The organism is Frigoribacterium sp. CFBP 13605 (assembly GCF_014839405.1).
In the GTDB taxonomy this organism is placed as follows: Bacteria; Actinomycetota; Actinomycetes; order Actinomycetales; family Microbacteriaceae; genus Frigoribacterium.
This window is the reverse complement of record NZ_JACYNS010000008.1, coordinates 1-57,006: the sequence shown is the minus strand read 5'-3', so window position 1 is coordinate 57,006 and position 57,006 is coordinate 1. Positions and strand designations below refer to the sequence as shown.

Genomic DNA, 57,006 nt, shown 5'->3' with positions numbered 1-57,006 from the left:
GTCGAGCATCTTGCGGGCCATCGAGCGATCGGCGCGCGACGGCGGGTACTCCGTGGCGTCGTTCGCGCTCCGCGACGACTCGGCGACTCCCGAGGAGGCCGTGCGCCACCTCACAGGCCAGGGCATCGACGCACTCTGCGTGGTCGCTCCGCGCTCGTCGTCCGTGGCCGTGCTCCGGACCATCACGACGGGGCTGCCGACCCTGGTCGTCAAGGCCGAGAAGGACCCGGCCTTCCTCACGGTCTCCGTCGACCAGGCTGCCGGCACGAAGCTGGCCGTGGATCACCTCGCGTCGCTGGGTCACCGCGACGTCCTCCATCTCTCAGGGCCCCTCGACTGGTTCGACGCCCGCGCTCGCGAGCGTGCCTTCCATGCGCGCACCCGGGCATGGGGCATGCACGAGCGGCCCATCGTCATCGGTGACTGGTCGAGCGACTTCGGCTACGACTACGCACGCGGACTGACCGGAGTTCCGGAATACACCGCCGTGTTCGTCGCCAATGACGAGATGGCGCTCGGGGTGATCCACGGCCTCCACGACCGCGGCATCCGCGTGCCGGAGGACCTGAGCGTCGTCGGCTTCGACGACCTGCCCGTCTCGCGCCACTTCCTCCCGCCGCTCACGACCGTGCGGCAGGACTTCCCGGCGCTCGGGTCGCTCGTGGTGGACGTCCTGATCGCCGCGATCGAGGGCCGCGAGATCCCGCAGAACAGCCGGATTCCCGCCGAGCTCGTGGTGCGTGACTCCAGCGCGGCTGCGCGCCCTCTCGACCGAGATGGCCATCTGAGGTAATCCAGCTCGTCGTCGTTCGCCCGCGTGCATCACGACAGCTACAGTCGTGCACGTCGGGCACCGCCCGGCGCGAGGCCGTCAAGGCCTCCGACCCGAGGAGCACCACGTGCGTCACGTACGGGCATCGACGACGATGCGCCCGATCGGCCCTCAGGCCGCTGGCCCGACCTGGTCCGGTCACGACGAGCGGCGGGACGGACCTGCCCACCCCACGGTGCAGATGCGGGGGATCACCGTCGCGTTCTCGAACGGCGTCGCGCTCGACAGGGTCGACCTCGACCTCCACTCGGGCGAGGTGCACGCTCTCCTCGGCGAGAACGGAGCGGGGAAGTCCACGCTCATCAAGGCGCTGCTCGGCGTGTACCCGATCGAAGCAGGGGAGGTCCTCGTGGACGGCGAGCCCGTCCGTCTCGGCGGTCCGGCTGACGCGCGGGCCCTCGGCATCCAGGCCGCGTTCCAGGAATCGCACCTGGTCGAGAACCTGAGCGTCGGTGAGAACGTGATGCTGGGCCACGAGGTGCACGGTCGCGTCGGCATCTCCTGGCGTGCGACGCATGAACGCGCCGCCACGATGCTGGCCGAGCTCGGACTGGCCGAGCTGGACCCGCGAGCCCTGCTGGCGGACCTCACTCCCGCCAGCCGCCAGCTCGTCTCCATCGCCCGCGCCATGGTCGACCGACCACGGGTGCTCGTGCTGGACGAGCCCACGTCGAGCCTCGATGCCGTCGACGTCGCGCAGCTCTTCGAGGTGATCCGCCGCCTCCGCGACCAGGGTGTGGCCATCCTCTTCGTCTCGCACTTCCTCGAGCAGGTGCTGGCACTCAGCGACCGGATGACGATCCTTCGAGGCGGTGTGAAGAAGGGTGACTACCTGCCGCACGAGGTCGGCCGCGCCGAACTGGTCGCGCGGATGATCGGCAAGGACATCGCGCACCTGCAACGCATCGGGTCAGAGCGCCGCGCCCATCGTGTGGATCCGGTCGGCCCGCCGCTGTACCGCGCCGCCGGGGTGGGACGCCGCGGGATGTTGCGGCCGGTCGACTTCGAGCTGCACGCGGGAGAGGTGGTCGGCATCGCGGGGCTTCGCGGCTCCGGGCGAACCGAGCTCGCGCGCCTGCTGGCCGGCGCCGACCGAGCTGACGGCGGCGTGGTCACGCTCGGTGGTCGGACCGTCGTGATCGACCGCCCTGCGGACGCACTGCGGAACCGGGTGGCGTTGTCTGCCGAGGATCGAGGGGCGGAGGGCCTCATCAACGACCTCAGCGTGCGGGAGAACATCGTCCTCGCGTTGCAGGCTCTACGTGGGTGGGCGCACCCGCTCTCCAAGGCCGAGCGCGAGGACCTCGTCGAGCGGCACATCGAGCACTTCGACATCACGCCGGTCGATCCGGCGACACCCGCCGGCGAGCTCTCGGGCGGCAACCAGCAGAAGGTGCTCCTCGCTCGCTGGCTGGCGATCCGGCCCCGCGTGCTGATCCTCGACGAGCCGACGCGCGGCGTCGACATCGGCGCCAAGGTCGACATCCAGGCGCACGTCGCGCAGCTCGCGCTCGAGGGTGTCGCCGTCGTGTTCATCTCGAGCGCGTTCGACGAGCTCGTGCGGGTGAGCGACCGGATCGTCGTCCTCAAGGACCGGGAGAAGATCGGCGAGCTCAGCAACGGGCCGGGCGTCACGGTCGACACCCTCGTCGAGCTCATCGCCGCACCGGACGACGAGAGCGACGAGGGCGACGACTTCCCGCCGGTGTGGCAGGGCGGGCCCCTCCTGCCGCCTGCAGCGCCGTCACGCCGCTGAGGCTCGCAGTCGATCCCTTCCCGACGGGCGGATGTTCTCGATCACTCTTGCACTCGCGAAACTGTTACCGGTAACATTCCCAGCACGCGGAAGCACCCGAGCCCACGCAGCACGACCGGCCCCATGGCCACGACCGGACGAAGACGTCCGGTCATCTCAAGGAGGAGATCCATGTCCACGAAGAGGCGCATCGCCACCATCGCCGCCGCAGGGGCCATTGCCCTCGGTCTCGCGGCCTGCAGTTCCGGCACCGGTTCGACGGACGGCGGTGACGACTTGTCAACGGTCGGCTTCGTCGCGGTCGGCCCCGAGGGCGCCTGGCGTCAGGCCAACGAGACGAACATCCAGGACACCTTCACGAAAGACGCCGGGTTCGATCTGAAGTACGCCCCGGCGACCAACAACGACCAGAAGTCGCAGATCGACGCGTTCACGTCGTTCGTGGACGAGGGTGTCGACGTGATCCTTCTCTCGGCCACCGAGGGCTCCGGCTGGGAGGACTCGCTCGAGCGGGCGAAGGAAGCCGAGATCCCCGTCGTCCTCATCGACCGTGGCATCGAGCCGGACGACACCTCGCTCTACGCGACCCGGATCGCGCCCGACAACATCGCCGTCAGCGAGTCCGTCGCCGAGTGGGCCAAGGGCGCGCTTCCCGAGGGTGGCAAGTACTTCACCCTCGAGGGCCCGGCGGGCGTCTCGGTCGTGAACGAACGCAACGAAGGTTGGGACGAGGTGATCGGCGCAGACAGCGCATTCACGAAGATCGGCGCGCAGACGGCCAACTGGTCGACCGAAGAGGCCAAGAGCGTCTTCGAGACGGTGCTGAAGTCGAACGGCAACGACGTCCAGATGGTCTTCGCCCAGAACGACGAGATGGGACTCGGCGCCGTGCAGGCGGTCGAGGAGGCGGGCCTCACGCCCGGCAAGGACGTGAAGATCGCCACCATCGACGGCACGAAGAGCGCCCTCGAGGCGTTGTCCGAGTCCAAGCTCAGCTTCGTCGCCGAGTACAACCCGCTGTTCGGCGACACGGCCCTCGAGGCAGTGCAGAAGCTGCTCGACGGCGACACCGTCGAGTCGTCGATCGTCGTCGAGTCGGCCACGTTCGACTCGCCCGAGGCAGCCGCCACAGCACTGCCCGACCGGAAGTTCTGACCAGCCCGCACGGCCACACCCGGCGGCGAGGCGGACGAGTCCGCCTCGCCGCCCCCGCCACCCACCCGCTGCCACGGCAGCGGGCGGGTGGGCATCGGCAGACAAGGAGTTACACGCATGCAGGCACCCGGCCCCATCGTCGAGATGCAAGCCATCACCATCGCTTTTCCCGGGGTCAAAGCCCTCGACGGGGTCGACCTCCGTCTCTACCCCGGCGAGGTCCACACGCTCATGGGCGAGAACGGCGCCGGTAAGTCGACGCTCATCAAGGCGCTCACGGGCGTCTACGCCATCGACTCCGGACGTGTCGTCGTCGACGGCGTCGAACGTCGCCTCTCGGGCACCGCGGACGCGCAGGCTGCGGGGATCTCGACGGTCTACCAAGAGGTCAACCTGTGCAGCAACCTCACCATCGGTGAGAACGTCATGCTCGGCCACGAGAAGCGCGGCCGGTTCGGCATCGACTGGAAGGGGACGCACGCCGCCGCCTCCGAGGTCCTGGAGCGTGTGGGACTCGGCCACCTGGACGCGCGCACCCCCCTCTCGTCGCTCAGCCTCGCCCTCCAGCAGCTCGTCGCGATCAGCCGCGCCACGGTCGTCGAGGCGAAGGTGCTGATCCTCGACGAGCCGACCTCGAGCCTCGACGCGGACGAGGTCGAGGGTCTCTTCCGGGTCATGCGACGCCTTCGTGACGAAGGCGTCGCCATCCTCTTCGTCTCTCACTTCCTCGACCAGGTCTTCGCGATCAGCGACCGACTCACCGTGCTGCGCAACGGCAAGTTCGTGGCTGAGCACCTCACACGAGACATCGATCGTGCCGGCCTCATCTCGGAGATGATCGGCAAGGACCTCCAGAGCCTCCGCTCCCTCGACCGGGACCGGGCGAGCCGCCAGGTGGCCGAGGGCGAGCCCGTCTACCGGGCCACCGGGATCGGCCGCAAGGGCTCGCTCGACGCGACGGACGTCGACCTGCGTCGCGGCGAGGTCGTGGGCCTCGCCGGCCTCCTCGGCTCCGGCCGCACGGAACTCGCCCGTCTCCTCTACGGAGTCGATCGCCCCGACTCGGGAAACGTGACCATGGACGGCGTCCCCGTGGCGATCTCGTCCCCTGCGAAGGCCCTGAAGCACCGCATCGCCTTCTCGAGCGAGAACCGTCGCGACGAGGGGATCATCCGCGACCTGAGCGTGCGCGAGAACCTCGTGCTCGCCGTGCAGGCGAAACGGGGCTGGGCCCGCCCGCTCTCGGCCAAGGAGAAGGACCGCATGGTGACGAAATACCTCACCGAGCTCAACGTGCGACCCGCAGATCCCGATCGACCCATCAGCAACCTCTCCGGCGGCAACCAGCAGAAGGTTCTGCTCGGCCGGTGGCTGGCGACCGAGCCGGAGCTGCTGATCCTCGACGAGCCCACACGCGGCATCGACGTCGGTGCCAAGGCCGAGATCCAGGAACAGGTCGCCGCCCTCGCCGACACGGGAGTCGCCGTGGTGTTCATCTCCTCGGAGCTCGAGGAGGTCGTCCGGCTCAGCGATCGGATCGTCGTCCTGAAGGACCACCGCAAGATCGCCGAGCTCGCGGCGGGTCCGGACGTCACCGCCGAGTCCATCGTCGCCGCCATCGCCGAGGAGGGCGTCTCCGAGATCCCCCTCGAGACCATCCCCCGCACCACGCCCGAGGAGGCAACCCGATGAGTGACTCGACGACCACCGTGACCAGACGCCTGGGCGCCCACGGGCTCGGTGACCTGTTGCACCGTCCCTGGGTCTGGGGCACGGTCGCGATCGTGCTGCTGCTGGCGATCAACGTCGCGAAGGACCCCGGTTACCTCGCACTGTCCGTCAACCCGGACACGGGCAACCTCGTGGGCAACCTCGTCGACATCCTCCGGGCCGCTGCCCCCGTGCTCATGATCGCGGTGGGCATGTGCCTCGTGGTCGCCACCGGTGGCATCGACCTGAGCGTCGGCTCGATCATGGTCGTCGCCGGTGCCGTCTCGATGGAGTTCCTGAAGGCGGCCGGCTCCGACTCCCTCGGCGTCGCGCTCACCGCGATGGGCCTGGCGCTCCTCATCGCCGGGGTCCTCGGCGCGGTCAACGGCATGCTCGTCTCGGTCGTCGGGCTGCAGCCGTTCATCAGCACGCTCGTGATCATGCTCGCCGGCCGTGGCCTGGCCAAGGTCATCACGGGAGGCCAGAACACGGCCGCGGCCAACGAGCCCTTCCGCTGGGTCGCCAACGGCTACCTCGTCGGACTACCCGTCGTGTTCCTGCTGGCCGTGCTGATCACGCTCGGCGTCGCCGCCCTCGTGCGGCGCAGCGCCCTGGGACTCATGATCGAAGCGATCGGAATGGACCCGAAGGCCGCGCGCCTCGCGGGGCTGGACCGCCGAGCCCTCCTGTTCACCGCCTACATCGGGAGCGGCCTGCTCGCCGGCGTGGCCGGGATCTTCGCCACGTCCAGCGTCATGACGGTCGACGTCTCGCGCACCGGTTACCAACTCGAGCTCGACGCCATCCTCGCGGTCGTCATCGGCGGGACGTCGCTGGCCGGCGGCAAGTTCCACCTGCTCGGAGCCGCGGTCGGGGCGCTCCTCATCGCGACGCTCGACAAGACCGTCGTGTTCCTCGGCGTCTCCTCCTCGGCGACGCCCGCCTTCAAGGCGATCGTGATCGTGGCGATCGTGCTGCTGCAGTCCCGGCGCGTCCGCGCCCTGTTCACGAGGCGCCGCCGCCCGGCGCCGACCTCCGTGCCGACCGAGAAAGAGACCGTGTCCGCATGAGCGCCACGACGATCCGCCCGCCCCTCACCCCCAAGCCGACCCCCGGTCCGGGCCCCGGCAACGGTCCCCTCGAACCGCGTCGCCGCATGCGGCTCCGACTCGATTCCCTGCCGACGGTCGCCGCCCTGGTGATCCTGATCGCCATGCTTGCCTACGGAGAGATCGCCTACGGCCGCATCGTGCAGGCCGCGACCCTGTCGAACCTGCTCATCAACAACGCCCATGTGATCGTCCTGGCCGTGGGGCTCACGTTCGTGATCCTCACGGGGGGCATCGACCTCTCCGTCGGTGCGATCGTCGCGGTCAGCAGCGTCGCGGGCGTGCTGCTCGCGAACGCCGGCTGGAACCCCTGGGTCGTGATGGTGCTGATGATCCTCATCGGCACGGCATCCGGCGTCATCTCGGGCGTGCTGATCCAGTTCTTCGACGTGCAGCCGTTCATCGCGACGCTCGCGATGATGTTCCTCGGACGGGGCCTCGCCTCCATCCTCAGCACGGTGCCCGAACGACTCGCCGACGAGTCGCCCATCCGCTCGCTCGCGACGAACATGAAGGTCGTGGACGGTCCCAAGGTGAACGACGTCGTGACGACTCCGGGCGTGCTCCTGGCGCTCGTGGTGGTCGCCGTCGCGTTCTTCGTGCTGCACCGCACGCGTCTGGGGCGCACCGTGTACGCGATCGGAGGGTCGGAGCAGTCGGCCGCCCTCATGGGCCTCCCGGTGCGCCGCACGAAGCTCGCCGTCTACGTGATCAGCGGGTCGCTGGCGGGGCTCGCCTCGGTCATCTACACGGCCCGGCTCGGGAGCGCGCAGAACATCACCGGCATCGGGTGGGAGCTCGATTCGATCGCCGCCACGGTGATCGGTGGCACCCTCCTCACCGGCGGCGTCGGCTTCGTGCTCGGGTCCGTCGTGGGAGCGCTCGTGCTCGGCCTCATGAACGTGCTCATCACGCGAGACGGAGGCATCCCGCCCGAGGCGACGACCATCATCACCGGCGGGATACTCCTGGTCTTCGTGCTCCTGCAGCGCGCCGTGATGGCGAGGCGGCGGACCTAGCGACGACGTGACGCGTGCCACGGCCAGAGCCACAGTAACCGCACGATCGCTGGCGAGAGGTGATCCTCTGACGCCACCAGCCGCGTCGCTCGCCACGGGCACCACGGGGGTCGGCTCCGCACCCCGGGCGCCGAGTGGGCAGAAGATGTCCTTGCCGTCGAGATGAAGGACGTTTTCTGCCCACTCGATCGGCGCAGGGGGCGAGAGGGCAGAGTGCCGCCTCCGGGTCAGGGGGACGAGGCGAGGGCGGCGAGCTCGGTGCGGCTGCGGGCCCCGAGCTTGCGCAACAGGTTCGACACGTGGAACTTCACCGTGTTGTCGCTGATGCCGAGCACCGCCGCGATGTCGCGGTTCCGGTCGCCGGCCGCGACCCGGTGCAGCACCTCGCGTTCCCGCTCGCTCAGGGCCGCGACCAGCTCCCACGGCTCGTTCGACGGCGGCGGGTCGAGCGGCAGGCGCACCGTCAACTCCGAGCCCCACCCCACGGTCGACGCCACCGTCAGCTCGCCCCCGACCCCCGAGACCTGCTCGGTGATCGGCCGCAGCGCGTCGTCGTGTGCCGTCAACTCGCCCGCGCCGTCGTCACGGATCGCGATCAGCAGGTTCAGGCCGTCGCAGTCCCACTGGATGCGCACCCGACGTGCGTCCCCCGCGTCGACGAAGGCGAGCACGGCGTTCCGGACGACGGCCCGGGCCACGTGCGCGACGTCGCCCGGCAGGGCCCGACCCGTCGCCGGAGGCTCGACGAACTGGACGTCCAGGTCGCCGAAGCGCACGAGCGGCCGCAGGTCGGACCGGAGGCGCGCGAAGGCCCCGACGACCGGTTCGAGGGTGGTCCCGCGGTCGCGGTCGGACCCCGTCCGGAGGGCGACCAGGGCCCCCGCCGCGACGTCGATGGCCTCGGCCCGTGCCGCCCGGTCGTCGAGGCGTCGTGAGCGCAGGGCGGCCAGCACGGACTCGAGCGTCATCGCATGCCGGTCGACCAGGTCGGCTGTCGCCCGCGCGTGCTCGGACGCCAGGGTCCGGGCCAGGGTGTCGGAACCGGCCCGACCGGGGACGTCGTGCACGGTATGGCTCATGCGCCCACCCTAGGCGTCCGCCTACCCGACGCCACCCTCCCTACCCGAACGGATGGGTGGGACGCCCCCGTCGAGGGGCTGCTCTCACAGCATCGTCGGACCAGGATCGAAGGCGACGGGATCGACGACGTACCAGAGGCCCGATCGGGCCCCGTCGCCCCCACGAGGAGCACCACATGAAGCTGCAGTTCGCCATGGACACCCTGACCACCGACGCCGCCCTCGAGCTGGCCGCCGCCGCCGCGCCGAGCGTCGACATCATCGAGCTCGGCACTCCGCTGATCAAGGCCGAGGGCTTCCGCGCCATCACCGCGATCAAAGAGGCGCACCCCGACAAGATCGTCTTCGCCGACCTCAAGACGATGGATGCGGGCGAGCTCGAGGCGGGCGAGGCGTTCAAGGCCGGCGCCGACCTGGTGACCGTGCTCGGCGTCGCCGGTGACAGCACCATCGCTGGTGCCGTCAAGGCGGCCAAGGCCCACGGCAAGGGCATCGTCGTCGACCTCATCGGCGTCGGCGACAAGGCCGCCCGTGCCAAGGAGGTCGTCGCGCTCGGCGCCGAGTTCGTCGAGATGCACGCCGGGCTCGACGAGCAGGCCGAAGAAGGCTTCACCTTCGAGAAGCTACTCGAGGCCGGCAAGGCCTCGGGCGTGCCGTTCTCGGTCGCCGGTGGCGTCAAGGCCGCCACGGTCGGCTCGGTCCAGGACGCCGGAGCAGTCGTCGCCGTCGCCGGTGCCGCGATCTACTCGGCCGACGACGTCGCCGGTGCCGCCGCCGAGATCCGCGCCGCCATCAAGTAGCAGCACCAGCACCACCCGCAGCGGCTCACGAGAGAGCGCTGACGCGCAGGAGGCGCGGTGTCGGTCGGACCGGCACCGCGCCTCCTCGTCGTCCCGCGGTCAGCGGGATGCGTCGACCAGACGGGCCGAGACCGACACCACGACGTCGCCCGTCACGCCGGAGGCGGCCAGGCGTCCCCGCAGCGCGTCGGCCGCCCGGGCCAGCGTCTCGGGCGTCGGGACGTCGAGTCCGGTCGCCACGTGGGCGGTGACGGACACCGAACCGGCCGTCCGCGAGATCTCGACGAGGCCGGTCGAGCCCGCGAGGTCGAGGCCGGCCGCGACGGCCCGCACCGCCCCCTCGACGACGGGGTGCGCGTCGAACACGTCGACCACGCCCTCGACGCCGCGCAGCACCTCGGTCAGGTCACGGGAGAGCAGGTCGTCGCTCATCGGTCGTCCTCTCTCGCCACGAAGACGTCGTCGACGAGCACGTCGACCCGGACGACGGTCAGCCCGGTGTGCCGCGTCAGCGTCTCGGTGATGCGGGTGCGCAGCTCGTCCGCGACGGCGCCGAGGTCGAGTCCGTACCGGGCCGCCGCGGTCACCCGCACGACCACGTCGGCCCCCGCCGTCGTCAGGTCGCCGTCGAAGGTCGTCGACCCGAGCACGACGCCGGACTGCTCGTCGCCCGCCCGTCGCACCAGCCCGCGCGCCGCGGCCTCGGTGACGCTCAACCGGACCGCGGGATCGGGGTGGCCGATCGGGATCACCCGGCCGCCGACGACCTCTCGACGGATCGAGTCGAGGAGGCCGTCGATCCAGGCGCCGTCCCGGTCGGGCTCGCGGCGGGCCTCGTGCTCGAGGGAGGCGCGGGACAGGTCGTGCACCCGGGCCAACGACTGCAGGTACAGGCGGCAGGCCGCCGAGCCCTCGATGGCCGGGTCGCGGGGCGTGCGTCCGGCGTCGAGGTAGTCCGCGAGGCGGTCGGCGGGGATGCCGTCCACCGTGTCGTCGTCCTCGGGCACGTCGAGGGGGGAGCGGTCGTCGGTCGTCATCGCCACGCCTCCATCTCGGTCATGAGGAACACCCGGGCCCGCGCGATCTTGCCCCGGACCGTCGAGACGGGCAGGTCGAGGGCCTCGGCGATGTCCGCGTACGAGTAGTCGGCGGTCTCACGCAACAGCCAACACCGTCGCTGGTCGAGGGGGAGCTTGTCGAGGGCCGACCACATGGCGTCGAGCTGCAACCGGGCCTCGACCACGCGTTCGGGCGTCTCGTGGCGCGGGGCCGACACCTCGAGCCGGTCGACGTCGTCGTGGTCGCGTCGCACGCGCAGACGGTCGACCGCCTTGTTGCTGACGATGCGCATCAGCCAGTTGCGCACCCGCGACGGGTCGTCGAGGTCGGCCAGGCGTCGCCAGGCCGTCATGAAGGCGTCCTGCACGACGTCGTCCGACTCGAGGTCGGAGCCCAGGAGGCGCGCGGCGTACACGCGCATCAGCGGTCCGTGTCGGCGCGCGATGACCTCGTAGGCGTGGACGTCGCCGTCGCGGGCCCGTACGGCCAGCGTCGCGTCCGCAGCGTCGAGGAGGGGGTCGTCGGTGGTGATGACGACCTCCTGCGATCGGACGGGGGCGGGACGGGACCCGGCGAGACGGGACGCGGCGGGACCCCGGCGACGAGGACCGGACGGCCCGCGCCATGCCTCTTGACTACCACCCCGTGCCCGGATCGGGGGACGTGATGGCCGAAATGTGAGTGGTGGTGAATCGTTCCCTGAAAGCTGGCTGACCCACCATGACACCTGCCGTGCCCCATGCGTCTGAATGATGTGACCCGCTTCACGGGCACCCCGACACCGACCGGTCCCACCGGTCCAGAGCAAGGAGCAACCATGAGCAACGTGACCCCCTCCACCAGCACCGCCGCTGCCAAGACCACGCAGTCCCACGCCGCCGGCAAGAACACCATCGCCGAGGGCGTCGTCTCGAAGGTCGCCGGCATCGCGGCCCGCGAGGTGCGCGGCGTCCACGACCTGGGCAACGGTGCCGCCCGTGCCATCGGCGCGATCCGCAACGTGATCAACCAGCAGGACCGCGGCCAGGGCGTCTCGGTCGAGGTCGGCGAGAAGCAGGTCGCCGCCGACATCGTCATCGTCGCCGAGTACCCCGTCGAGCTGCAGAAGGTCGCCGACGACGTGCGCAAGTCCGTCACCGACGCCATCTCGCAGGTCGTCGGCATGGAGGTCACCGAGGTGAACGTCACCGTCTCCGACGTGTACATCCCGTCCGAGGACAACGACGACGACGCCGACGACAGCCGCGTCAAGTGACCGCCACGACCACCGGCATGCTGGTCGGCGCCGTCCTGGCGCTGACCGCCCTGGCCTTCGGCTTCTGGGCCTTCGTGTTCGTCGCGATCGCCATGGCGATCGGGTTCGGCGTCGGCCGTGTCGTCGAGGGCAAGCTCGACGTCCGCGGCCTCGCCGACGCACTCCGCGGGCGGCGGTCGTCGTGACCGCGGCGGTGACGGCCGACCGGGCCCTCCACGGCCGGAACAAGATCACGTCACGTGCCGTGCGTCGGGTCGTCTCGGCCGTCACCGCGGAGGCCCTCGAGGTCTCCGCGTCGAAGGTGTCGGTCGAGCTGGCCGACCACGACGGCGCTCTGAGCGTGATCGCCAAGACCCCCATCCGGGTCTCGCCCCTGGGCGTCTCCGAACGTCGTTCGGGCACCCTGCTGGACCGCCTCACGGCGGCCCAGTCCACCATCCGTGACCGCGTGCTGCAGCTGACCGGGTCGAGCATCGACAAGGTCGACCTGCAGATCACCGGTGCCGACATCCGAGAGAGGAAGCGCGTCGCATGAGCACCGCATCGCTCTACAAGCGCATCGTGCGCCGTGAGACGCACTCGTCGCGGGCCGGCATCGCCATCACCCTCGCCGTCCTGCTGATCGTCGCCCTGGCGTGGATCGGCACCGAGGCGGTCCTCGCCGCCGTCGGGACGGCTCCGCTGCTCCTGGCTCCGACCGACCTCGTCGGTTCTACCCTGGACGCCGCGAGTGCTCCGGTCGGCGTGCTGACCGCCGTCGCGGTCGTCGTCGCGCTGATCGGTCTCGTCCTGATCGTCGTGTCGCTCGCGCCGGGCCGTCGTGGCCGTCGTGGCGCGAAGGCCGAGCGCACCGTGGCCGTGGTCGACGACCGGGTCATCGCCCGCTCGCTGGCCCGCACCGCGAGCTACGCCGGCGACGTCGACCCCTCGCAGGTCAGCGTCAGCGTGGGCAAGCGCAGCGCCCTGATCGAGGTCACCCGCACCTCCGGCCGTCAGACCGACGTCCGCAGCATCGACGAGGCCGTCCGCGACGAACTGGGCGCCTACGACTTCAGCCCGGCACTGCGTCACAAGGTCAAGCTGTCCGAGAAAGGAACGGTCGGGTCATGAACAGCACCAATCGCGCTCTGAACCGCATCGTCGTCTTCGTCATCGGCCTCGTGCTGCTGCTCGCCGGCGGAGCCGTCGCCGTCGGGGCCCTTCTGCCCGACGTCCAGAAGACCGTCTCGCAGGGGGCCTCCGATGCGAGGGGCCCCGCGACCGACGCCCTCGGCGACCAGCCGTGGATCCTCTGGGTGGTCGCGGCGGCCAGCCTCGTGCTGATCGTCCTGCTCGCCTGGTTCGCCCTGCGACAGGGACACGGCCAGACCGGCACGTTGCTCACCGTCGACGAGGGGTCGCGTCGCGACCAGACCACCGGTGGTCGCCTGGTCGTCGACGCGAAGGTCGCCGAACAGGTCCTCGAGGAGGCGCTGGCCGACACCCCGGGCATCGTCTCGGTGGACGTGACCGCCTTCCGCGTCAAGCGCGAGTCGGTCCTGCGCGTCACCGCGAACGCGCGTCGCGGCGTCTCGCCGACCGACATCCGCCGGAGCATCGACCAGGCCGTCGCCCACTGGGACGGCGTCCTCGGGACCGAGACGCCCGTCGTGATCCAGATCAACGGCGGTCTGCGCAGCCAGATGTCGTCCGCGACGCGGCTCGACTGACCTCCCTCGCCCCACCGCACGGACGGCCCTCGCCCTCGACCCGAGGACGGGGGCCGTCCGTCGCCCCACCCACGTTCCACGATGAAAGGCCGGTCTCATGAGCGAGTCCACCCACCACGTCACCCCCATCGACATCGACGCCGCGGCGTCCACCCGGGCCACCTCGCCCGAAGAGGTCCTCGAGCACACGATCGGCGTCACCGTCCTCGGCGTCTCGGGCGTCCACGCCCTCGGCACCGCGTCCCAGCGGCTCGCCGGCGCCTTGCGCACGGCGATCGGCACGGGCTCCGTCCCCGGCGTCCGCGCCGGCACCACCGACGAGGGACTCGTGGTCGACATCGCCGTCGTCGCCGAGTACCCGACGAACGTCACCACGCTCGCCGACACCGTCCGGACGCAGGTCAAGCATGCCGTCGGGCAGCTCGACGGCGAGGAGGTCACGGTCAACGTCACCGTCACGGACGTGCACGGCCCGTTCGACTCGGACGAGGACGCCGCCGACAAGGTGAACGCCGCCGCGGACAAGGCGAAGCAGACCGTGTCCGACGCCGGCGACAAGGTCGCCGCCGCCGCCTCGGACGCCGGTGACCGGGCGAAGGAGGCCGGCGAGAAGACCAAGGCCGCAGCCGGCGAGGCACGCGACCGCGCCGCGACCGCCGCGGGCGACCTGTCCGACAAGGCCCGGACGGCCGCGGGCGACCTGTCCGACAAGGCCCGCGAGCTGGGCGACAAGGCCGGCGAGGTCGCCGAGCAGGCGAAGGCCACCGCGGGCGAGGTCGGCGAGGAGGCGGCCGCCAAGGCGGACGACGTCGCCGACGGTGCCCGCGACGTGGCCGACCAGGCGCGGGACGCTGCTGCCGACGCCCTCGACTCCGTGGCGGACCGTCGCGAGGACGCCCGCTCGACGACCGCCGACGCCACCGACGCCGCACTGGACACGACGTCCGAGGTCGTTGCCGACGCCCGTGAGAAGGCCGCCGACGCCGTGGACGGCGTGGCCGACGCGGTGGAGGAGAACCGGGCCTCGGACGGCGACGCCACCCGCGCCTCCTCGGGCGACGCCCGCGACGCCGACGGTGCCGACGTCACCGTGACGGTCGACGGCGGAACGGTCACGGTCGAGGTCGACTCCGACAGCGACGCGCAGGTCGTCGTCGACGGCGACGACGTCGCCACGACGGAGAAGTGATGTTCGGGCGGCGCACCACGACGACGACCCGACGCCCCCGGCCGCGGGCCGTCTGGGCAGCCCTGGTGACCTCGGCGGTCCTCTGCGTGCTGATCGTCGTCGGCGTGCTGCTGCCCGTGCTCACCCTGATCGGTGCGGCGGACGGCGGCACGGCCGGCGCCCTCGACGTGCCCGTCGGCTCGATCGTCGCGGCGATCGCCATCGGTTACGTCCTCGCCCTGGTCGTGCTGCTGCTCATCGTGAAGGTGCGCAACGGTGCCCTGGCCTGGGTGCTCGGGGTGGCGGCCGTGATCTCGACGCTCGTGGTGTCGCTGTGGCCCCTCGTGGCCGTCGCGATCGCCGGCGTCGACCAGGTGCAGGATCTGATCCCGTTCATCCAGGACCTGATCACCCGCTTCTGGCCCGGCACCTGACCCACCCCGAGGTGAACCGACCCGTCTAGGCTGAGGCGGTCGTCGGAAGGGGTCCGGCGCACCACCGGGGGACCACCATGCGCACCACCACCACGCCCGCACTCTCGACCGTCGTCGGAGCCGTCGCCGTGACCTTCCTGCTCGCGGGCTGCACCGGAGGCGGTGCCGACTCCGGTGACGCCGGTCGGTCGTCGTCCCCGGGGCAGGCGACCGCCACGGCGGACGCCGCCGACCAGCCGACCGGCGAGTTCACCCTGCCCGCCGACTGCGAGGCGGCGGGGGCCGTCCTCGGCGATCTCGTCACGGGGCGGACCCTCGTGGCGGAGACCTCGACCACCGGGTCCGACGAGGCGAACTGCACGTGGACCAGCGAGGCCGACGGGTCCCGGGTCGGCTTCATCGCCACGGTCCAGGAACTCGACCAGGCGGGCATGGACGCCGAGGTCCCCGCAGGGGGCGGCGTCGACGGGCTGTCGCTCGAGCAGGTCGAGGACGAACGGGCCGACGCCTTCGGCGGGCGCGCCTTCGTCGCGACCGCCCAGGACGGGTCGCCGGTCGTCGGGGGCGGGTCGATCCTGCTGACGCCCCACGGGCTCCTGAGCGTCATCGTCGCGGCCCCGGCCGGGTCGACCGCTCCGATCGATCCCGCCCGATCGCTCGATCTCGTCTTCGACTTCCTCGACTGACGCGCGGCCCCGAGGAGGCGCGGTGCCGGTCGACCGGCACCGCGCCTCCTCGGTCGTCAGGCTCCGGAGAACTCGACCGGGAGGTCTCGGCTGGTGTGCAGCACCCGGTGGACCCGCACGGCGTCCGTGTCGTCGGTGTAGAGCACCACGAACGGGAAGCGGCGGAGCGCCAGGCTCCGCAGGCCGTCGATCCCGGTCTCGACGGCGAACCGGGCCGACCCCAGGGTGGGATGCGCCGAGATGAGCGACCGCGCGTCGTCGATGGCGTCGACGAAGTCGAGCGCGGCTGCGTGCGCCCCCTCGTCGAGGTAGTGGTCGACGGCCGACTCGATGTCGTGGTCGGCGCGTCGCGAGGTCACGACGCGGCGGCTCACGCGCGGTCGGCCCCGGCGCGGTGCACGCGGTCACGGAGGCGGTCGAGGTACTGCTCGTCGAGGTCCGAGCCCGCCCCGGACGCCATGCCGTCCACCACGAGTTCGCGGAGGCGGGCGCGCGCCTGCTCACGACGGATCAGCTCGCGGATGAACTCGCTGCTCGTCCCGTAACCGCGCTCGTCGACCTGGGCCTCGACGAAGTGCTTCAGACCGTCGGGCAGCGAGACGTTCATGGTGGCCATGGAGCGATCCTAGGCGCGATGGCAAGGTTTGTCATGCGCTGACCGGCACCGCGCCTCCTCGGTGTCCCCCTAATGGTGGGCATGACGTGGCGAGGGCTCTGTGGCATCGTTGCAGGGTTCGGAGACGGCACGCTCCCACCAGGCGCGCCCAGCGAGAGGGAGCCGTGTGATCAGGGACGAAGTCCGCGAAGAACGTCGGCAGCGAGCGGTCGAGACGCTCGGCATCGTCGAGTCGGGCCACGAGGCCCGCCTCGACCGCGTGACCCGCGTCGCCCGGGCCGTGTTCGGGGTGCCGCTGTCGTCGGTCACCGTCATGGACCACGAGCGCGCGCTCTTCGTCGGCCGGGCGGGCTTCGACGACCCCGAGTCCGGGCGCTCCGACACCCCGTGCAGCCTCGTGACCGACACGGGCGAGATCGTCACCACCGACGACGCCCGCCTCGACCCGCGGTTCGCCCACCTGGGCGCCTTCAACGACAACGGGCTGCGGTTCTACGTCGGTCACCCGCTGCGCGACGGATCGGGCAACGTCGTGGGCTCGTTCTGCCTGATGGACGCCGAGCCCCGGCAGCTCTCGGCAGACGAGATGGCCGAGTTCCGCGACCTGGCCGCCTGGGCCCAGGTCGAGCTCCTCGCCGACGCCGACGCCTCGGCCGCCCGCTCGACGCAGCAGGCGCTGTTGCCGGCCGAGCCCCTCGAGGTCGAGGGCGTCCGGGTCGAGGGCATCTGCCTGCCCTCGCTGAGCGTCGGGGGCGACTACTACGACTACGGACTCGTCGGCCGGTTCGTGCACGTGGCCGTCGGCGACGTGATGGGCAAGGGCGTCGGGGCGGCCATCATCGGGTCCTCCGTCCGGGCGGCCTGTCGTGCGGCCTCACCGCAGGTCGCCGCGGGACGCGAACTCGGCCTCGCGGTCGACCGCATCGAACGAGCCGTGCGGACCGACCTGCAGCGCACCGGGACGTTCGTCACGTACTTCCACGCCGTCCTCGACCTCGACACGGACGAACTCTCGTTCGTCGACGCCGGGGCGGGGCTGTCGATCATCGTCCGGGCCGACGGCAGCGTGCAGCACCTCGCGGGCACGGGGCTGCCGCTCGGGCTCGACGAGCAGCAACAGCACGTCACCGAGACGACCCGCCTCGGCGTCGGCGACCAGCTGATCGTCATGAGCGACGGCGTCCTCGACGTCCTCGACGACGAGTTCGACTGGGCCCTCGAGGTCGGGCGGCTCGCGACGCGGCCCGCCACCGGCGGTGCCGACGGCCTCGGCCTGCTCGGGTCGATGGCGGCCCTGACCGAGCGACGCCTCTCGCGCGACGACGTCACCGTCGTCGTCATGGACCGTCGCGCGTGACCGACACCCTGAGTCGCCGCGACCAGCGGCTGCTCGACCGGACCACCCCGGGTCGCCGCATCGTCGCGATCCGGGTGGCGGTCCTGCTGGCGTCGCTCGCCGGCCTGAACTACATCGTCTGGCGGTGGACCTCGTCGGTGAACTGGTCGTCGTGGTGGATCGCGGTGCCGCTGATCCTCGCCGAGACGTACAGCGTGATCGACTCGCTGCTGTTCGGCCTCGGGGCCTGGCGGCTGCGTGAGCGTGGCGAGCCGCCGACCGCGCCCGACCCCGACGGCCTCGAGACGCGGGTCACGGTCGACGTCTTCGTCACCACGTACAACGAGGAGGTCGAGCTCGTCATGCGCACCGCCCTCGCGGCGCAGCGCATCGACTACCCGCACACGACGTGGATCCTCGACGACGGGGGTCGCCCCGAGATCCGTGCCGCCGCCGAGGCCGCGGGCATCGGCGTCATCACCCGGTCGGACGACTGGGCCGACCGGCCGCGCCACGCGAAGGCCGGCAACCTCAACAACGCCCTCCTGTCGACCGAGGGCGAGTTCCTGCTGATCCTCGACGCCGACCAGGTGCCGAAGCCCGAGATCCTCGACCGCACCCTCGGTTACTTCAAGGACGAGCGGATCGCTCTCGTGCAGACGCCGCAGTGGTTCGAGAACGTGCCGGAGTCCGACCCCCTGGGCAGTCAGGCGCCGCTGTTCTACGGCCCCATCCAACAGTCCAAGGACGGCTGGAACAGCGCCTTCTTCTGCGGGTCGAACGCGGTCCTCCGTCGGGAGGCGCTCATGCAGTTGGGCGTCGCGCGGTACGTCACCGAGGTCGAGGCGGCCGTGCGTCGAGCCGTCCGCACGTCGCGCAAGCTGCTGGTGCGGGCACGCGAGGAGGCCGTCGGCCAGCCCCGCGTGCTCGAGGCGTTGGACGACGCCGAGACCGTGGTCGAGCGGGCCCGCGCCGAGTTCGCCGCGGGGGAGTCCATCGGCGACGTCACCTACCGGTTCCAGCGCAGCATCGACACGATCGCCTTCCGTTTCGCCGACGCCGACCTCGCGGCCATGAAGGGCGACCTCGCCGAGCTCGCCGCCATGTCGCTCGGCCCCGACACGTTCGACGCCCTCGACGAGGCGGCCCTCGACCTTCTCGCGCAGCGGTCGTCCTCTCCGCTCGCCGCCATCGAGTCGATCTCGCTCCTCGTCGGGGCGCTCGACGTCGACCGCGGCTCCGAGGCGCAGGCGATCATGCCCCTGGCCACGATCTCGGTCACCGAGGACATGGCCACGGCCATGCGCCTCCACGGGTTGGGCTGGAGGTCGGTCTACCACGACGAGACCCTCGCGATCGGGCTCGCGCCCGAGGACCTCGCGACCATGATGACGCAGCGACTGCGCTGGGCCCAGGGCACCATGCAGGTGTTCTTCCGCGAGAACCCGCTCGTGCAGAAGGGCCTGTCGTGGGGTCAGCGCCTCATGTACTTCTCCACCATGTGGAGCTACCTCTCGGGATTCGCCGCCGTGGTCTACATCGCGGCGCCCGTGCTCTGCCTGTCGTTCGGCGTCGTGCCGGTGCAGGCCTACAGCGTCGACTTCTTCGCCCGCCTGATCCCCTTCCTGGTGTTCAACCAGCTGCTCTTCTGGGTGGTCGCGGCGGGCAGGCCGACCTGGCGGGGGCAGCAGTACTCGCTGGCGCTCTTCCCGGTCTGGATCGCCTCGGTCACCACGGCGTTCCAGAACGTCTACCGCGGCCGTGCGCTCGGCTTCTCGGTGACTCCCAAGACGAAGCAGGCGGCCACCGGCCCCCGGTGGGACCTCGTCCGACCGCAGATCTGGGCCGTCGCCTGCCTCGTCGCCGCACTCGTCCTGGTCGGCGTCCGCTACGCCACCGGGCAGGCCGAGGGCCTCGCGCCGCTCGTCAACATCGCCTGGGTGCTCTTCGACCTGGTGATCTTCAGCATCATCGTCCGGGCCGTTCTCTACCCGGGGCCCTCGGCACCCCACGACAAGGAACAATCATGATGACCGTCACCGTCGAGGCCGTCGAAGGCGGCTGCGTGCTCTCCCCACAGGGGCGCCTCACCGTGGTCTCGACACCACAACTCCGCGACGAGGTGGCCGCACGTCTCGCGGCCGGCGACCGCCTCATCATCGTCGACCTCTCGGGCACGACCTTCGTGGACTCGTCGGGCCTCGGGGCCCTCGTGTCGTGCCTCAAGTCGGCACGCCAGGCCGGGGGAGACCTGCGGCTCGTGGCCCCCACCGAGCAGGTCTCGATGGTGCTGCGCCTCACGAACCTCGACCGCATCCTCAAGCCCCGCGCCTCGGTCTCGGCCGCCCTCGATGACTGAGCGTCCCGGCCCCGTCGTCATCGACGTGGCCGTCGAACCCGAGAGCATCGACCTGGTGCAGAACGCCTTCGAGGCGTGGTGGACCTCGCTCGGCGACGACTCGCTCGAGACGCGCTTCTCGTTCGAGACCGCGATCGTCGAGATCGCGGCGAACGTCGTCGAGCACTCGCGCCGGTCCGAGGCCGACCGCGGTCGCCGCTTCACCCTCGAGCTCTCCGCCACCGACGACCGGCTGACGGCCGTCTTCCACGACAACGGCATGCCCAGCGAGATCGACCTCAGCGCCGTCTCGATGGCCGACCTCGAGGACGAGGACGGTCGCGGCCTGGCCCTGGCGCTCCTCAGCCTCGAGAGCCTCGACTACCGCCACGAGGACGGCCGCAACGTGTGGACGCTCGTGTGCCGACGCTGAGGCACCCGTCGGCGACGGTGCCACGTCGGCGGGCGGCCCGCCGGATCGGCGCGGCCCTGCTCGCCGTCGCGGCGTTCGTGCCGCTGGTGCTGGGGCCGGCGGTGCTCGGGGACGCGACGTCCGCGTCGGCCGCCGCCGTGCCTCCTGAACCCTCGGACACGTGGTTCGGCCCGGACCTCGACTGGGGCTCGGACGGACCCGACGGCTACGCCGGTCGACTCGGCGCGACGCCGTCGCTGTACGGCGTCAACATCGACTACCCGCTCGACCAGGGCGCGGTCGAGGAGTGGCGCCGGTCGGCCCGTGCCGCGGCCGCCCAGGGCGCCGTGCTCGTGGTCAGCCTGGAGCCCACCGGGCGGCTCGCCGACCTCGACGCCGCGGACGCGCGCCGGGCCGACGACCTGCTGACCGAGATCGACCGGCAGTACGGCACGCTCCAGCTGGTGCGCTTCGCGCCCGAGATGAACGGCAACTGGCAGCGCTGGGGGCAGCAGCCCACGGCGTTCGTCGGGGCGTTCCGGGCCCTCGCCGACGTCGTGCACGCCGGGGACTCGCAGGCCCGCATGGTGTGGGCTCCGTCCTACGGTGCGGGCTATCCGTTCTCGGACGCCGTCGGCCGCCTCACCGAGACCCCCTCGAGCGACGTCGACCTGCTCGACACGAACGACGACGGGCGGGTCACCGAGGCCGACGACCCGTACGGGCCGTACTACCCCGGCGACGACGCGGTCGACTGGGTCGGCCAGTCCATGTTCTTCTTCGCCAAGGGCAGCGCCTCGACGGCCGCCGGCACGTCGGTGCCGTTGGTCGAGAACCAGGCCGCGGCGGCGGGCGAGGTCGAGGCACGCTTCGACGAGACCTGGGGCTACACCGAGGCTCAGCCGTCGACGTTCTACGAGCGCTTCGCCGAGGGGCGCGACCGACCCATGCTGCTCGACACGGGCGCCCTCTACGCCGACGAGTTCGACGGCGCCCCCGAGCTCGACGTCAAGCAGGGCTGGTGGCGTCAGGTGCTGGACGCCCTGCCGACCCACGACCGGATCTCCGGCGTCACGTGGCTCGAGGTCGAGCGCGACGAGGCCGAGGCGGGCGACCGACCCGTCGACTGGCGGGCCACGGCCGAGTCGGGCATCGCCGGGGCGCTGCGCACCGACCTCGAGGCGTCCGACCGGATCGACCTCGGGCCGGTCACCGACCGCGTGACCTCGACCGACGGCGACGCCGCGACCGTGCAGGTCCGCGACGGCGGCGGCGACGAGATGGGCTGGATCGTGGCCTGTGCCGTGGTGCTCGCCCTGGTCTTCCTGGTGAGCGGCGTCGTCGGGCGCCTGCTGCCCCGCTGGCGCTACCCCGACGACGGATCACCCGGCCGCGACCTCCGCATCGACCTCTTCCGCGGGTTCATCATCCTGGCCGTCGTCATCACGCACATCGAGGTCGCGGGGCCGTTCTCGTTCGTCACGCTGAAGGCCGTCGGGGCGATCACGGGTGCCGAGATGTTCGTGTTCCTCAGCGGCATCGTGCTCGGCATGGTCTACCCGCTCGGCATCAAGAAGTACGGCGAGAAGGCCGCCGCGATCGGCGCTTTCGTCCGGGCGCGCAAGCAGTACGTCGTGACCCTCGCGGTCATCCTGATCGTCTTCGCGCTGAGCTTCGTGCCGCTGCTGAACACGGACGCGGTCACGACCTTCACCGACCGCGGCACGGGCATGACCGGCACCTCGGCGGAGGGGCGGGTCTACGACCTGTACCCGAACGTCGACCGCCTGCTCGACTACCCGCCGCCGTGGTACGCCGTGCGTCAGCTGTTGCTGCTCGAGATGGGGCCGTGGCCGTTCAACATCATGGGCCTGTTCGTCGTGCTGAGCCTGACGATCCCCGCCCTGATGTGGGCGATCAAGCGGCGTGCCTGGTGGGCCGTGTTGCTGGTCAGCTGGGCGGTCTACGCCGTCGGCGTGGTCTTCCCCGACGTCCACCTCCTGCCGTCGCAGTTCGAGCCGGTGTTCCCGCTCTTCGCCTGGCAGGTGCTCTTCACCCACGGTCTCGTCATCGGCTGGTACCGGCGTCGGATCGTGACGGCGCTGACCACCCGCCTCGGCAAGGTGCTGGTCGGCGTGGGGGTCGTCGGCTACGCCGGGTTCCTCGCGCTGATCTGGGCCGGGCACGCCTACGGGTTCGCCCCGGGGCCGATCCCGACGGGCCTCTACGACACCCTGTACGCGACCGGCTACCAGCGGGTCGACATGCAGTGGGGCCGGCTGGTCGACGTGGCCCTCGTGGTCGTCTGCGTCTACGCGATCCTCACGGTGTTCTGGAAGCCGATCTCGGCGGCCCTCGGCTGGTTCTACGTCCCCCTCGGGCAGGCCAGCCTCTACGTGTTCATCTGGCAGGTCTTCTTCGTGCTCGCCGTCGCGTCGATCCCCGGGCTGGACCGCTCGGACGTGGTCGTCGGCACGATCGTCCACGTGGTCTCGGTGCTGCTGCTCTGGGTGATGGTGAAGAAGAAGTTCCTGTTCTCGGTCATCCCCCGCTGAGCGGCGGGCCGCCGGGGACGCAGGAGGCGCGGGTCGCGTGACCCGCGCCTCCTGCGTCCCCGGGAACTCGCGTCAGGCGGGCTCGCCCGGGGCGGCGACCACGAGGTCGAGACCGGCGTCGACCAGGGCCGCCGTCGCCTCGTCGCCCAGGCGGTCGTCGGTCACGATCGTGTCGAGTTCGGCCAGGCGGAGGGCACGGTACTTGCCGAAGCGCCCGTACTTCGAACTGTCCGCGACGAGCACCGAGCGTTCGGCGACCTCGAGCGCGGCCCGCTTGACCTCGACCTTGGCCTCGACCGGCGTGGTGACGCCGTGCGTGAGGTCCCACGAACTCGACGAGATGAAGGCGAGGTCGAGCGACAGCTCGGTGAGCGTCAACCGGGTCAGCCGCCCCAGCGTCGACTGGTTCGCGCTGTCGACCCGGCCCCCGACGACGATGAGGTCGACGTCGGGGTGGTCGAAGAACGACCGGACGGTCGCGAGGTCGTTCGTGACGACCGTCAGGCCGGTGAGGTCGTCGAGGTGCTCGCGCATGGCCTGCACGGTCGTGCCGGCGTCGAGGTAGACGGTCATGTGGTCGCGCACGAGCGCCGCGGCCTCGCGGGCGATGGACCGTTTCTGGGCGACGTCGACGTCCTGCTTGACGTCCCGGCTCGCCTCGACCAGCAGTCGCGGGGTGAGCTTGGCACCGCCGGGCGTGGCCGTGACGCGACCCTCGTCCTCGAGGGTCGCGACGTCGCGTCGGACCGTCATCTGGCTGACGCCGAGGAGGTCGGTCAGCTGCCGGTAGCTCAGGACGCGCTCGCGCTGCAGGTGCTCGACGATGCTCTCGCGCCGCTGCTCGGGGATGAGGGGGGCTGTGGGGGACACGTCGGCCTTTCTCGCGTCGGTCAGCCTAGTGCGGTGGGACCCGTCCACGGCATGCCCGACGCCGCGGTGATGGCGGCCACCTGGTCGGCGGGGATGAGGCGGCGGTCGGCGCCCTGGGTCAGCAGGGCGATCCGGCAGGCCTCCTCGACCTCGACGGCACCGAGGACGGCCCGGTCGACGTCCTCGCCGCTCACGACGCTGCCGTGGTTCGACAGCAGTGCGGCGCGGAACGGCAGCGGACTGTCGGTGACCAACGACCCCATGGCCGGGTCGCCGGGGGCGACGAAGGGCAGCAGCGGGACCTGGCCGACCCGCATGAGCGAGTACGGCGTCAGCGGGGGCACGGCGCAGTGCTCGGACCAGGGCTCGAGGCAGGACAGGGCGACCGCGGACGGGGAGTGGACGTGCACGACGGCCCGGTGCCCGGGGTTCTTGAGGTAGAGCGCCAGGTGCAGGGCGACCTCCTTCGACGGCTTGGGGCCGGCGAGCACCGTGCCGTCGAGGGCGAGCACCGAGAGGTCGTCGACCGTGAGCGACCCGAGCATGGTGCCCGTGCCGGTCATCAGCAGCTGCTCACCGTCGCGGACGCTGACGTTGCCCGAGCTGCCGGGGCTCAGACCGGCGGCGACGAGGGCGCGGCCGGCGTCGACGAGTCGTTCGGCCGCGGTCTTCGCGGACTTCGTGGTCGTGGCGGTCACGAGAGGGCCTCCCAGGCGGTCGAGAACAGGTCGGCGGCACCGAAGTTGCCGCTCTTCAGGACGAGGGCGACCGGTCGGCCGCCGCTCGTCGTCGCGGCGCTCCAGCAGACGCCGGGGCCGAGCGGTGGTCCGATGACCAGGGCGGGTGCCCCGAGCGCCGTGACGACGGCGCCGCTGGTCTCGCCGCCGGCGACGACGACCCGCCCCACGGTGCCGTCGGCGACGAGGTCGTGCACCAGGGTCGACAGGACCGCCTCGACCAGGGCCGCCGCGTCGGGGGTGGCGTCGGACGTGGCGCGGTCGGTGGCCGCCACGACGTCGGACGGGTTGCCGACCGAGTAGACGACGGGGACCGCGTCGGCGTCGAGGCCGCGCACCCACGCGGTCAACTCGGCGATCTCGACCGCGGGGTCGGTCGTGGCGGCCTCGAGGTCGACCTTGCGCGTGGGGTGCGTGGCCGCCGCGTGGGCGATCTGGCCACGGGTGGCGGCGGACGCCGAACCGCAGACCACGAGGCGGCGCCCCGTCACGTGCGAGAACTCGGCGGGCAGGACGGGGGCGGGGGCGTCGTCGGCACCGACGCCGAGGGCGAGGCCCGCGCCGCCGCTGAGGAGGCGGTGGTGTGCCGTCGCGCGGCCGATGGTCACGAGGTCGTCGTCGTCAACCGCGTCGACGACGAGATAGCCGGCCGGCGCGTCGTCGACCGTCGAACGGAGGGCGTCGGCCCCGGCGCGGACGTCCTGTAGGGGGACCTCGGTGACGGTGGCCCGGGTCTGCGGCGCGAGCAGGTCGCGCAGCCTCGAGCGCGTCATGGGCGTCAACGGGTGGTGACGCATCGGCGAGTCCTCGAGCAGGTCGTCGCCGACGAACAGGCGACCCTCTCGGACGGTCCGGCCGTTGGCGGGGAACGCGGGGACGACGATCACGCGCTCGACCCCGAGCCGGTCGCGGAAGGCGTCGAGGACGGGCCCGATGTTGCCCTCGTCGGTCGAGTCGAAGGTCGAGCAGTACTTGAGGGCGAACCGCTCGGCACCCGCCTCGACCAGCCAGGACAGGGCGGCGGTGGACCGCGCGACGGCCTCGTCGACCGGGGCCGTGCGGGTCTTCAGGGCCACCACGACCGCGTCGACGCCGGCGTACGTCGCCGGCTCGACGGCGGCGGGGTCGACGACGACGACCGTCTCGAGGCCGCGGCGGCGGAAGCCCGAGGCGAGATCGGTGGCTCCGGTGAAGTCGTCGGCGACGGCACCTATCAACATGCGGGACCTCTCGGTGGCGGGCGGGCTCACGACGCCTCGGTCTGGGCGGGTGGGCGAGGACAGTCTATGTGACTATTTGGTGCGATGTTTGACAATTTGATAAGTCTCGCTACAGTTGCCATGCTCGCCCGGGCCGCTCCTGGCCTCTTGAACGAACGGGAACAACGGTGATCCTCCACTCGACGACGTCTAGCGCGACTCCGGTCCGCGTCCTCCTCACCGGCGCGAACGGTGGCTACGGCCGCACGCTGCTCGACCAGCTGCGCCGCCTGCCCGACCTGACGGCCACGCAGCTCGTCGACCCCGACGTCGACGGGGTGACGGCCATGCTCCACGAGCTCGGGGTGCCCGCCTCGTCCGTCGCGACGCCGTCGACGGCGGCGGCGACCGCCGAGGCGGTCTCGGCCGGCTCGATCGCCGTGATCGCCGACGCCTCGGCCGTCGACTGGGACGGTGTCGACGTCCTCGTCGAGGCCACCGGTCGCATCGAGGCCGGGCACGGCTACGCGGACACCGCGCTCGACCGCGGGGTGCACGTCGTCATGGTCAGCAAGGAGGTCGAGTCGGTCGCCGGCGTGGCGCTGAGCGCCAAGGCCCGTGCGGCCGGTCTGCGGTACCTGCCCGGCGACGGCGACCAGCCCGCGAACCTGTTGCGTCTCGTGGCGTGGGTGCTCGAGTGCGGCTTCGACGTCGTGGCCCTCGGCAAGTCGGGCGAGTACGACCTCGCGTTCGACCCGGCCACGGGCGTCGTCGACCAGGCCGGCACGACCGTGCACGCCCCCTCCCTGACATCGCTGCTCGACCTGGGCGACGACCCCCTGGCGACGGTCGAGGCGCGTGCCGCGGCGGTCGCCGGCCTCAAGCGGGCGGCGGCCGCCGACTCCTGCGAGATGAACGTCGTCTCGCTCTACACCGGCGCCCGCGCCGACGTGGAGGCCCTGCACTACCCCGTCGCCCGCCCGGACGAGCTCGCCGACCTCTACACGGCACGCGAGGACGGCGGTCTGCTCGGCCGCACCGGCGTCGTCGACGTCTTCTCGATGCTCCGCCTGCCGGGTGAGGCCAGCTTCGCCGGCGGCGTGTTCGTGATCGTGCGCACCGGCGACCCCGTCACCTGGCAGACGCTGCGCGGCAAGGGGCACGTCGTCAGCCGCGACGGCCGTCACGCCTGCATCTACTGGCCGTACCACTTCATGGGCGTCGAGACCCCGCTGAGCATCGTCGCCGCCGTCGACGGGACGTCACGCCTGCCCGAGCCCCGTCAGCACACGGTCCTCGCGGCCCGTGCCGGCGAGGCCCTGTCGGCCGGCACCGCCTTCCGCGTCGAGGGCCACCACCACGAGATCGCCGGTGTCGCCCCCGTCATCGTCGACCCCGACGACGACGGCATCGCGCCCTACTACCTGCTCGGCGGCGCGCGGCTCGTGGCCGACGTGGCCCCCGGCGACCTGGTGCGACTGGACGACCTCGCCGACGTGCCCGAGGCGGCGCTGGCGGCCTACCGGGCCGGGCTCGCGCTGGGCCGCTGACCCGCGCCTCCTCGACCTTTCCCCTTCCCCCTCCCGACCCGCGACACCCCGAACCAGGAGATCGACGACGATGCCCTACACCCCCGACCCGACCGAACCCACCCCGGCGGCGACCTCGTGAGCGTCGAGCTCGTCGCGCTGATCGTCCTCGTGGCCGTCTTCGCCCTCTCGGCGATCCGCAACGTGCACATGGGAGCCCTGGCGCTCGTCGCGGCCCTCCTCGTCGGCGTGCTCGTCGTGGGCGAGAGCCTGGACGACGTCCTCGGCGGATTCCCGGTCGACGCCCTGTTGATCCTGCTCGGCATCACCTACCTGTTCGGCATCGCCCGCGAGACCGGGGTGGTCGACTGGCTGGTCGACCGCTCGGTCGGGCTGATCGGCGACCGCGTGGCGCTGATCCCGTGGGCGATGTTCGTCATCGGCACGCTGGTCGCCTGCCTCGGCACGTCGCACGCGGCGTTCACGATCGTGCCGATCGCGATGAGCCTGGCGCACAAGCACAAGATCCACTCGACGATGATGGGCATCGTCATGAGCTCGGCCATCGTCGGCGGCGCCCTCGCCCCGACCAGCATCAACGGCATCACGGTCATGACGGTGGCGCGGGCCTCGGGCATCCCCTACAACCCGGGTCTCATGTTCGGCCTCTCGGTGGGCGTCAACACGCTCGTCGTGCTGGTCGCGTTCTTCCTGTTCGGCGGTCGCGAGCTGATCGCCCGGACCCGGGCGGCGGGCGCGGCCCGGGCCACGACGGCAGGCGGCGGGACCGGCGGCACGCGCGGTGCCGGGCGCGGTGCAGGTGCAGGTGCAGGTACGGGGCGCAGTGCGGGCGGCACGGCCGTGCTGACGGAGCCGGCCACGGCCACCCGGCTGGGCGCCTACCAGGTCGTCGTGCTCGTGAGCATCCCCGTGCTGATCGTCGGCTTCTTCACGATCACGCTGCTCGACGTCGACCTGAACCTCGGTGCCGTGGCGCTGACGCTCGCCGTCTTCCTCGCCTTCGTGAAGCCCGACGTGGGCCGGGCGTCGCTGGCGCGCGTCGACTGGAACACCATCCTGCTGCTCGGCGGGATCATCACCTACGTCGGCGTGCTGACGCGGCTCGGTGCCATCGACCAGCTCGGCGAGGTCGCCCGGTCGGTCTCGTCGCCGCTGCTCGCCGCGTTCGTCATCTGCGTGATCGCCGGACTCGTGTCGGCCTTCGCGTCGACCATCGGCATCCTGGGTGCGCTCATCCCGCTCGCCGTCCCCCTGCTCGTGCCGGGCGGCGGACTCGAGATGACCGGCTTCATCTACGCCCTGGCGATCTCCGCGTCGCTCGTCGACTGCGCCCCGTTCGGCACGACCGGCGCGACCATCGTCGCGTCGGGCGTGGAAGAGGACCGTCCGCGCCTCTACCGGCACCTGACCCGCTGGGGCCTCTCGATGGTGGTCATCGGGCCGGTCGTCACGTTGCTGGTGTTCGTGGTGCCGTTCCTCTGGGCCTGATCGGTCGGGCCTGACCGGTCGGGCCTGATCGGCCGGGCCTGACGGCCCCGAGGACGCAGGAGGCGCGGGTCGCGTGACCCGCGCCTCCTGCGTTCCCGTTTTCTCGCGACGTCGCCCAAACGGGGGAGGCGTGCCGCTCCGAAGACATGCCCGGGTGCCTCCCGGGGTGCCCCGTGTCCGACCGACCCTGTCGCGGCACGCCGTCGGCGGCCCGAACCGTCGGCACGGTCGGGAGCCCGAACTCTCGGCACGGACTCTGGTGTCAAGGGCGACACCGGGGTCTGCGGGGGCGTCAGGCGAAGGCCACGCGCAGCCGGTCCACGACGATCGGGTCGACATCCGCGACCCGGCAGATGAGCGGATCGCGCTCGATGAGGCTGAGGGCGGCACGGATGCGGCGACGCTCGGTCTCGGTGACGTCCGTCGCCACTCGATCCCGGCGGGAGACGAGCGACCCGAGGGTGGCGATGTCGACGAGGTGTCGCGTGTGGTCGTCTCCCGGGATCTCGACGGCCGCGGCCTTGGCGAGGAGCGCGCCCTGCAGGGTCGGCCGCAGGACGACACCGTCGCGGCCGTTCACCCGGACCTCGACGACGCGCGCTCGGTCGACGGCACCCTGGGCACCGGGTGCGGCCAGGGTCGTCCCGCCGGTGATGCCGCGACGGGACGACGCCCGCTCGCCGAGGAAGCGGGGGATGAGGACGTCGATCTGGGCCTCGCCCCGGACCCAGCGGTGCTGATGGCCCTCGAAGCTCTGGCCGTCCGCGACGAATCCGCAGTCGCGCAGGACCGTCGTGAAGCGCAGCAGCATCGTCGGATGTGCCCTGACGTCGAGCACGGTGTCGGCGTCGTTCGTGGGGCGGGCCGACGTCGACCCGCGCTCCCAGCAATGTGACTGGACCATCTGGCCGCCGACGACGGCCCAGCCGGCCGGCAGGCGCTCGTGCACCTCGAAGAGGGCGTGCCAGGCGTCGGCCTGGGCGGCTCGGAGCGTGGGCGCGACGATCATCGCGAGCCCTCGCGGATCAACCTGTCGGCGGCGGCCCGTTCTCGTGGTCCGGCACTCGTCGCCAGGTCCGCGATGAGGGTTCCGAGTGGCAGCGGGCGCGGTGCGGCGCCGTCGTGGACCCTCAGGGCGGCGTTCGGTCGGCGGGACGGGACGAGCAGGTACTCGTGGACCACAGCGTCGAGGTCGGCGGCGGAGACGTGTGCCTCGAGCCTGCCGCCGTCGCTCATGCCCGAGCGTTCGTCGCTGCTGCCCCCGGGGGTGAGCCTGGTGTCCAGTCGGAGATCGGGGAGGTCGGCCGCCGGTGCCTCGAACCCCCGGGCCGTGGGGTGGGCGGTCCGCAGCCAGAGGGCGAGGCGGTCGGACGGCGTCGTGCCCCGCCGCAGTTCGTCGACCCGGGCGAGCGTCCGGCCCCGCTCGCTGGGTGACAATTCGACGGCCCAGTCGGGGTCACCGGTCAGCCGAGCCACCAGGGCGTCGGCCGACCGGCGCGAGAGCGGTCGGCCGGGCTGCCGTCGATGCGGAACGGCGTCGTCGATCAGCCATCGTCCGCCGACCCACCGGGCGTCGAGCAGTCCGGCCGCTGCGGCCGCCTGGGCGCGACGGGTCGAGATGTCGTGACGTCTCGCGTATTCGGACGCGCTCAGTTCGGCCATGGTGTGCACAACCGTACGCGAACGCGAATGATTGTGGAAGAGCAGGAGCAGGTCGCGCTCACCCGCGCGGCGGCCCCGTCGTCCCGCGCACCACGAGCCGCGTCGGCAGCTGCACCTCGGGCGCGGCCGGTTCGCCGCCCTCGAGCATCGTGAAGAGCATGCCCGCCGCCGCGCTGCCGAGCCGCTGCATCGGCTGCTGCACGGTGGTCAGAGGAGGTGACTCGCGGGAGGCCTCGGGGATGTCGTCGAACCCGACGATGCTGAGGTCGTCGGGCACCCGCAGGCCGAGGTCGAGCGCGGTGCGCAGCAGGGCGATGGCCGAGAGGTCGTTGGCGGCGAAGACGGCCGTCGGCCGGTCGGGGCTCGTCAGCAGCGAGCGGGCCGCCTGGCGCGAGGCCGTCAGCTCGAAGTCGCCGTTGCGGGTCAGCGCCGGGTCGCGGGTGATGCCGGCCGCCCGGAGCGCCTGCACGTAGCCCGCCTCGCGCAACGACGCCGAGCGCAGGTCGGGGCGTCCGGCCAGGAAGCCGATGCGACGGTGCCCCAGGCCGAGCAGGTGCTCGACGGCGAGCAGCGCCCCGCCCCGGCTGTCGCCCTCGACCGACGGCAGGTCGGTGCGCCCGGTGTGCGGGTCGACGGCCACCACGGGGATGCTCGCGGCGGTGGTCAGCACCGAGGGCGTGACGAGGATCGCGCCGTCGATCAGCGTGCCGCTCAACCGGCTGAGCGAGCGACGCTCCCACCCGGTGTTCTCGCCGCGGTGCGCCCCGCTGTAGGCCAGCAGGTCGTACTCGGCGCCCCGCGACCGGACGGCCGCCCCGACCCCCTTGAGCACCTCCGAGCTGAACGGCTCGAAGTCGGCCACGAGCACGCCGATCACCCCGGTGCGGCGGGCCCGCATGCTGCTGGCCACCAAGCTCGACTCGTAGCCGAGCTCGTCGACCGCCGCCATCACGCGCTCGATCGCCTGGGCCGAGACGCCGTAGCGGCCGTTGACCGCCTTGGACACCGTCGCGACCGACACCCCGGCAGCCCGTGCCACGTCGTGGATCGTCACCCGTGCCGTCATCACGTCGGCAGCCTAGCCCGACGGAAATGGTTTTCGAAAACGTTTGACACCGTCCCCGACGTTTTCGACACTGAGGCCATGCCGCGCATCGGAGCACGGCACGCTCGGCCGACCACGGCCGCTCAACGAAGAGGAAAAGGTGGAACCATGACCACATCTCGACGGCTCCTGGCCGGGTCTGCGGCCCTGCTGATCGGAGCGGGACTGCTGACCGGCTGCAGCACCGGGGGCGGAAGCGGGTCCGACGACGGCACGCTCACCCTGTGGCAGAACTCGACGACCGGCCCCGGCCAGGACTTCTGGACGGCCACCGCGGCCGACTTCGAGAAGGCCAACCCGGACGTGAAGATCGACGTCCAGACCGTGCAGAACGAGGACTTCGACAGCAAGCTGCAGACCGCCCTCAACTCGGGCGACGCCCCGGACGTGTTCCTGCAGCGCGGCGGCGGCAAGCTGCAGGCCATGGTCTCGGCCGGACAGGTCAAGGACCTCACCGACGTCATCTCGGACGACGCGAAGCAGGACATCAGCGAGGGGACCTTCGGGTCGGGCTCGGTCGACGGCAAGGTGTACTCGATGCCCGTCGCCGTGCTCCCCGGTGGCTTCTGGTACAGCCAGGACCTCTTCGACGCCGCCGGCATCACCGAGGCCCCGACGACGATGGACGAGCTCGACCAGGCCGTCACCGCCCTGAAGGGCTCGGGCGTCTCGCCCGTCGCCCTCGGTGGCAAGGACGCCTGGCCCGCCGCCCACTGGTACTTCTTCTTCGCGCTGCGCTCGTGCAGCTCGGACGTCCTCGAGAAGGCCGCGACCGACCGTGACTTCAGCGACGACTGCTGGGTCAAGGCGGCCGAGGACCTCGCCGACTTCCGCGACACCGAGCCGTTCAACGACGGGTTCCTCACCACGGCGGCCCAGCAGGGCGCCGGCAGCTCGGCCGGCCTGATCGCCAACCACCAGGCGGGCATGGAGCTCATGGGTGCCTGGAACCCCGGCGTCATCGCCTCGCTCACGCCCGACCAGCAGCCGCTGTCCGACCTGGGCTGGTTCCCCTTCCCCGCCGTCGACGGCGGCGACGGCGAGACCGGCGCCATCATGGGCGGGGTCGACGGGTACTCGTGCTCGGCCGGTGCGCCCGACTCGTGCGTCGACTTCCTGAACTACCTGGCGACCCCCGACGTGCAGACGGCCTACTACAAGGCCTTCAACGCGCCTCCCGTCAACACGGTCGCCCAGGAGGCCGTCACCGAGCCCTACCTGCAGGACGTGCTCAGCGCCTACAACGACGCCCCCTTCGTCTCGCAGTGGCTCGACACCGTCTACGGCCTGAACGTCGGCAACGCGATGAACGTCGCCGTGGTCGACCTGCTCTCGGGTGACGGCACGCCGCAGCAGTTCGTCGACGCCGTCGACGCCGCCGCCAAGAAGGCGTAGAGGTCGGATCGTGAGTCTCCGCGAACCCTCCGTGCGGCCCGCCGCACCCTCGCGGCCTCACGCCACCGCCGGGGGCGAGGCACTCGCCTCGCCCCCGGCGGCCTCCCGGGCCGTGTCCCGGAAGGGGCGTGGCGCCCGCGGCCTCGAGATCGCCCTGCTCGTCGGTCCCGCCCTCGTGGTGTTCCTGGCGTTCGTGGTCTTCCCGATCGTGATGGCCGCCTACTACGGCTTCTTCAGCTGGTCGGGCTTCGGCCCGCCGACCGACTTCGTCGGGTTCCGCAACTACGTCACGATCTTCCAGGACCCGACCTTCCTCGACGCGTTGCGGCACAACGCCACGATCGTCGTGCTCTCGCTCGTGCTGCAGGGCCCGGTCGCCATCGGGCTCGCGTTGCTGCTCAACCGCAAGCTGCGCGGTCAGTCGCTCATCCGCGTGCTGATCTTCGTGCCCTACGTCATCAGCGAGGTCGTCGTCGGCACGGGCTGGAGCCTCATGCTCCAGGGCAGCGGCGCCGTCAACGACCTGCTCACCAAGGTCGGCCTCGGCTCGTTCGCGACCGACTGGCTCGCCGACCCGAGCATCGCGATCTGGACCCTGCTCGTCATCATCACCTGGAAGTACGTCGGCTTCGCCGTCATCCTCTTCCTGGCCGGGCTGCAGGGCGTGCCCGAGGAGCTCAGCGAGGCCGCGGCGATCGACGGCGCGAGCTGGTGGCAGATCCAGCGCCGCATCACGCTGCCGCTGCTCGGACCGACGCTGCGCATCTGGGCGTTCCTGTCGATCATCGGCTCGCTGCAGCTGTTCGACCTCGTCTACATCATCTGGGGTCAGTACATCGCGGCCACCGCCGGCACGTCGACCATGGCGACCTACATGGTGGCCAACGGCCGCACCTCGGGCAGTTACGGCTACGGCAACGCCGTCGCGGTCGTGCTGTTCCTCATCTCGCTCGTCGTCGCCCTCGTCTACCAGCGCTTCGTGCTGCGACGCGACACGGCCGGGGCCGTCACGACCTCCGCCACCACCGCAGGAGAAGAACGATGACCGCCAGCACCCTGCCCGCCCGCCCCCGCGGCGGCACCCCCGCGCCCGCGGCGCCCCGGCCGTCGACCCGCAGGAGGCGCGGCATCGCCGACCCCGGCCGCGGCGTCGCGTACGTGGTCGCGGTGGTCGTCATCGTGGCGATGCTCGCGCCCGTCGCGTTCATCGTGATCGGCGGGTTCCGCACCAACGCGCAGATCACGACGGACCCGTCCGGGTTCCCGAGCCCGTGGCAGGTCGGCAACTACCTCGACGTCCTGACCGGCGGCACGTTCTGGCGACAGGTCGGCAACTCGCTGATCTCGGCCGGGGCGACCACGATCGGCACGGTGGCGCTCGGCCTGGCCGCCAGCTACGTCCTGGCGCGGTACCGGTTCGCCGGTCGCGGGGTGCTCTACGCGCTCTTCGCGGCGGGCCTGATGTTCCCGATGACCGTCGCGATCACGCCGCTGTACCTCGTGATCCGCGACCTGGGCCTGACGAACTCGCTGGCCGGCGTCATCCTGCCGCAGATCGCCTTCGCCCTGCCGACGACGATCATCATCCTCGTGCCGTTCCTCCGCGCGATCCCCGACGAGATCGAGGAGGCCGCGTTCATCGACGGCTGCAGCCGCCTCGGCTTCTTCTTCCGGATGGTCGTCCGGCTGTCGTTGCCCGGCGTGATCACGGTCGGCATCCTCGCCTTCATAGGTGCCTGGAACTCGTACCTGCTGCCGCTGTTCATCCTCAACGACCCGTCGACGTTCACCCTGCCGCTCGGCGTGCAGGCGTTCTCGTCGCAGTACTCGGTCGACACGGCACGGGTGCTCGCCTTCACGGCGCTCTCGATGCTGCCCGCGTTGATCTTCTTCAGCCTCTTCGAACGCCGCATCGTCGGCGGGCTCACCGGGGCGGTCAAGGGATGACCGCCACCGACACCGTCACAGACCAGGAGGCGCGAGCCGACATGACCGACACCGCTCACCGACCGCAGGCCCTCACGGTCGGCGAACCCCGCGCCTCCGACCGGGTGGCGTCGCTGCTGGCCGAGATGACCCTCGACGAGAAGCTCGCCCAGCTGGTCGGCTGGTGGGTCGACCAGGGGGCCGAGAACGTCGCCCCGATGCAGGGCGAGATGGCGACGTCGGGCGACTACGTCGAGGCGACCCGACACGGGCTCGGGCACCTGACGCGGGTCTACGGGACGCGGCCGGTGGACCCCGTCGAGCGCGCCTCCTGGTTGTGGCGCGAACAGCGCCGCCTGCGGGACGAGACCCGACTGGGCATCCCCGCGCTGGTGCACGAGGAGTGCCTGACCGGCCTCGCCGCCTGGCAGGCCGCGACGTTCCCGACGCCGCTCGCCTGGGGCGCGTCGTTCGACCCCGAGCTGGTCGAGGAGATGGCCCGGCTGATCGGCGGGTCCATGCGCGACCTCGGCGTGCACCAGGGTCTCGCGCCGGTACTCGACGTCATCCGTGACACCCGCTGGGGTCGGGTCGACGAGTGCATCGCCGAGGACCCCTACGTCGTCGGCACGATCGGCACCGCCTACGTGAAGGGGCTGCAGGCGGCCGGCGTGCACGCGACGCTCAAGCACTTCGTCGGCTACTCGACCTCGGCGGCGGGGCGCAACCACGCACCGGCGCAGGTCGGACCGCGGTTCGTCGAGGACGTGCTGTTGCCGCCCTTCGAGATGGCCGTGCTCGACGGCGGGGTGCGGTCGGTGATGAACTCGTACGCAGAGATCGACGGGGTGCCGGTCGCCGGGACGCCGTCGTACCTGACCGAGGTGCTGCGCCGCAGGTGGGGGTTCGACGGCGTGGTCGTGTCGGACTACTTCTCGGTGGCGTTCCTGCAGGTGATGCACGCCGTCGCGGCCGACCGGGGCGAGGCCGCCGCGCTGGCCCTCGAGGCCGGCATCGACGTCGAGTTGCCCACCGGTGACGCCTACCTCGCGCCCCTCGCCGAGCGGGTGCGCGCCGGAGACGTGGACGAGGCGCTGGTCGACCGGGCGGTGATCCGCGTGCTCGCCGAGAAGGAGGAGCTCGGGCTGCTCGACGAGACGTTCGAGACGCCGCCGCCGACCGCGATCGACCTCGACTCGGCCGAGCACCGGGCCGTCGCGCGGCGGCTGGCCGACGAGTCGGTCGTCGTGCTGACGAACGACGGCGTGCTCCCGCTCGTGCGGGGGTCGGCGGGTGCCACCGGTGGTGCCGACGTCGCGGGGACCGGCCCGGCGTCGGTCGCGGTGGTCGGCCCGAACGGCGACAGCGCCGAGGCCCTGATGGGCTGCTACTCGTTCGTCAACCACGTGCTGGCGCACCACCCCGGCGTGCCGCTCGGCATCGACCTGCCGACCGTCGCCGCCTCCCTCCGCATCGAGCTGCCCTCCGCCGACGTCGTCGTCGAGGCCGGCTGCGACGTCGAGGGCGACGACCGGTCACGCATCGCCGCGGCGGTCGAGGCCGCCCGGGGCGCTGCGGTCGCGGTCGTCGTGGTCGGCGACCGGGCCGGCCTGTTCGGCCGGGGCACCGTCGGCGAGGGCAACGACGTCGAGAGCCTCGAGCTGCCCGGGGTGCAGCGCGAGCTCGTCGAGGCCGTCGTCGCCACCGGCACGCCGACCGTCATGGTCGTGCTCTCGGGCCGGCCGTACGCCATCGGGTGGGCGGTGTCGGGTGCGGGGGCGCCCGCCGCCGTCGTCCAGGCGTTCTTCCCGGGGGAGGAGGGCGGGGCCGCCGTCGCCGGCGTCCTGACCGGCAGCGTCGAGCCGTCCGGGCACCTGCCCGTGTCGTTGCCGCGGTCGGCCGGCGCGCAGCCGTTCTCGTACCTGCACCCGGTGCTCGGCGGGCCGTCCGAGGTGACGAGCGCCGACAGCACGCCCGTGCTGCCGTTCGGGCACGGGCTGTCGTACACCTCGTGGCGACGCTCCGACCTGGTCGTCGACTCGGCCGAGGTGCCGGCGGGTGGCTCGTTCGTCGCCTCGGTGACGGTCGCCAACACGGGCGACCGCCCCGGCACCGACCTCGTGCAGCTCTACGCGCACGACGTCGTCGGCTCGGTCACCCGGCCCGTCGCGCAGCTGCTCGGCTACGCGCGCGTCGCGCTCGGACCCGGTGAGGAGGCGCGGGTCGTCTTCCGCGTCCCCACCGCCCGTCTGGCGCTGACCGACCGGCAGCACCGACGGGTCGTCGAGCCCGGGGACGTCGAGCTCTGGGTCGGCGGCTCGTGCGCCGAGCGGGAGGCCGAGGCGACGGTGCGGCTGACGGGCGACGCGTACCCCGTGACGATCGCCGACGAGCGGATCGTGGGCGTCGAGATCGGGACGCGCGCCGGGCGCTGACCCGCGCCTCCTCGGGTCGCGGGCCCGCGCCTCCTGCGCCCCGAACCCCGTTCACGAAGATGAACCCCGATTTCTCGTGGTTCGTCTTCGTGAACGGGGTTCGTCGCGTCGTGGGGAGGCGGGAGGCGCGGCGCGGCGCGGGATGGCAGGAGGCGCGGCGCGGCGACCACGGTCAGGGCGCAGTAAGGCGACACGTGTAGCCTTACGGCGAGTCGCGCACGGTCGCGCGACCACTGGCCCGGCGCCGCGTCGGGCCTCACCGAACGAGAGAACCGGAGCCCGTCCCATGGAGCGTTTCACCGACAAGGTCGTCCTCATCACCGGCGGAGGGTCGGGCCTCGGCCGGGCCGCCGCCGTCCGCGTCGCGAGCGAGGGCGCGAAGCTCGCCCTCGTCGACGTCTCGGAGAAGGGCCTCGCCGACTCGCAGGCCGCCGTGCTCGAGGCCGTCCCCGGGGCCGAGGTGCTGACCGTCGTCGCCGACGTGTCGAGCGAGGACGACGTCGCGCGCTACGTGTCGGCGACGGTCGAGCGCTTCGGGCGCATCGACGCGTTCTTCAACAACGCCGGCATCGAGGGCAAGCAGAACCTCACCGAGCGGTTCGGCGCCGACGAGTTCGACAAGGTCGTCTCGATCAACCTGCGCGGGGTGTTCCTCGGCCTCGAGAAGGTGCTCGGCGTCATGCGGTCGCAGGGCGACGGCGGTGCCGTGGTCAACACCGCGAGCGTCGGCGGCATCCGCGGCGTCGGCAACCAGTCGGGCTACGCCGCGGCCAAGCACGGCGTCGTCGGCCTGACCCGCAACTCGGCCGTCGAGTACGGCGAGTTCGGCATCCGCGTCAACGCGATCGCCCCCGGCGCCATCTGGACGCCCATGGTCGAGGCCTCGATGCGTCAGATCGACGCCGAGAACCCTGAGAAGGCCGCCGAGCAGTTCATCCAGATCAACCCGACCAAGCGCTACGGCAAGGCCGACGAGATCGCCTCGGTCGTCGCCTTCCTCCTGTCGGACGACGCCACCTACGTCAACGCGGCCGTCGTGCCCATCGACGGCGGGCAGTCCGCGAAGTACTGAGGCACGCGCGGGGGCGTCGTGAGTCGCCGGCCCGCACCTCCGCTGGTGGCCGACCCGCGCCTCCTGCCGCCTCGCACCCGGTTCCGAACCATGCACCCCGTTGCTTCTGGGTGCATCGTTCGGAACCGGGTTCTTCGTCGCGCTGCAGGCCGGGGCGGCACCAGGCCGGCAGCGAGGCCACCGGGCCGGCGCGGAGGGCCAGAGCAGGAGGCGCGCCGCGCGTCAGCCGGTCGACTCGCGTTCGTGCACGCGCACGGCTCCGTAGGTCACGCCCGCCGAGGTCGAGCCCCCGATCGCGTCGACCAGGTGTTGGGCGGCCGCCCGGCCGAGCTGTTCGAGGTTCATGTCCACGCTGGTCAGCGTCGGGCGTGACTCGCGGACGAGGACGTCCCAGTTGTCGAAGCCGATGACGGCGACGTCGCCCGGCACCGACCGGCCCTCGTCGCGCAGCGCGTCGAGCACGCCGCGGGCGATGTGGTCGCTGCCCGCGACGATCGCGTCGACGGTCTCGTCGCCCCGGACGAGGAGGCGCGCGCAGTCCCGCCCCCAGGCCTCGCCCCACTGCCCGTACAACGAGGCACCGCCGACGAGCTCGAGCCCGGCGGCCTGCGTGGCGGCCAGCACCCCCGCCGCCCGGTCGCGTGAGGCGGCGTAAGACGACTCGCCGTTCACGAGCGCGATGCGCCGCCGACCCTTGGCGATGAGGTGCTCGGCGGCGAGACGGCCGGCCTGCACGTTGTTGGGGGTGAAGGACGCGTCGGTCGGGTCGGTCGACGGCGCGTAGACGTAGACCACCGGCACGTCGGCGAGGACGGGAGCCGGGGGGCGGGGGTTGGTGGTGCGGCCCACGATCAGGAGCCCGTCGACGCGTCGGGTGAGCAGGTTCTGCAGGTGCAACTGCTCGCGCAGGGCGTCGTCGCGGGCGTCGGCCAGCAGCACCGAGAGCGACCCCGAGCCGAAGGCGTCCTCGGCGCCGAGCAGCACGGGCAGGACGAAACGGTTGTCGAGGTCGCTCGTGACCATGCCGATCGTGCCGGTGCGCTGGGAGTTGAGGGCCTGGGCGAAGAAGTTCGGGGTGAACGAGAGGGCGGCGGCGGCCTCTCGCACCTTGACGCGCGTGCTCTCGCGCACCTGGGCCCGCCCGTTGAGGGCCTTCGACGCGGTCGCCACCGAGACGCCGGCGGCCCGGGCCACATCCGCGAGCGTGACGGGCGCCCCCGTCCCTCGACCACCGCTGCTCGTACCCATGTAGCGAAAATAGTTCACGAACGTGTTGACAAGCAACTGTGCCAAATGTAGCTTTCAACCCGAAACCGGTTTCGGTTACAACTTCTCGACGACGAGACGGTCGCGCACCGGCATCCCCCTGCACCGCGCGGCGCTCTCCGAACGAGGAACCCGCAGCATTCAGAGAGGAATTCCTGTGATCTCGTTCATCCGCAGCAAGAAGACGGCCGTCGCCGTCGTGGGTCTGGCCGCCGTGTCGCTCGCCCTGACCGGGTGTGCCGGTGGCTCGTCCGGCGGCAGCAGCTCGGCCGCGTCGGGGACGTACACCTTCTGGGACCCGTACCCGCAGTTCGACGACTCGTCCGACTGGGCGAAGCTGGTGCAGGCCTGTGGCACCGAGGCCGGCGTCACCGTCGAACGCACCGGCTACGACACCTCCGACCTGACGAGCAAGGCCCTCCTCGCCGGCCAGCAGGGCAACTCGCCCGACCTGCTGCTCGTCGACAACCCCGTCGTCTCGACGCTGGCCGAGGCGGGCCTGCTGACCGACACCGACGAGACCGGTGCCGACACCTCGGACATCGAGCAGAACATCCTCGCGGCCGGACAGATCGACGGTGCGACGTACGGGGTGCCCATCGGCGCCAACACCCTGGCGCTGTACTACAACAAGACCGTCCTCGACGCGGCGGGCGTCGACCCCGCGTCGATCACCGACTGGGACACCCTGACCTCGGCCCTCGAGAAGGTCTCGGCCTCCGGCGGGAAGGGCATCACCTTCTCGGCCATCGGCACCGAAGAAGGAAGCTTCCAGTTCTTGCCCTGGTACTGGGGGTCCGGTGCCGAGCTGACCGACCTCTCGTCCGACGACGCCGTGTCGGCGCTCGACCTCTGGACCGGGTGGGTCGAGGACGGCTACGCCCCGAACTCGGTCATCGGCAACACGCAGACCACGAGCTGGCAGGAGTTCCTCACGGGGGAGTACGCCTTCGGCGAGAACGGCACCTGGCAACTGGCCGGCGTCAAGGACTCGGGCATCGACTACGGCATCATCTCGATCCCCGCGAAGGACGGAGGCGCGGCACCGGCCCCCACGGGCGGTGAGTTCCTGACGGTCCCCGTCCAGAGCGACGACGCCCGGTACGACGTCAGCGAGAAGATCCGGGCGTGCCTGACGAGCACCGACAACCTCGTGGCCACCGACACGACCCTGTCGTACGTCGCGCCGACGAAGGACGCGCAGGAGCAGCAGGTGCAGGCCGACCCCGACCTCGAACCGTGGGTCACCGCCGTCGGCGATGCCAAGGGGCGCACGAGCGACGACCTCGGCACCGAGTACCCGAAGATCTCGGAGCAGCTCTGGAAGGCCGTCCAGAACAGCCTCAGCGGGTCGTCGTCGGCCCAGGACGCCCTCGACGAGGCCCAGCAGGCCGCCGAGTCGGCCACGAAGTGACCGCCCGGGACGAGCGACCATGAGCACCGACATCCTCGAACGTCGTGAGGCCGTGCCCGACGGACGGTCGGGCGGGACGCACGTCCCGCCCGCCGGCCCCGGCCGCCCGAGGCGTCGCCGTCGCCCCGACGCGGGCCAGCTGACCGCCTGGGCCTTCATCGCCCCGGTCGTCCTCTACCTGGCGGTCTTCTACGCCTACCCGTTGATCCGCAACGTCGACCTGTCGGTCCGCGACTACACCGTGCGGTCGTTCATCGACGGCACGGCACCGTTCATCGGGCTCGAGAACTTCACCGACGTCTTCGCCAGCCCGACGTTCGGCCCCGCCCTCGTCAACACGCTGCTGTTCACGGGCGTCTCGATCGCGTTCCAGTTCTCGATCGGCATGGCACTCGCGGTCTTCTTCTTCCAGAGGTTCCCGCTGTCGTCGACGTTGCGCGCGTTGTTCCTCGTGCCGTGGCTGCTGCCGCTGATCGTCAGCGCGTCGACCTGGTCCTGGATGCTCAACAGCGAGAGCGGCGTCGTCAACTCGGTCATCGAGACCTTCGGCGGCAGCCAGGTCAACTGGCTCACCTCTTCGCAGTGGGCGTTGACGAGCGTGATCGTCGCCAACATCTGGATCGGCATCCCGTTCAACCTGGTCATCCTCTACAGCGGCCTGCAGAACATCTCGGGTGACCTCTACGAAGCGGCGGCGCTCGACGGCGCGAACGCCTGGCAGAAGTTCTGGCGCATCACGTTCCCGCTGCTGCGCCCGGTGTCGGCCATCACCATCCTGCTCGGCCTCGTCTACACGCTGAAGGTCTTCGACATCATCTGGATCATGACCCGGGGCGGCCCGGGCGACGCCTCGACCACCTTCGCCATCTGGTCGTACCAGTTGGGCTTCGGCTCGACCCTCCCGACCTTCGGCCCCGCGGCCGCCGTCGGCAACCTGCTGATCGTGATGGCCCTGATCTGCGGATTCGTCTACCTGCGCGTGCAGAGGAAGCAGAGTCGGTCATGAGCGTCATCACCCGGACCCCCGCCCCGCGATCGGACGTGCGCCGCGCCTCCTCGCGGCGGGCCGGCCGGCGCAGCCTGGCCACGACCGTCCTCGGCGTCGTCTTCACGGCGATCATGTTGTTCCCCATCTACTGGATGATCAACGTCTCGCTGACGCCGACGGCGCAGATGCGGCAGAGCCCGCCGTCGTGGTTCCCGACGAATCCGACGCTCGACGGCTACGCGGCCGTCGTGTCCGAGCAGCTGCCCTACCTCGGCACGAGCCTGCTGGTCGGGCTCGGCACCGTCGTCGTGACGGTCGCCCTGTCGGCACCGGCCGCGTACTCGCTCGCCAAGCTGCGGCCCAAGGGGGGAGGCGCGCTCAGCTTCGTCCTGCTGGTCGCGCAGATGATCCCCCAGGTCATCATGGCGATGGGCTTCTACGCGATCTACCTCAACCTCGGCATCCTCAACGAGTGGTGGGGTCTCGTGATCGCCGACTCGACGCTCGCGGTGCCGTTCGGCGTGCTGATCTTCACCGCGTTCATGAGCGGCATCCCCGACGAGTTGCTGAGCGCCGCGAAGCTCGACGGGGCCGGCTCGTGGCGGACCTTCGTCTCGGTGGTGCTTCCGGTCAGCCGCAACTCGGCCGTCACCGTCGGGCTGTTCGCGTTCTTGTGGGCCTGGTCGGACTTCGTCTTCTCGTCGACGCTCAACAGCGGCGGCTCGGCCCAGACCATCACCCTCGGCATCTACCGCTACATCGGCAACAACAACCAGGAGTGGAACTCGATCATGGCGACCGCCGTGGTCGCGTCGATCCCCGCCACCGTCCTGCTCGTCGTCGCCCAGCGGTACGTCGCCGCCGGCGTCACCGCCGGTGCCGTCAAGGACTGAGCCGGCCTCCCCGAGCCGACAGCGCCTGGCCGACAGGACCGAACCGACATGACCACCACACATCCCGCGAGGAGCACGCCCGTGACCACCATCCACACCTCGACCGCACCGTTCTCGGGCCCGGTCCGGCCCGGCCGGTCGACCCTGACCCCGCTCGACTCGTCCGAGATCCGCCTGACCGGCGGGTACTGGGCCGAGAAGCAACGCCTGAACGCCGACGTCGTGCTGCGCCACTGCGAGGACTGGATGGAGCGCATCGGCTGGACGGGCAACTTCGACCGGGCCGCGTCCCATCAGGCCGGCTGGGTGCACGCCGGCATCGAGTTCGTCGACAGCGAGGTCTACAAGCTGCTCGAGGGCATGGCGTGGGAGCTCGGCCGATCGCACGACGCCGACCTCTCGTCGCGCTACGACCAGCTGGTGTACCGGGTCGCCTCGGCGCAGGACGACGACGGCTACCTGCACACCAGCTTCGGTCGTCCCTGGCAGCCCGCCCGCTACTCGAACCTCGAATGGGGCCACGAGCTCTACAGCTTCGGCCACCTCGTCCAGGCGGCCGTCGCGGCCGAGAGGACCGGCATCGAGAGCGCCCTGGTCGACGTCGCCCGCCGCCTGGCCGACCACCTCTGGGTCGAGTTCGGGCCCGACGGGCGGGTGGCGGTCTGCGGGCACCCCGAGATCGAGGTCGCGCTCGTCGAGTTCGGCCGCGCCCTCGACGAGCCCCGCTACGTCGAGCTCGCGCGCCTCTTCGTCGAGCGCCGCGGCCACGGCCTGCTGGCGCCGATCGAGTACGGCCAGGAGTACTTCCAGGACGACGTGCCGGTGCGGGAGGCCGAGGTGCTGCGCGGGCACGCGGTGCGGGCGTTGTACCTGGCGGCCGGTGCCCTCGACGTGGCCGTCGAGACCGGCGACGACGAACTCGCCGACGCCGTCCGGCGGCAGTGGGAGGCGACCGTCGCGCGCCGCACGTACGTCACCGGCGGGATGGGCTCGCACCACCAGGACGAGGCGTACGGTGCCGACTTCGAGCTTCCGCCGGATCGCGCCTACTCGGAGACCTGCGCCGGCATCGCCTCGAACATGCTGTCGTGGCGCCTGCTGCTGCAGGACGGCGACCCGCGCTACGCGGACCTGATCGAACGCACGCTGTTCAACAACGTGATGGCCTCGCCCCGCGAGGACGGGCGTGCCTTCTTCTACACGAACACGTTGCACCAGCGCACCGACGGCGTCGCCCCCGACGAGGACGAGCTGAACGCCCGCGCCCTGTCGAGCCTCCGGGCGCCCTGGTTCGAGGTCTCGTGCTGCCCGACGAACGTCGCCCGCACGCTCGCGAGCGTCGAGTCGACCTTCGCGACCAAGACGCCGGCCGGGCTGCAGGTGCACCAGTACGGCGAGTACGACGTCGACACCGCCCTTTCCGACGGCACGCCGATCGCCCTGTCGGTGCGCAGCGGCTACCCCTACGACGGCGCGGTCCGCATCACCTGGCGCGACGACACGCGACGCGAGGTCGACCTCGACCTGCGCATTCCCTCGTGGGCGGGCTCGGCACGCATCGAGGCGCCCGGCCAGGCACCGTCCGTGCGGGACGGACGCTCGACGACCGTCCGGGGCCGGTTCGCGGCGGGCGACGTCGTCACGGTCGACCTGCCGATGCAGGCCCGGTGGAGCCTGCCCGACCCTCGGATCGACGCGGTGCGCGGCCAGGTCGCCGTTCAGCGCGGCCCGCTCGTGCTGGCGCTCGAGTCGACCGACCTGCCCGACGGCGACGTCAACGACGTGGTCGTCGACACCTCGGTCGAACCGGTGACCACCGAGCGGGGTGCCACGGTCGAGGTGTCACGTCTGGCCGCGGCCACCGCCGACTGGCCGTACGGCGAGCCCGGCGACGCGACCGGCCCGCTCGGCGCGGTCGCCCTCGTGCCCTACGCCACCTGGGCGAACCGCGGGCCGTCGACCATGAGGGTCTGGCTGCCCGTCGCCCGGGTCGAGGGCTGACCCGCGCCTCCTGACGTCCCGCCCGTGAGGGCGGTGCGACCCGGTTCCATCCCTCGAAGAAAGCAAAGGAGCTTCTCTGTGAACCGAACGAAGATCACGACGGGACTGCTGGCGGCGACGGCGGTCCTCGCGGCGCTCGTCGCACCGGCGGCACCCGCAGAAGCGGCGGGCAACACGCTCGTCGTCGACGCCTCGACGAGCATCAGGCCCGTCACCCACGTCGGAGCCGGGGGGCTGTACGCCGTGGCGTCCGACACGACGCCGGCCCCTGGTCTGCTGACGCCGTTGCGGCTGAAGCAGCACACGCAGCCCGCTCCCGGCGTGCAGCAGCTCGGCAACGGTGCCACCGTGCCGACCGGCGACGTGCTGAAGACGGCGAACGCGTTCACCCGCGACGGTGCACAGTCGTACGCCCGCATGCCCGACGTCTACCCGGACTTCCCGTACCGCTGGATCAGCTGGCAGGACTGGACGCAGAAGATCGACACGATGGTCGGGGCCCGGGTCGCCGCGGCGGGCACGACGAACATCAACGGCTGGGAGCTGTGGAACGAGCCCGACGGCACCTGGGACACCGCGAAGGCGGGCCCGTTCCTCGACGGGTGGACCCGGACCTACCGCCAGGTGAAGCTGCAGGACACGGTGACGCCGATCGTGGGTCCGAGCCACAGCCGCTACTACCCCGACCGCATGCGCGAGTTCATGGCCAGGGCGAAGGCCGACGGCACCCTGCCTGACGTCGTCGTCTGGCACGAACTGGACGACGGCGGGTGGGCCGACGTCGACGAGCACGTGGCCGACTACCGATCGATCGAGCGTGACCTCGGCATCAGCCCGCGTCCGATCTCGATCAACGAATACGGTTCGCCGAACCAGGTCGACACCCCCAGCGTCGCGGCCCACTTCATCGCGCAGTTCGAGCGCACCGGCATCAAGGACGCCGAACGCGCGTACTGGTACGAATCCGGGACGGTCGGGGGACTCGTGTGGAACAACGCTCCGACCGGGTCGTACTGGCTCTACAAGTGGTACGGCGAGATGGCAGGCTCCATGGTCGACGTGACGCCCTCGGGCGATCTCGACGGGTTCGCCTCGTACGACTCGACCCGCGGGATCGTCAACGTCGCGTTCGGCGGGACGTTCGGTGACAACGCCGTACAGGTCAAGGGACTGGCCGGTCTCGGGTCGCAGGTCAGGGTGACGGTGAACTACACGCCGCGCTCGGGACGCATGGCGAACGTCGCTGCACCGACCCAGCTGTCGAGTACCACCGTCGGCGTCGTGAACGGGGCCGTCACCGTCCCCATCCCGAACCAGGACTACCTCGGCGCCTACCAGGTGGTCGTCACGCCCGCCTCGGGCCCGGCCACGAGCTACCAGCAGACCTACGAGGCCGAGAACGCGACGGTGGTCAACGCGTCGATCCTGTCGTCGTCCTCGGCGTCCAACTCCGGCTACGTGGGTCGCATCGACGGTCTGGGTGACGGCCGGTCGAACTCGTTCGTCGATTTCGTGGTCGAGGTGCCGACGGCCGGCAGCTACTCGTTGACGACCCGCTACGCGAACGGAGGCGCAGCGACGTCGACGCAGGGCCTCGCCTTCAACGGTGGTGCGTTCTCGACGGTGTCGTACGCACCGACGGGTGGCTGGGGGCGGTTCGCCACCTCGGCGGCCGCACCCGTCACGCTCAAGGCCGGGGTCAACGTGATCCGTCTGGCGAAGGGTTCTCCGAACTTCGCCGGGGGCACCGGATTCGCCGAGCTCGACTCGATCACGGTGACTCCGCGGTAGCCGCCGGCAGGCCGCCGGGCTCCTGAGAAGGCCCGGCCGCCCGACAGCTCTTCCTGTCGGGCCGGGCGGTGCGTCACGGTCCCGGGCCGTGACGCACCGCCCCTCTGTGGTCGCGACCCGCGCCTCCTGACGCTCCGGCGCCCGGGTCGCGGACCCGGCGCCGAGGACTCGGCGCCGCGCGCGTCAGCGCAGGACGACGATCATCCGCTTCGAGACGCTGGCGGACACGTTGCCCGACCCGGCGTACGACGCGGACAGGACGTACGTGCCCCCGCGGGTGAAGGTCCCCACCGGCACGGTGACGCGTCCTGCTCCGTCGGCCGAGACGGTGGCGGTGCCGACGGTCCTGCCGCCCGAGGTCACGGTCACGGTGCCGGTGGGGCGGGGGACGCCGGGGGCCGACACGGTGACCGTGACCGTCGCCGCCTTGTTCTTGGTGATCGCCGTCGTCCCGCGGGTCAAGGCGCTGGACGAGGAGGCCTTGTCGACGGTCACGCCGACGACCGCCGAGTCCGAGCCGGACTGCGTCGTCGTGGCAGGGACGAAGGAGGCGCGCAGCTGGTGGGTGCCCGCCGCGGTCGTCCCCGGCAGGGTCACCGTGGCGCGCCCGTCGGACCCGACCTTCGTGCTGCCGACGACGGCCGTGCCGTCCCGGAGCGTCACCGTCCCGCTCGGGGCCGAACCGTCCGACGCGACGACCTGGGTGGTCGTCGTGATCGGGGTGGTCGAGCCGTGGGTCTGGCGGGTGCGGTCGACGCTCAGTCGACTGGTCGTCGTCGCGGGGGCGGTCGCGGGCGCCGGGGCCGACAGGGTCGGGGCCGGAGCGGAGGCGGGCACCTTGGCGGACCCCCCGGCGAGGCTCACGTCGAGGACCGCTCCGCCCGACGGGGTCATCGAGCGGACCGACACCGTGAAGCCGCCGTTCGCGCTGGTGAACGACTCGCCCGCGTCGAGGTGCGTGTCGCGACGGCTGGGGTCGCGCCCGGCGTCGAGGCCGACCGCGAGGGCGACGGTCGACACCGTGCTGCCCGCGAGGGTGAGCGGGCGGAGCACCCGGACGCTGCCGGTCGTCTTGTCGCTGGTGAGCGCGCAGCGCGTGAAGCCCGATCCGACGAGGGCGCAGGACGGAGAACGTCCGCCGAACTCCGGGCTGGTGGCGTCCGTCCCGGTCGCGGTGCGGTACTCGACGTAGTAGTCCTGACCGCTGACCGGGTCGACCACCTTGACGGCGCGGCCCTTCGCGGCACCGTCGAGCGAGGCGACGGTGACCTGGCGGGTCGTGCCCGCCCCGCTGAGCGTGGTGACGTCGGTCAGGTAACCGGCGCGGACCCGCTGGACGGACGACAGGTGGGGGCGGGACGACGAGACCGAGTAGCCCATGATGTCGAGGAAGTCCCCGTACTCGAGCACGGGGCAGGAGGCGGGGGAGTCGGTCGACGTGGCGTACCGGTAGTCGCTCGCGGCCCCGTCGAACGACGTCGTGCTGCGGCACATGCCGGCACCGGCGTGGCCGAAGCCGAGGTTGTGGCCGAACTCGTGCAGCAGCACGGGGACGCCCAGCGTGCTGCCCGCTCCGTACGAGCTGAAGACCTCGCCGCCGTCGCCGCCGACCGTGCCGAACGCGGTCGCCGTCGTCCCGCACGTCTCGCGGCTCAGGACGATCAGGTGCTCGTTCGTGCCGGCCCACGCGTACCGGGCGAACCGTCCGCCGAAGGCCGAGGTGTGGACCGTGTTGAGCACCGTGGCGGGGACGCACGACGCCTGGTCGAGCGAGCGGGTCTCGATGCCGGCGAGCGTCACGTTCACGGTGTGGCCTGACTCCTCCCACCAGTAGTCGTGCAGCTGCGTCACGGCGGCGCGGATCGAGGCGTCGTCGGGAGGCGTGGGGGAGTCGTCCGAGGTCGCGGCCGTCGCCGCCGCGACGCTGACGTACACCGGGTGGTCCGTCACCCCGGTCGTCGGCGACACGTCGTCGTCGGTCTGGGCCCTCAGCAGGGGCGCCGAGGGCACCGTCATCATGTCGCCGGACAAGTCGGCCGAGACGCCCGACGTGGCCGTCGAGGCGGCGGCCGTCGTGGTGGGGGCGGTGGCGACCGGGGCGGGCGACGGGGTCGCGGCCTGGGCGGGGGCGGTCACCAGGACGGTGAACACCAGGGCCGCGGCGGCGGCGGTCGCCGCGAGGCGGCGGGTCGGGAACGAGGGCATGGCGGACTCCAGGGATCTCGGAGGCGCGGACCGTCACCGAGGGACGTACGACTCCGTCGGGCGTCGGGGAACGACGGAGGTCCTGCCGCCTCGGCGGACGTCGGGGAACGCCGAGGCAGCAGGGCTCACCGGCGGACGTCGGGGAACGCCGGAGAGGTGACGGCAACGCGCCGTCGGTGGGGGTTCATACCCACGAATGGAACTCAACCACCCTCGCCCGGTCGCCCGAACCCCCCGAACGAGTGCGTGGGGACCCCCAGAACAGGACCGTTCGGGATCTCGGCGGCCGCGCCTCCTGCCTGGGCGTCAGCCCTGACGGGCCACCGGTGGGGGTATATCGTCCGGGTATCGTTCGACCCCGTTCCACCCTCGAGAAGGAGAACACCATGAGCAGCACGTCAGCACCCGGCACCTTCGGCTTCGGCACCGGCCTCGACGGCATGTGGCAGGCCATGGAGCAGCTCCGCTCGACCTTCGACCGCCGCGAGGGCACCCGTGCCCCGCGGGGCGAGGTGCGGGCCGCGATCCTCGCGCTGCTGGCCGAACGCCCCATGCACGGCTACCAGATCATCCGCGAGATCGACGAGCGCAGCGGCGGCGACTGGAAGCCCAGCGCCGGGTCCGTGTACCCGACCCTGCAGTTGCTCTCCGACGAGGGGCTCGTCGCCGCGGAGGAGACCGACGGCCGCAAGGTCTACTCGCTCACCGAGGCCGGTCGCGCCGCCGCCGGGGTCGACCCGTCGGCTCCGTGGGAGCCCGAGCGCTCCGCCACCGGCGACCGGTTCCGCGCCCTGCCCAAGGCCGGCGTCGAGCTGGCCCGCGCCACGGCGCAGGTCGGCCGGACGGGCTCGCCCGAGCAGGTCGACGAGGCGGTGGCGGTGCTCGACGAGGCCCGTCGTCGCATCTACTCGATCCTCGCCCGAGACTGACGAGGGTGGCGTCGACCGACCCCTCCGCGTCCAGTCCTCCGGTGCGTGACCGGGCCGGTCGCGCGCGCTACCGTCGCATCCTGCGGTTCGCGTCGCGGCACCTCGCCGTCACCTGGTGGTTCGAACTCGTCCTGCCCCGCTTCGGCCTGCGGCGGCTCGCGGAGCGCACGCGTGCCCGGCGCATGCGGCGCTTCGCTCGGGGCTTCCACGCCCTGGCCCTCGACCTCGGCGGTCTGATGATCAAGGTCGGCCAGTACCTGTCGTCGCGCCTCGACGTGCTGCCGCCCGAGATCACCAAAGAGCTCGAGGGGCTGCAGGACGAGGTCACGCCCGTGCCCTTCCCGGGCATCCGCGCCCTGGCCGAGGCCGAGCTGGGCCGACCCCTCGGGCAGGTCTTCGCCACCGTCGCCGAGTCGCCCATCGCCGCCGCCTCGCTCGGCCAGGCGCACCGGGCGACGCTCGGGCCCGTCGACGCCGCCGACACGGGCCTCACGGACGTCGTGCTCAAGGTGCAGCGGCCCGGCATCGACGCCGTGGTCGACGTCGACCTCGCCGCACTCCGCCGCGTCGGCGGCTGGCTCAGCCACGTCCGGCTGGTGTCGGACCGGGTCGACGCCCCCGCCCTCGTCGAGGAGTTCGCGCGCACCAGCCTCGAAGAGATCGACTACCTCAACGAGGCCGCCAACTCGGCCCGCTTCGCCGCCGACTTCGCCGACGACGACCGGGTGAGCGTGCCCGACGTCGTGTGGGAGCGCACCACGCGTCGCGTCCTCGTGCTGGACGACGTCTCGGCCATCAAGATCACCGACGTCGACGCGCTGGCCGCCGCCGGCATCGACCCCGCCGAGGTCGCCCCCGTCTTCGCCGCGGTGATGTTCGACCAGCTCTTCACCCACGGGTTCTTCCACGCCGACCCGCATCCCGGCAACATCTTCGTCACGCCCGTGCCCGACGCGGTCGACGGCCAGCGACCGTGGAAGCTCACCTTCATCGACTTCGGCATGATGGGCGAGGTGCCGACGGGCACCCGGACGGGCTTGCGCAAGCTGCTGATCGCGGCGGCCTCGCGTGACGGTTCGGGCATGGTGAACGCCATGCGCGACCTCGGCGTCCTGCTGCCGAGCGCCGACACGCTCGGGCTCGAGCGGGCCGTGACCGCCACCTTCGCCCGGTTCGGCGGCATGGGGTTCGCCGAACTCCGGCAGGTCGACCCGCGGGAGTACCGCGAGTTCGCCGGGCAGTTCGGCGACCTCATCCGGTCGCTGCCGTTCCAGCTGCCCGAGGACTTCCTGCTCGTGCTGCGGGCGATGACGCTGACCTCGGGGGTCGCCAGCGCGCTCGACCCGGCGTTCAACCTGTGGGACTCGGTCGAGCCCTACGCGGCCCGGCTGATCCGCGACGAACGCGGCAACGCGGTGCAGGACGTCACGCGCCGCACCCTCGACGCCGCCACGGTGGCCGTGCGTCTGCCCGGCCGACTCGACCACCTCGTCACGCGCCTCGAGGACGGCACGCTCGAGGTGGGCAGCCCGCGGATCGAGCGCCAATTGACCCGCATCGAGCGGACCGCCCGGCGGGTGGTCTCGGCCGTGCTCTTCGCCGCCCTGCTGATCGCGGGGGCCGTCCTGCGAAGCGGGGACGACGTGGTCGGCACGGTGCTCATGGCCACCTCGGCGGTGCCCCTGCTGCACGCGCTGCTGGCCGGCCGCGGACGCTGACCTCCGGCCGGTGCGCCCCGGCGGGGTACAGGGGGTTCCCCCTGACTGGGGACACGACGCCCCTTACCGAGTCGACGATCCCTCGGTACCGTCGCCCCATCGGCACCGTGCCGAGACGTCACAGCCCCCTCCCGACAGGCACCACGGGGGCCTCGGCGCCCCCCACCCGAAGGACTCCCCGACATGTCCCGATCGCTCCGCCGCGCCCGCTGGACCCGCCGTGCCCGCTGGGCCGCCGTGCCCGTCGCCGTCATCGCCTCCGGCGCCATCATCTCGACGGCGTCGTACTCGGCCTTCTCGGCCACCACCTCGAACCCGACGAGCAACTGGTCGACCGGCACCGTGCAGCTCACGGACGACGATTCCGACGTCGCCCTGTTCTCGGCCTCGGGCCTGATGCCCGGTGACACCGGCACGAGGTGCATCACGGTCACCTCGACGGGCAGCCTGCCCTCGTCGGTCCGGCTCTACGGCACCGCGGCGACCACGACCAACTCGCTCTCGTCCTTCCTCGACCTGACGATCCAACAGGGGTCGGGCGCGTCCAGCGCCTCGTGTGACGGCTTCACCCCGGCGAGCCAGGGTGCGCAGGTCTTCTCGGGCACCCTCGCCGACTTCGCGAGCCAGCGGACCGGCTACGCGACCGGCGCCCCGACCTGGTCACCGGACGGGACGGCCGCCGAGTCGCACTCGTTCAAGTTCACGTACGCGCTCAGCCAGTCGACGCCGAACACCGGTCAGGACTCGCGCGCGGCGATCGCCTTCACCTGGGAGGCCCAGACCCGCTGACGCGGGAGACGACGCCCGAGCCGGAACACGCCGACATGACGACCCTCGCGGCCCCCGCCGCCACCACCTCGCAGGTCCGCTCCGACCTGTCGTTCTGGGGTGCGCTGTGCCTGGCGACGATCGCGCGGGTCGTCCTGACGACGGCCGTGTGCCTCCTGCTCTGGGCGGCCGTCCCGGCCCTCTGGGGCTGGACGCCCACGACCGTGGTCACGGGGTCGATGTCGCCCGCGATCGCCGCCGGGGACGTGGTCGTGGCGATGCCCGTCGACACCGCCGACCTCGACGCGGGGCAGGTGCTGCTCGTCGACGATCCGGACCGGGCCGGAGAGCTGCGGCTGCACCGTCTGGTCGACACGACCGACGACGGGTCGTTGCGACTCAAGGGCGACGCGAACGCCGAGTTCGACTCGAGCCCCGTCGCCGCCGAGGCCGTGCACGGCGTCGGGGTCCTGCTCGTGCCGTCCATCGGGTCGCCGATGCTCTGGCACGGCGGCGACCGCGTGGTGGGCGTGCTCGTCGTGTCCCTCGTCGTGCTGCTCCTGCTCGCGGCGATGCGGCTCGAGCCGACCAGCGAGGACGTCGTCGACCCCCTCGCCCCGTCCCGTCACCGTGCGCCCACGCAGCCGTCGGGGCGGTCGCGCGCGGCCCGGGTCTCGGGCGTCGCCCTCACCGTGGTGGCCGGGGTGGCCGTGCTCTTCCTCGTCGTCGGCTCGAGCCACGCGGCGTTCTCGGCCACGACCTCGACCTCGAGCGTGCTCGCCACCTCGCGGTTCGCCTGCCTCGACCGCCCGGTCGCGGCGCAGGCGCGATTCGCCTACCAGTTCAACGACGGGGTCGGCACGACCGCGCGCGACAGCAGCGGCAACGGACGACCGGGCACCCTCACCCCCGGGGCCACGATCACGGGCGGCACGTGCGCCCCCGGTGACGGCCCGTTCCTGAGGCTCGACGGCGTGGACGGTCAGGTCACGACGGGGCTGAACATCGACGGCCCCCAGGTCTTCACCGTCGAGACCTGGTTCCGCACGACCACGACGACGGGCGGCAAGCTGATCGGCTTCGGGAACAGCCAGGCGGGCGCGTCGGGACAGTACGACCGTCACCTCTACCTGACCGACCGGGGCACGCTGATCTTCGGCGTCTACAGCGGCGGGTACTTCACCCTGCAGAGCCCGTCGACGTACACCGACGGTGCGTGGCACCTCGCGACGGCGACCCTGGACGCCTCGGGCATGACGCTCTACGTGGACGGCGCGCCGGTCGGGTCGTCGTCCCAGGCGGCGGCCGAGAACGCCCGCGGCTACTGGCGGATCGGCTACGACGCGGTGAACGCGCCCTGGCCCTCGCCGCCGACCAGCAAGCACTTCCGGGGCGACCTCGACGACACGACGGTCCTCGACGTCGCCTCGACGGCGGCCGAGGTGAGCGCGAGGTACGCGGCCGGCCGGTGAACGTCGACCGGCGTCCGCCGACCGGCGTCCGGGGACCCGGGCCCGGGGCCTCGGTCAGGAGGCGCGGGTCGGTCGAGCGAGGCGCCTCCGGTGGACCCGCCGGTCAGGACCGGGCGAGGCGGCGGCGTCGGATGGCGGTGACGGTGACGAGGGCGGCACCGAGGAGCAGGACCAGGCCGGCGCCGATCACCGGCAGCGTGGTGTCCGCACCCGTGTAGGCGAGGTCGCCGCGGGGGCCGGTGCCGTTCCGGTCGGAGACGGGGACGGCCGGGGTCGACGGCGTGGTCGTCCCGGGCGGCGTGGTCGTCCCGGGAGGCGTGGTCGCGCCGGGGGGAGTCACGGTGCCGGGAGGGGTGCCGCCGTCGCCCGGGGGCGGCGTGACGACGTCGGCCGGGGTGACCGTGATCGTGTAGTCCGCGGTGTCGGGCGGCGTCGTGCCGTTGTCGGCCGTGATGGTGACGGTGGTGTCGCCGGGGGTGGTCGGGGTGCCCGAGATCTCGCCGGTGGTGTCGTTCAGCGTGAGGCCGGCCGGCAGGGTGCCGGTGGTGACGGTGAAGGTCGGGGCCGGGGCACCGGTCGCCGTGACGGTGAACGAGTACGGGGTGCCCTCGGTCGCGGCCGTCGGACTGCCCGACGTGATGGTCGGTGCGACGGTCTCGGACGGCGTGCCGACCGTGGGGCAGGCCGCGGGCACGGTGAGGGTGTTGGTGTCGAGCGTCACGGCGCCGGTGCGGGCGAGGAGCCGTCCGACGACGGTCGCACCCGTCGTCGCGGTGATGGACTCCTGCGCGAGGATGGTCCCGCGGAAGTCCGCGTCGGCGAGGAGGGTGGCCGAGCTGCCGACCTGCCAGAAGACGTTGCACGCGCTGGCGCCCTGGGAGAAGGTCATGGTCGTGTTCGCGCCGATGGTCAGGGTGCTGGCGGCCTGGATGACCCAGACCGACCGATCGGAGCCGGCGAACGCGAGGCTGCCGTTCTCGGTGAGCTGCACCGCGTCCCCCGAGTAGACGCCGGGCGACAGCGACCGACCGGCCAGGTCGACGACGTTGCTCTCCTGCGGGGTGAGGGCCGCGGCCACGTCGTAGGCCGAGGTGAGGTCCTGCTGCGCGAGCCGCGCGGGTTCGTCGGCCACGTGCTGCACGCCCCCGACGATCACGCCGGGGCCACCGGCGTCGAACCCGGTGACCGAGGAGCCGGGGCTGAGGCCGACGTCGCCGTTCACCACGCTGGGGCCGGTGTTGGTGACCGTCGAGGCGGCGAGCACGGCGTAGCTGCGGGCCGACCCGAGGTCGACGGGGCCGTCGATGACGTTCGCGGCGCTCGCGGGGAGGGCCGAGGCCACCGTGAGGGCGGCGGCGACGCCGAGGACGAGCCCCGAGCGGGCGAGGAGGGAAGGGGACGTCGAACGGGGCATGGCGCCACCTGACTGGGAAGAGGAGGCACCTGGACACACGTGATCGGTTCGTGCGGGCGTTCCCCGTTACCTGAGGTATACGCGGGTCTCCCTGAGAACTCGATCCTTGACGCGTCATCCGGCGACGCGACCGACGCAGCGGCACCCGTGTACCCCGGACTGGGCGTCGACTCGTGCGCCGCGCGGTCCGTAGCGTCGATGCGTGATCCACGAGACCCACCCCGAGTCGTCGGACGCCCCGACGGCCACGACGACCACCCCCGCCACCCCGTTCGGAGCCCCGTCCGCCGCCGTCGAGCGACGCATCGCCATCGTCGAGGCGGCCATGCGCGTCTTCACCGAGCACGCCTTCCACGAGGCGTCGTTCGAGTTGGTCGCCCGAGCCGCCGATCTGCCCGTCAAGACCGTGAGCGACGAGTTCACCCACTGGAACGGCCTGGTCCTGGCGACCGTCGACCTCTGGGTCGGCCGCCGCACCCGGCCGCTGCTCCCCCTCGCCCGGACGCACGGCACGATCGCCCTGCTGCGCGCGATCGTCGCCGCGAACGCCGCCGAACCCGCGTTGATGCGCCTGCTGAGTGCCACCGTCAACGTCGCGGCGACCCCCGGCCACCCGCTGGCGCCGCTGTTGCACGACCAGTGGCAGCAGTTCTACCGGTTGATCCACAGCTCGCTCGCGCAGGACGTCGAGCTCGGGCGCGAGCCCGACACGATGCAGCCGGCCAGGGGTGCCGAGCAGTTGATCGCCCTCTACGAGGGACTGCAGCTGCAGTCCATGGTCCGACGTGACATGGACGTCGTGGAGTCGTTCGACCGGGCGATCACGCGCCTGCGCGCCGGGTGGGGCTCCGTCTACGTGCCGCCCTCCTGGGACCTCGAGCTGGTCTGAGCCGTCCCTCGCCGACGCGTCGTCGAGGCGATCGGGGTACATCTGAGACAGGCTCATGGACAATCCGGCGTCGTCGGCGTAGAAAAGACGGCACATCGCGTCTCACCAGCGCGATGAGGGGCACGACCCCGACGCCGGGACCCACCACCCCGGTGAGATGCGACCGAAGAAGGTACGCCGTGGATCAGACGGCCGAGACGACGACGAGGCGACCCGCCCCGCTCCGTCTCGTGCGCCTCCTCGGCTTCTCGGGTCTCGCCGCGATCGGCATGGTCGGTCTCGGACTCGCCTTCTCGTCCCCGTCGGCCTCGGCCGACGAGGCCCCGTCGTCCCTCCTCGGCGGCGTCACCTCGGCCGTCGGCCAGGTCGCCGGATCGCTCGACGCCCCCGTGGCCGCCGTCGGTCAGACCGCAGGAGGCGCGGTGTCACAGGTCACGGGCGTCGCCGTCCAGGCCACGGCCGTCGCACCCCCGGTGCAGCAGGTCGTGCAGGCCGCGGCCCCCGTGGTGCCCCAGGTCGTGCAGCAGGTCGCGGCCGCCGCACCGGTCTCGTCGGTCGTCGCGCCCGTCGCGCAGACCGTGGACCAGGTCGTCGCGGCCGTCCCCGTGGTGCCTGCCGTCACCGGCCCGGCACCCGTCTCGACCGTGACCGACCCGCTGACCGGCGTCGTCGACGAGGGTCTGACCGCCGTCGGCGACTCGGCTGCGGCCCCCGCCGCCCCCGTGCTCCCGCCGGTCGTGCCCGGAGGCGTCACGCCCCGACCGGGCGTGACGGTCCCCGCGGGCGACGTG

52 protein-coding genes and 1 pseudogene (1 of these 53 only partly in view) are annotated in these 57,006 nt (G+C 71.8%); 38 read left to right on the top strand and 15 right to left on the bottom strand.

Annotated elements, in window-relative coordinates; all coding sequences use genetic code 11:
* The 6 genes from IFT36_RS04065 to IFT36_RS04040 all read left to right on the top strand — a co-directional run.
* On the top strand, positions 1-793 hold the 3' portion of the coding sequence (locus tag IFT36_RS04065) for a LacI family DNA-binding transcriptional regulator (RefSeq protein ID WP_307785022.1). Its footprint begins 263 nt before the window's first position; only the last 793 of its 1,056 coding nucleotides appear in the window; its start codon lies off the left edge, out of view; it ends in the stop codon at positions 791-793.
* Positions 794-1,013: 220 nt separating this feature from the next.
* Complete coding sequence (locus IFT36_RS04060; RefSeq protein WP_249408456.1) at positions 1,014-2,588, top strand: sugar ABC transporter ATP-binding protein; 1,575 nt, start codon at positions 1,014-1,016, stop codon at positions 2,586-2,588.
* 171 nt (positions 2,589-2,759) lie between these two features.
* Positions 2,760-3,743, top strand: coding sequence for an ABC transporter substrate-binding protein (locus IFT36_RS04055; RefSeq protein WP_200412477.1), 984 nt, complete (start codon positions 2,760-2,762; stop codon positions 3,741-3,743).
* 117 nt (positions 3,744-3,860) lie between these two features.
* Positions 3,861-5,435, top strand: coding sequence for a sugar ABC transporter ATP-binding protein (locus IFT36_RS04050; RefSeq protein WP_200412476.1), 1,575 nt, complete (start codon positions 3,861-3,863; stop codon positions 5,433-5,435).
* Positions 5,432-6,523 (top strand): ABC transporter permease, encoded by a 1,092-nt coding sequence (locus IFT36_RS04045; protein ID WP_200412475.1) that lies wholly within the window; start codon positions 5,432-5,434, stop codon positions 6,521-6,523. Before IFT36_RS04050 ends, IFT36_RS04045 begins: the two co-directional genes overlap by 4 nt.
* Entirely contained in the window at positions 6,520-7,581 is a 1,062-nt protein-coding gene (locus IFT36_RS04040; protein WP_200412474.1) for an ABC transporter permease, read from the top strand. Before IFT36_RS04045 ends, IFT36_RS04040 begins: the two co-directional genes overlap by 4 nt.
* A 227-nt stretch (positions 7,582-7,808) precedes the next feature.
* On the opposite strand, the gene IFT36_RS04035 is transcribed toward IFT36_RS04040, so the two are convergent.
* Entirely contained in the window at positions 7,809-8,660 is an 852-nt protein-coding gene (locus IFT36_RS04035; protein ID WP_249408455.1) for a helix-turn-helix transcriptional regulator, read from the bottom strand.
* Positions 8,661-8,836: 176 nt separating this feature from the next.
* Here IFT36_RS04035 and hxlA point away from each other — a divergent pair, with 176 nt between their 5' ends.
* Positions 8,837-9,460, top strand: a complete 624-nt coding sequence (hxlA, locus tag IFT36_RS04030; RefSeq protein ID WP_159825705.1) for a 3-hexulose-6-phosphate synthase — start codon at positions 8,837-8,839, stop codon at positions 9,458-9,460.
* Between the two features lie 99 nt (positions 9,461-9,559).
* Here the strand turns inward: hxlA and IFT36_RS04025 are convergent, their stop codons facing one another.
* From IFT36_RS04025 to IFT36_RS04015, 3 genes are read right to left on the bottom strand one after another with little or no spacing between them, the layout of a single operon-like run.
* Entirely contained in the window at positions 9,560-9,892 is a 333-nt protein-coding gene (locus tag IFT36_RS04025) for a hypothetical protein (RefSeq protein ID WP_159825707.1), read from the bottom strand.
* Positions 9,889-10,497: an Asp23/Gls24 family envelope stress response protein gene (locus IFT36_RS04020; protein ID WP_159825708.1), complete on the bottom strand. Its 609-nt coding sequence runs from the start codon at positions 10,495-10,497 to the stop codon at positions 9,889-9,891. Before IFT36_RS04020 ends, IFT36_RS04025 begins: the two co-directional genes overlap by 4 nt.
* Positions 10,494-11,009, bottom strand: coding sequence for an RNA polymerase sigma factor (locus IFT36_RS04015; RefSeq protein WP_157485405.1), 516 nt, complete (start codon positions 11,007-11,009; stop codon positions 10,494-10,496). Before IFT36_RS04015 ends, IFT36_RS04020 begins: the two co-directional genes overlap by 4 nt.
* A gap of 327 nt (positions 11,010-11,336) precedes the next feature.
* On the opposite strand from IFT36_RS04015, the gene IFT36_RS04010 reads away from it, so the two are divergent.
* The 8 genes from IFT36_RS04010 (at position 11,337) to IFT36_RS03975 (ending at position 15,771) form a co-directional block, all read left to right on the top strand.
* Positions 11,337-11,774 (top strand): Asp23/Gls24 family envelope stress response protein, encoded by a 438-nt coding sequence (locus IFT36_RS04010; protein WP_056047193.1) that lies wholly within the window; start codon positions 11,337-11,339, stop codon positions 11,772-11,774.
* Positions 11,771-11,959 (top strand): DUF2273 domain-containing protein, encoded by a 189-nt coding sequence (locus IFT36_RS04005; protein WP_043597628.1) that lies wholly within the window; start codon positions 11,771-11,773, stop codon positions 11,957-11,959. The genes IFT36_RS04010 and IFT36_RS04005 overlap by 4 nt, the downstream gene beginning before the upstream one ends.
* Entirely contained in the window at positions 11,956-12,309 is a 354-nt protein-coding gene (locus IFT36_RS04000) for a hypothetical protein (RefSeq protein WP_043597627.1), read from the top strand. The genes IFT36_RS04005 and IFT36_RS04000 overlap by 4 nt, the downstream gene beginning before the upstream one ends.
* Positions 12,306-12,884: an Asp23/Gls24 family envelope stress response protein gene (locus IFT36_RS03995; protein WP_056047190.1), complete on the top strand. Its 579-nt coding sequence runs from the start codon at positions 12,306-12,308 to the stop codon at positions 12,882-12,884. Before IFT36_RS04000 ends, IFT36_RS03995 begins: the two co-directional genes overlap by 4 nt.
* Positions 12,881-13,483 carry an Asp23/Gls24 family envelope stress response protein gene (locus IFT36_RS03990; protein ID WP_200412473.1) on the top strand — a complete coding sequence of 201 codons (603 nt, stop codon included), beginning with the start codon at positions 12,881-12,883 and terminating at the stop codon, positions 13,481-13,483. Before IFT36_RS03995 ends, IFT36_RS03990 begins: the two co-directional genes overlap by 4 nt.
* Before the next feature lie 97 nt (positions 13,484-13,580).
* On the top strand, positions 13,581-14,672 hold the full coding sequence (locus IFT36_RS03985; RefSeq protein WP_200412472.1) for an Asp23/Gls24 family envelope stress response protein: 1,092 nt from the start codon (positions 13,581-13,583) through the stop codon (positions 14,670-14,672).
* 65 nt (positions 14,673-14,737) lie between these two features.
* The gene (locus IFT36_RS03980; protein ID WP_307785021.1) at positions 14,738-15,085 is read left to right on the top strand and encodes a hypothetical protein; all 348 of its coding nucleotides are present in this window, start codon (positions 14,738-14,740) and stop codon (positions 15,083-15,085) included.
* Positions 15,086-15,162: 77 nt separating this feature from the next.
* Positions 15,163-15,771 carry a hypothetical protein gene (locus tag IFT36_RS03975; RefSeq protein WP_200412470.1) on the top strand — a complete coding sequence of 203 codons (609 nt, stop codon included), beginning with the start codon at positions 15,163-15,165 and terminating at the stop codon, positions 15,769-15,771.
* A 56-nt stretch (positions 15,772-15,827) separates the two neighbouring features.
* Here the strand turns inward: IFT36_RS03975 and IFT36_RS03970 are convergent, their stop codons facing one another.
* Positions 15,828-16,130, bottom strand: a complete 303-nt coding sequence (locus tag IFT36_RS03970; RefSeq protein WP_307785020.1) for a type II toxin-antitoxin system RelE/ParE family toxin — start codon at positions 16,128-16,130, stop codon at positions 15,828-15,830.
* Between the two features lie 11 nt (positions 16,131-16,141).
* Complete coding sequence (locus IFT36_RS03965; RefSeq protein ID WP_056047170.1) at positions 16,142-16,387, bottom strand: ribbon-helix-helix domain-containing protein; 246 nt, start codon at positions 16,385-16,387, stop codon at positions 16,142-16,144.
* Between the two features lie 166 nt (positions 16,388-16,553).
* Between IFT36_RS03965 and IFT36_RS03960 the strand changes: the two genes are divergently transcribed.
* The 5 genes from IFT36_RS03960 to opgC are packed head-to-tail and all read left to right on the top strand — an operon-like array spanning position 16,554 to position 23,028.
* Entirely contained in the window at positions 16,554-17,744 is a 1,191-nt protein-coding gene (locus IFT36_RS03960) for a GAF domain-containing SpoIIE family protein phosphatase (protein ID WP_192124212.1), read from the top strand.
* A 59-nt stretch (positions 17,745-17,803) separates the two neighbouring features.
* Positions 17,804-19,753 carry a glycosyltransferase gene (locus IFT36_RS03955; RefSeq protein WP_307785024.1) on the top strand — a complete coding sequence of 650 codons (1,950 nt, stop codon included), beginning with the start codon at positions 17,804-17,806 and terminating at the stop codon, positions 19,751-19,753.
* Positions 19,750-20,082, top strand: a complete 333-nt coding sequence (locus IFT36_RS03950) for an STAS domain-containing protein (RefSeq protein WP_056047165.1) — start codon at positions 19,750-19,752, stop codon at positions 20,080-20,082. Before IFT36_RS03955 ends, IFT36_RS03950 begins: the two co-directional genes overlap by 4 nt.
* Positions 20,075-20,494 carry an ATP-binding protein gene (locus IFT36_RS03945; protein WP_082460371.1) on the top strand — a complete coding sequence of 140 codons (420 nt, stop codon included), beginning with the start codon at positions 20,075-20,077 and terminating at the stop codon, positions 20,492-20,494. Before IFT36_RS03950 ends, IFT36_RS03945 begins: the two co-directional genes overlap by 8 nt.
* The gene (gene opgC / locus IFT36_RS03940; protein WP_200412469.1) at positions 20,482-23,028 is read left to right on the top strand and encodes an OpgC domain-containing protein; all 2,547 of its coding nucleotides are present in this window, start codon (positions 20,482-20,484) and stop codon (positions 23,026-23,028) included. The genes IFT36_RS03945 and opgC overlap by 13 nt, the downstream gene beginning before the upstream one ends.
* A 72-nt stretch (positions 23,029-23,100) precedes the next feature.
* Here the strand turns inward: opgC and IFT36_RS03935 are convergent, their stop codons facing one another.
* Genes IFT36_RS03935 through otnK form a run of 3 tightly spaced genes read right to left on the bottom strand, consistent with a single transcriptional unit; the run spans position 23,101 to position 25,885 of the window.
* On the bottom strand, positions 23,101-23,898 hold the full coding sequence (locus IFT36_RS03935; protein ID WP_056047159.1) for a DeoR/GlpR family DNA-binding transcription regulator: 798 nt from the start codon (positions 23,896-23,898) through the stop codon (positions 23,101-23,103).
* 20 nt (positions 23,899-23,918) lie between these two features.
* Positions 23,919-24,596 (bottom strand): class II aldolase/adducin family protein, encoded by a 678-nt coding sequence (locus tag IFT36_RS03930; protein WP_056047156.1) that lies wholly within the window; start codon positions 24,594-24,596, stop codon positions 23,919-23,921.
* On the bottom strand, positions 24,593-25,885 hold the full coding sequence (otnK, locus tag IFT36_RS03925) for a 3-oxo-tetronate kinase (RefSeq protein WP_307785019.1): 1,293 nt from the start codon (positions 25,883-25,885) through the stop codon (positions 24,593-24,595). Before otnK ends, IFT36_RS03930 begins: the two co-directional genes overlap by 4 nt.
* A gap of 137 nt (positions 25,886-26,022) precedes the next feature.
* Here otnK and IFT36_RS03920 point away from each other — a divergent pair, with 137 nt between their 5' ends.
* Both IFT36_RS03920 and IFT36_RS03915 read left to right on the top strand, forming a co-directional pair.
* A complete protein-coding gene (locus IFT36_RS03920) occupies positions 26,023-27,384 on the top strand; it encodes a homoserine dehydrogenase (protein WP_200412468.1) in 1,362 nt (453 codons plus the stop codon).
* A 117-nt stretch (positions 27,385-27,501) separates the two neighbouring features.
* Positions 27,502-28,872, top strand: coding sequence for an SLC13 family permease (locus IFT36_RS03915; RefSeq protein ID WP_200412467.1), 1,371 nt, complete (start codon positions 27,502-27,504; stop codon positions 28,870-28,872).
* Between the two features lie 292 nt (positions 28,873-29,164).
* Here IFT36_RS03915 and IFT36_RS03910 read toward each other — a convergent pair whose 3' ends face one another.
* From IFT36_RS03910 to IFT36_RS03900, 3 genes are read right to left on the bottom strand one after another with little or no spacing between them, the layout of a single operon-like run.
* Positions 29,165-29,881 (bottom strand): hypothetical protein, encoded by a 717-nt coding sequence (locus IFT36_RS03910; protein WP_200412466.1) that lies wholly within the window; start codon positions 29,879-29,881, stop codon positions 29,165-29,167.
* The gene (locus tag IFT36_RS03905) at positions 29,878-30,534 is read right to left on the bottom strand and encodes a hypothetical protein (RefSeq protein ID WP_200412465.1); all 657 of its coding nucleotides are present in this window, start codon (positions 30,532-30,534) and stop codon (positions 29,878-29,880) included. Before IFT36_RS03905 ends, IFT36_RS03910 begins: the two co-directional genes overlap by 4 nt.
* Positions 30,535-30,592: 58 nt before the next feature.
* A complete protein-coding gene (locus IFT36_RS03900; RefSeq protein ID WP_123571912.1) occupies positions 30,593-31,600 on the bottom strand; it encodes a LacI family DNA-binding transcriptional regulator in 1,008 nt (335 codons plus the stop codon).
* A 147-nt stretch (positions 31,601-31,747) separates the two neighbouring features.
* On the opposite strand from IFT36_RS03900, the gene IFT36_RS03895 reads away from it, so the two are divergent.
* The 5 genes from IFT36_RS03895 to IFT36_RS03875 all read left to right on the top strand — a co-directional run bounded on the left by IFT36_RS03895 (position 31,748) and on the right by IFT36_RS03875 (position 38,467).
* Positions 31,748-33,034 (top strand): ABC transporter substrate-binding protein, encoded by a 1,287-nt coding sequence (locus tag IFT36_RS03895; RefSeq protein ID WP_200412464.1) that lies wholly within the window; start codon positions 31,748-31,750, stop codon positions 33,032-33,034.
* A gap of 10 nt (positions 33,035-33,044) precedes the next feature.
* Positions 33,045-34,079, top strand: coding sequence for a carbohydrate ABC transporter permease (locus IFT36_RS03890; RefSeq protein ID WP_056047131.1), 1,035 nt, complete (start codon positions 33,045-33,047; stop codon positions 34,077-34,079).
* Entirely contained in the window at positions 34,076-34,981 is a 906-nt protein-coding gene (locus IFT36_RS03885) for a carbohydrate ABC transporter permease (protein ID WP_056047129.1), read from the top strand. The genes IFT36_RS03890 and IFT36_RS03885 overlap by 4 nt, the downstream gene beginning before the upstream one ends.
* A gap of 41 nt (positions 34,982-35,022) precedes the next feature.
* Positions 35,023-37,395, top strand: a complete 2,373-nt coding sequence (locus tag IFT36_RS03880; protein ID WP_200412463.1) for a beta-xylosidase/alpha-l-arabinosidase — start codon at positions 35,023-35,025, stop codon at positions 37,393-37,395.
* A 286-nt stretch (positions 37,396-37,681) separates the two neighbouring features.
* Positions 37,682-38,467 (top strand): SDR family oxidoreductase, encoded by a 786-nt coding sequence (locus IFT36_RS03875; RefSeq protein WP_043597604.1) that lies wholly within the window; start codon positions 37,682-37,684, stop codon positions 38,465-38,467.
* A gap of 222 nt (positions 38,468-38,689) precedes the next feature.
* Here IFT36_RS03875 and IFT36_RS03870 read toward each other — a convergent pair whose 3' ends face one another.
* Complete coding sequence (locus tag IFT36_RS03870; RefSeq protein ID WP_307785018.1) at positions 38,690-39,760, bottom strand: LacI family DNA-binding transcriptional regulator; 1,071 nt, start codon at positions 39,758-39,760, stop codon at positions 38,690-38,692.
* 130 nt (positions 39,761-39,890) lie between these two features.
* Between IFT36_RS03870 and IFT36_RS03865 the strand changes: the two genes are divergently transcribed.
* The 5 genes from IFT36_RS03865 to IFT36_RS16865 all read left to right on the top strand — a co-directional run bounded on the left by IFT36_RS03865 (position 39,891) and on the right by IFT36_RS16865 (position 46,820).
* Positions 39,891-41,147, top strand: a complete 1,257-nt coding sequence (locus IFT36_RS03865) for a sugar ABC transporter substrate-binding protein (RefSeq protein ID WP_235452694.1) — start codon at positions 39,891-39,893, stop codon at positions 41,145-41,147.
* Between the two features lie 19 nt (positions 41,148-41,166).
* Positions 41,167-42,153 carry a carbohydrate ABC transporter permease gene (locus IFT36_RS03860; RefSeq protein WP_200412462.1) on the top strand — a complete coding sequence of 329 codons (987 nt, stop codon included), beginning with the start codon at positions 41,167-41,169 and terminating at the stop codon, positions 42,151-42,153.
* On the top strand, positions 42,150-43,028 hold the full coding sequence (locus IFT36_RS03855) for a carbohydrate ABC transporter permease (RefSeq protein WP_082452497.1): 879 nt from the start codon (positions 42,150-42,152) through the stop codon (positions 43,026-43,028). The genes IFT36_RS03860 and IFT36_RS03855 overlap by 4 nt, the downstream gene beginning before the upstream one ends.
* Positions 43,029-43,076: 48 nt before the next feature.
* Complete coding sequence (locus tag IFT36_RS03850) at positions 43,077-45,029, top strand: glycoside hydrolase family 127 protein (RefSeq protein WP_200412461.1); 1,953 nt, start codon at positions 43,077-43,079, stop codon at positions 45,027-45,029.
* 78 nt (positions 45,030-45,107) lie between these two features.
* Complete coding sequence (locus IFT36_RS16865) at positions 45,108-46,820, top strand: CBM35 domain-containing protein (protein WP_307785017.1); 1,713 nt, start codon at positions 45,108-45,110, stop codon at positions 46,818-46,820.
* A gap of 183 nt (positions 46,821-47,003) precedes the next feature.
* Here the strand turns inward: IFT36_RS16865 and IFT36_RS03840 are convergent, their stop codons facing one another.
* Entirely contained in the window at positions 47,004-49,025 is a 2,022-nt protein-coding gene (locus IFT36_RS03840; protein ID WP_200412460.1) for an Ig-like domain repeat protein, read from the bottom strand.
* 386 nt (positions 49,026-49,411) lie between these two features.
* Here IFT36_RS03840 and IFT36_RS03835 point away from each other — a divergent pair, with 386 nt between their 5' ends.
* The 4 genes from IFT36_RS03835 to IFT36_RS03820 all read left to right on the top strand — a co-directional run bounded on the left by IFT36_RS03835 (position 49,412) and on the right by IFT36_RS03820 (position 53,912).
* On the top strand, positions 49,412-49,954 hold the full coding sequence (locus tag IFT36_RS03835; protein ID WP_056047119.1) for a PadR family transcriptional regulator: 543 nt from the start codon (positions 49,412-49,414) through the stop codon (positions 49,952-49,954).
* A gap of 41 nt (positions 49,955-49,995) precedes the next feature.
* Positions 49,996-51,672: an ABC1 kinase family protein gene (locus IFT36_RS03830; protein ID WP_307785016.1), complete on the top strand. Its 1,677-nt coding sequence runs from the start codon at positions 49,996-49,998 to the stop codon at positions 51,670-51,672.
* Positions 51,673-51,855: 183 nt separating this feature from the next.
* Positions 51,856-52,461 (top strand): hypothetical protein, encoded by a 606-nt coding sequence (locus IFT36_RS03825; protein WP_200412458.1) that lies wholly within the window; start codon positions 51,856-51,858, stop codon positions 52,459-52,461.
* Positions 52,462-52,496: 35 nt separating this feature from the next.
* Positions 52,497-53,912 carry a LamG-like jellyroll fold domain-containing protein gene (locus IFT36_RS03820; RefSeq protein ID WP_200412457.1) on the top strand — a complete coding sequence of 472 codons (1,416 nt, stop codon included), beginning with the start codon at positions 52,497-52,499 and terminating at the stop codon, positions 53,910-53,912.
* A gap of 103 nt (positions 53,913-54,015) precedes the next feature.
* Here the strand turns inward: IFT36_RS03820 and IFT36_RS03815 are convergent, their stop codons facing one another.
* A complete protein-coding gene (locus IFT36_RS03815) occupies positions 54,016-55,326 on the bottom strand; it encodes an ice-binding family protein (RefSeq protein WP_200412456.1) in 1,311 nt (436 codons plus the stop codon).
* 202 nt (positions 55,327-55,528) lie between these two features.
* Between IFT36_RS03815 and IFT36_RS03810 the strand changes: the two genes are divergently transcribed.
* Positions 55,529-56,215, top strand: a complete 687-nt coding sequence (locus IFT36_RS03810; RefSeq protein ID WP_056047111.1) for a TetR/AcrR family transcriptional regulator — start codon at positions 55,529-55,531, stop codon at positions 56,213-56,215.
* A gap of 179 nt (positions 56,216-56,394) precedes the next feature.
* A pseudogene (locus IFT36_RS03805) lies at positions 56,395-57,006 on the top strand (hypothetical protein); the annotation flags it as partial.

Bases quoted from the DNA above. Each gene is read 5' to 3' on its own strand.
- hxlA (WP_159825705.1), top strand. From the start codon at position 8,837: ATGAAGCTGCAGTTCGCCATGGACACCCTGACCACCGACGCCGCCCTC.
- IFT36_RS03825 (WP_200412458.1), top strand. From the start codon at position 51,856: ATGTCCCGATCGCTCCGCCGCGCCCGCTGGACCCGCCGTGCCCGCTGG.
- IFT36_RS03875 (WP_043597604.1), top strand. From the start codon at position 37,682: ATGGAGCGTTTCACCGACAAGGTCGTCCTCATCACCGGCGGAGGGTCG.
- IFT36_RS03855 (WP_082452497.1), top strand. From the start codon at position 42,150: ATGAGCGTCATCACCCGGACCCCCGCCCCGCGATCGGACGTGCGCCGC.
- IFT36_RS04060 (WP_249408456.1), top strand. From the start codon at position 1,014: ATGCGGGGGATCACCGTCGCGTTCTCGAACGGCGTCGCGCTCGACAGG.
- IFT36_RS03820 (WP_200412457.1), top strand. From the start codon at position 52,497: ATGACGACCCTCGCGGCCCCCGCCGCCACCACCTCGCAGGTCCGCTCC.
- IFT36_RS03945 (WP_082460371.1), top strand. From the start codon at position 20,075: ATGACTGAGCGTCCCGGCCCCGTCGTCATCGACGTGGCCGTCGAACCC.
- IFT36_RS04055 (WP_200412477.1), top strand. From the start codon at position 2,760: ATGTCCACGAAGAGGCGCATCGCCACCATCGCCGCCGCAGGGGCCATT.
- IFT36_RS03885 (WP_056047129.1), top strand. From the start codon at position 34,076: ATGACCGCCAGCACCCTGCCCGCCCGCCCCCGCGGCGGCACCCCCGCG.
- IFT36_RS03840 (WP_200412460.1), bottom strand. From the start codon at position 49,025: ATGCCCTCGTTCCCGACCCGCCGCCTCGCGGCGACCGCCGCCGCCGCG.
- IFT36_RS03975 (WP_200412470.1), top strand. From the start codon at position 15,163: ATGCGCACCACCACCACGCCCGCACTCTCGACCGTCGTCGGAGCCGTC.
- IFT36_RS03835 (WP_056047119.1), top strand. From the start codon at position 49,412: ATGAGCAGCACGTCAGCACCCGGCACCTTCGGCTTCGGCACCGGCCTC.
- IFT36_RS03990 (WP_200412473.1), top strand. From the start codon at position 12,881: ATGAACAGCACCAATCGCGCTCTGAACCGCATCGTCGTCTTCGTCATC.
- IFT36_RS04040 (WP_200412474.1), top strand. From the start codon at position 6,520: ATGAGCGCCACGACGATCCGCCCGCCCCTCACCCCCAAGCCGACCCCC.
- IFT36_RS04045 (WP_200412475.1), top strand. From the start codon at position 5,432: ATGAGTGACTCGACGACCACCGTGACCAGACGCCTGGGCGCCCACGGG.
- IFT36_RS04010 (WP_056047193.1), top strand. From the start codon at position 11,337: ATGAGCAACGTGACCCCCTCCACCAGCACCGCCGCTGCCAAGACCACG.
- IFT36_RS04050 (WP_200412476.1), top strand. From the start codon at position 3,861: ATGCAGGCACCCGGCCCCATCGTCGAGATGCAAGCCATCACCATCGCT.
- IFT36_RS03850 (WP_200412461.1), top strand. From the start codon at position 43,077: ATGACCACCACACATCCCGCGAGGAGCACGCCCGTGACCACCATCCAC.
- IFT36_RS03880 (WP_200412463.1), top strand. From the start codon at position 35,023: ATGACCGACACCGCTCACCGACCGCAGGCCCTCACGGTCGGCGAACCC.
- IFT36_RS03860 (WP_200412462.1), top strand. From the start codon at position 41,167: ATGAGCACCGACATCCTCGAACGTCGTGAGGCCGTGCCCGACGGACGG.
- IFT36_RS03950 (WP_056047165.1), top strand. From the start codon at position 19,750: ATGATGACCGTCACCGTCGAGGCCGTCGAAGGCGGCTGCGTGCTCTCC.
- IFT36_RS03995 (WP_056047190.1), top strand. From the start codon at position 12,306: ATGAGCACCGCATCGCTCTACAAGCGCATCGTGCGCCGTGAGACGCAC.
- IFT36_RS04020 (WP_159825708.1), bottom strand. From the start codon at position 10,497: ATGACGACCGACGACCGCTCCCCCCTCGACGTGCCCGAGGACGACGAC.
- IFT36_RS04025 (WP_159825707.1), bottom strand. From the start codon at position 9,892: ATGAGCGACGACCTGCTCTCCCGTGACCTGACCGAGGTGCTGCGCGGC.
- IFT36_RS03900 (WP_123571912.1), bottom strand. From the start codon at position 31,600: ATGACGGCACGGGTGACGATCCACGACGTGGCACGGGCTGCCGGGGTG.
- IFT36_RS03910 (WP_200412466.1), bottom strand. From the start codon at position 29,881: ATGATCGTCGCGCCCACGCTCCGAGCCGCCCAGGCCGACGCCTGGCAC.
- IFT36_RS03965 (WP_056047170.1), bottom strand. From the start codon at position 16,387: ATGGCCACCATGAACGTCTCGCTGCCCGACGGTCTGAAGCACTTCGTC.
- IFT36_RS03895 (WP_200412464.1), top strand. From the start codon at position 31,748: ATGACCACATCTCGACGGCTCCTGGCCGGGTCTGCGGCCCTGCTGATC.
- IFT36_RS03905 (WP_200412465.1), bottom strand. From the start codon at position 30,534: ATGGCCGAACTGAGCGCGTCCGAATACGCGAGACGTCACGACATCTCG.
- IFT36_RS04035 (WP_249408455.1), bottom strand. From the start codon at position 8,660: ATGAGCCATACCGTGCACGACGTCCCCGGTCGGGCCGGTTCCGACACC.
- IFT36_RS03985 (WP_200412472.1), top strand. From the start codon at position 13,581: ATGAGCGAGTCCACCCACCACGTCACCCCCATCGACATCGACGCCGCG.
- IFT36_RS03815 (WP_200412456.1), bottom strand. From the start codon at position 55,326: ATGCCCCGTTCGACGTCCCCTTCCCTCCTCGCCCGCTCGGGGCTCGTC.